Below are 57,671 nucleotides of genomic sequence, written 5' to 3'. Positions count from 1 at the left end.
CTATATTCCGCTGAGACGCTGGAAAGCTCTTATATTGTAAATGAAGAAGTGCGTCTAAACGAGCTATTAGAAACAGCGGTAAAAAAGTGGGATTATTTATACAGTATGAGTGGGATTGAGCTGCACTATAAGCCGGCAGATCAAGATGTGATATGGATGAGCAACGCGTTATGGATGCAAAGGCTGTTTGATAATATTTTTCAAAATACGTTAAAGCATTCAAAAGCTGAAAAGATGGAAGTCACGATTGAACATGGCGATGTTTTTATTCGTGATGACGGTATTGGATTTGATCGGAATGAGAGCAGTGAGGGACTTGGGTTAAAGATTATTGAGGATACATGCAGGCTGCTTGCGATTACTTATGAGCTGCATACAAATGATAACGGAACGGGGTTCTTGTTTTCAAAAGAGTGACCCCGCTGATGTTTTTCTTTCTCCTATAAAATTTATATAATAGGGAGAAAGAAATGGGGTGAACATCATATGTTTAAAAAAATCATCAAAACGATTAAGTACCTCTCAAGCAGTTCTAGTGACCGATATCGCAGACGCCGGCATTACAGCAGCAGTCGGCGCAGACATTATCGCAGCTACAGCAGCAGTTCGGGCAAAAGAAGACACTACGACCGTTATGGCGGCAGTCATCGTTACAAACGCCGGAGCTACAGCAGCAGTTAATCCAAAAAAAGTTCTTGTTCCGCTTTTGGGACAAGGGTTTTTTTATGTGACCGATTGAATGGCCCGGTTTAGATCCTCGCGAATGGAAGCGGTGTGCTGATACTCTTCCTCAATGCCCAATAATCTTTTCAGCAGCAAGGTTACTTCCTTTGTCAGTGTTAATTCCTCCAGCCAAGTGCCGTTTTTCTTCTTTTTTCCTTTATATTGAGAGTACAGCAGGAATAACAGCGTTTCTCCGAGATCGAAGAAGTCATCCTGTTTTCGTACCTTTATTTCCTCCATTTCTTCAGGAGTCAATTGTTTGGCAAGGCCGAAATCGATGAGGCAGAGCCTGCCGTCATTGATGATGATATTAGGCGTTCTGATGTCGCTGTGGAAGATAAGGCGATCATGCAGGTATTCTATAATCTCAAGCAGCTGCGAAATCAGTTGTAATGCCATAAGCTCTGTGAACGGCTGTTTTCGAAAAAATAATAATTCTTCTATATTCTCTCCCTCAATGAACTGCATGACATAATAAGCCTGTCCGTCTATGATGAACTCATCTATGAAGCCCGGAATTTGCGGGTGGTGAATGCTATTGAGCAGTTTTATTTCCTGCTGGAACCGGACTTTTTCTTTTTCCTTTTTCGCTTTTGTCGGCCGAAGCTGTTTTAAGACATAAGGTGTTTGAGTTAGGATATCGGTGCACAAATAAACCAAACCGTAGCCTCCCATACCGAGGCACTCTTCGATTTTGTATTGATGATTTAAGATAACGCCGTTCTTTAGAGGGCGGTCAAATAGCAGTTTTTTTAGAAGTTTTAATGCCATGTCTGCACTTCCCTTGGTTGTACTGACTATAGTTTACCTTCTAGCCGGAGAATAAAAAAGAGCCGGATAACCGGCTCGGTATAAGTTAAAACTGCTTTGTTACGTCGTATTCATAATCTATTTTTGCTTTAACATTGCTCATCGTCGATCTGGCAGTCGCTAATGTATTATATTTAAAACTCCATACCTTTGCCACACTGAGTTGATCTGACAAAGAGATATCATAAGACCCTGAAGTCGAGCTGTTTACAAGAGCACGGCGCCATTCGTTGTTTTCGCTCGTCATGATCAGGTGGCGTGTATTTCCCTGGCTTGGTGTTTGAGTGGCGGTTGTCTGAACTCTGGTTACAATGGCATCACGCGGTATCCCGGATTGGTTTGTTAAATCAACCTTGATCACGCTGGAATCAGAACCTGAGGGGCTAAGGCTTGTATTTCCTTTATTTTCAGCAACGCCGCTGAATTGGAATGTTCCGCTGCCTGATTTGATTCGGTCTTCAATTGAAAGTGTAAAATACATGTTTCCGGTATAGGTGCCTCGTGACACTTTCACATAAAAGGTATCTGTCGTGTTTTGGGCGTCTGCATTTGAATAAATAAAAGAAGAAAACGTATTAGGGTTAATGACTTCTGTCCCTTGAGAAACAGGTATTCTATTCTTATCATAAATTTCAATTTTCATCCCTGTATACGCGCTCTGGTATGTACTCCTCACGTATACTTTTTCTCCCTTATTAGCCGTAAAAGTGAAATAGGCTTCATCTTGACCAGCTTCCAGTATTGTTGTATCGATATTTTTATATTTCCAATAACCGATCGGCATTGCGGTATCAAATGAATTGTTTCCTGTGATAGCAGTGACTCCGACAGCTGATGCCGAATACGTAAAGGTGAATAAGACAGACAGAATAACAGCGAATGGAATAAGCCATTTTTTCACCATGCAAACAACCTCCTTTTATTTCCATCATACATAATAACGATTTAGGTGTAAATAAATGTTTTTTGAGGTTAATATATACATTATCTTTGCCGATAAAAAAGAATAAGAGAGAATACTCGGGAGGGAATTCAATGCGTCTGAATCGGCAATTTATCCGCACTCAGCTGATGGCACAGAACATATTGAGCAAGAATGCGCCTGCCAAACGGGAGAATGCGACTGAAAATCCAGCGGCAGTTCTGGAAAAGGCATACAGCAGGCTTAAGTCACAATCTTCAACTGGGGGAATCAATCAGTTCAATTATTCTAAAACCAGCGTGTCGGGAAACAGCGGGACGTTCAGCAAAGTGTATCAATCAGCGAATGATCGAACAGTGACAGACACAGGGGAAGAAACAGTGATTCAATGCCAAAACCCCTATGAATCTGAGAGTGATATCAGAATCAAAATACTAGATGAAAAATACAGCAGGATGAATGCGATTAACAAAACAAAGTCTGATCCCTTAGGCTATATTAAGGATAAGTACCAAAATTCAAAGTCTCCTTATTTCAGAAGTGATCTGTCAGCTGCAGAAAGACAGGCCGCTTACGATAATGAAACAGAATGGCTATTCAAAGGCAAGGCCCAAAACTATAACCTTCAGGATGCTGCGTTTCGGAATGTCACATTTCATGGGGAAGTGGAAGCTGAGAATGAAAAGGTGTATCAGCGGGGACAGGTTAACCAGCAGCTGCAAGTGCTGTTGAATCGAAACCATATTCATATTCCAGAGGGGACAGAGCTGACGTTTACAATCACACCGATTGACTATCAGGTGCGGGTAAGCGGGTCAGACGATCAGGCACTGATTAAGCAGATTGAGCAAGTAATGCAATCTGGGGACAACAGCAAAGAGCTATTTTTGCACATCATGAAAAGCCAAAGCAGTGATTCAACACAATTTTCCGAAGAGGCCTATCAAAAGTATCAGGCTGCTCGTGAGATGTATGAAGTTACAGGCTACCATTTGAAGGATTTAGAAGTGATTGATGGGCGGTATGTCACGCCTGATGGACGTGACTTATTAGACGTCTATAAAGAAGAACTTGAAAAAGATCCAGTGCAGAAACAAACGGCTTCTTATGCTATATCTTACTATCGTTCAGAGCTCAGTAAAATCGCGGAAGCCGGGTATAATGCCATTCCGGATTTCATCCTATCAATTGATTACAGCAATGGATCTCTGAGAGATGTGGGACAAAGCAAGAGCTATGGGACCGGAGATACCGGGTGGCTTGAAGCATTAAAGCGTCAAACGGGTGTGAATTATTAGGTAAGCTGTTCATGTAGAACAGCTTATTTTTTATGAGAATCTAAGGGGGGTATTAATTTCAATATTCAAACAATTTTATTATTTTTATATAAAAGATTTTAAAAGAAGTGAACGATTCAAAACTCTGAACAAAGGTGTTTACCTGAAAAAAACAATTGTATTTTCCAGAGAAATTTATTATGATGAAATAAGTAATTAAGGAGATTATATAACAATTTTAAGTTTGAATTTTCTGATTGTTATCACTGATTCATGTGAAGGCAAGCAGGTCTGCTGTTTTCTCATTTATGAGTATTTTGTTAGGAGGAGGAAGAGGAGTGGCAAATAAAGAATTAAAGAGGGGCCTGGGTGCGCGCCATATTCAGATGATCGCCTTGGGCGGTACGATCGGTGTTGGCTTGTTTATGGGTTCTGCCAGCACGATTTCATGGACTGGTCCATCTGTCCTTCTGGCTTATGCAATATGCGGAATTTTTATCTTTTTTATTATGCGTGCGATGGGTGAAATGCTGTATGTCGAGCCGAGCACAGGTTCTTTTGCGACGTTCGGCCATCAATATATTCATCCGATGGCAGGTTATATAACAGCATGGAGCAACTGGTTCCAGTGGATTATCGTCGGCATGTCAGAAATTATCGCTGTCGGTTCTTATATGAAGTATTGGTTCCCGGATTTGCCTGCTTGGATACCTGGTATCGTGGCAATGGTGATTCTTGGTGCGGCGAATTTAATTTCTGTTAAGTCGTTTGGGGAATTTGAGTTTTGGTTTGCGATGATTAAAATCGTGACGATTATCTTGATGATTATTGCGGGAATCGGAATTATTTTCTTCGGTTTTGGCAATGGCGGAGATGCGATCGGTTTGTCGAACCTGTGGTCTCACGGGGGCTTCTTTGCAGGAGGTTTCTCAGGTTTCTTCTTTGCACTGTCTCTTGTCATTGCGGCCTATCAAGGAGTTGAGCTGATCGGGATTACAGCGGGTGAAGCAAAGGATCCGCAAAACACGCTAAGAAATGCGATTCAAAGTATTATCTGGCGTATTTTGATTTTCTACATTGGCGCTATTTTTGTGATCGTGACGGTGTATCCTTGGGATGAGCTCAACTCACTCGGAAGTCCGTTTGTGTCTACGTTCTCGAAAATCGGGATTACGGCAGCAGCCGGCATTATTAACTTTGTCGTGATTACTGCGGCAATGTCCGGCTGTAACAGCGGTATTTTCAGCGCGGGCCGCATGCTGTATACACTGGGTGTCAATGGACAAGCACCGAAATTCTTTAAGAAGATTTCACGCAATGGTGTGCCGCTGTATGGCACAATTGCGGTGTTGATCGGTTTGGCTGTCGGTGTTGTACTGAACTATATCGCGCCGCCGAAGATCTTTGTCTATGTATACAGCGCAAGCGTGCTCCCAGGGATGATTCCTTGGTTTATCATTTTGATCAGCCATATCGGATTCAGAAAAGCGAAGGGTGCTGCATTAGATAAACATCCATTCAAAATGCCGTTTGCTCCTTTTACTAACTATTTGACGATTGCTTTCTTGCTGATGGTTCTGGTTGGCATGTGGTTTAACGATGATACTCGTATCTCTCTGATTGTAGGCGTAATTTTCTTAGCGCTTGTGGTCATTAGTTATTATGTGTTTGGGATTGGCAAACGCACGCAGGCCAATTTGACAAAAAGCGAACAAGCAGCTGAATAACGATAAAAAAGGGACATTCACGGATGTCTCTTTTTTTATTTTTCGCGTATGGATTTTCCCTATTTTAGCAAGCTATAGGGTAAAGATAGCAGAAGGAAAGGTGTTCATGAAATGGATGTTACACTCGGTTATTTGCGCGAATCACTTTCGAATCATCTAGAAAATGAAGTCTGCCAGCGTATTTGCAAGAAGATGCTGGCGAAGCGTTATGCAAATGAAGAGGAATTTGTAAAAGACTTAGATGATAATGAAATGTCTTTTTTGAACCATGTATTAGAAAAAGAAATTAAGTATGCCCAGAATGAACAGGATCAAAAACGGGCCAAGGAATTAAACGAGGTGTATGAATTACTGCTTTGAGAAAGGCGGGTAAGAAATGGGAGCAATTGAACGAAGCGGATATACATTTCAGCCGGAGTTTAGCGTTGTCCGTCAAAACGGAGCCATCCATGTGTACCATCAAGGAGAGTTTGTGGAAGAAATCGAATTTGAATTTAACGGGGAATATCCCGATCATGATTTGATTGAAGAGCTTGTGAATCATTATTGTTTTGAGCATGAGATTTAGAGCCCTGCCGTGCAGGGCTCTTTTATTTAGGATGTGATCAGGCCATACTTTTTCAGGATATCCACGGTGATGTTTTTGGCTTTTGTGCCGGAATCATCGACATTGGTGACAAAGACATAAGAGCCATGCTCTGTTTTGATGAATCCGACAAACCATCCTAATCCCATATCAGTCAGGCGAGTTCCGGTTTTCCCGTAGAGCGTGAAATGATCGCCTTCCTCTTGAATCATCATGCGCTTGACGATTTTCATCACCGGCTTGTCAAATGGAAGCTCCTCTTTAGCCAGTTTCTCCAAAAAAGTTTCTTGTTCCAGCGGAGATATTGTGAGCGAGCTTTGCAGCCAAAACTGGTCGATTCCCCCGCTGATATCCTCGTTGCCGTAAGATAGTGTATGAAGCCATGATTTCATCCTTTCCTCGCCGATATCTCTCGCTAATGCCTGATAATACCAGATTGCGGATTCGCGCATGGCCGAGCCAAGCGTATGGTCGCGGTTCCATGATTCGAATTCACGCTTGACCCCGTCCCATCGTTTAACATCGTATTCATCTCTTACAGCTTTGACCTGCAAACCGATTAAAGCGTTCACGACTTTAAAGGTGGATTGCGGAGTTTGTCTTTGATTTGCCCGTTTTCTGTTATAGACAAATGTCTGCTCCTTTTGTAAATCGTGAAGAATGAAGGTTCCATCCGTATCCTTGAATTCATCATCGACATTCATTCTGCTGACATTCAAGTGTTTTTCATGAGCAGATGACGCTGCGTGGACGGAGAAGCCGCCGATTCCTGCAATACTCAGCACAAGCACAACATATATCCATTTTTTCATTTTGTTCTCCCCTTTGTTTTGATTAACTACCTTTTCTCTCTTTCGTTTGTTCTTCCTTTAAAAAATAATCAAAAAGCGCTTAAATTTGGTTTTGCAAACAAATACTGTTACTGGGTTTATAGTCGGAAGATAACGTGAAAATAGAGGGTAAAAAGGAAGGCAGGGTAAGCGGATGAATGAGCAGATTCCACATGACAAAAGTCTCGATAACAGTCTGACACTGCTGAAGGAAGGGTATTTATTTATTAAAAACAGAACAGAGCGCTACAATTCAGATCTGTTTCAGGCCCGTTTGTTGGGAAAAAACTTTATTTGCATGACTGGCGCTGAGGCGGCGAAGGTGTTTTATGATACGGATCGATTCCAGCGGCAGAACGCTTTGCCTAAGAGGGTGCAGAAATCGCTGTTTGGTGTTAATGCGATTCAGGGAATGGATGGCAGCGCGCATATCCATCGGAAGATGCTTTTTCTGTCATTGATGACACCGCCGCATCAAAAACGTTTGGCTGAGTTGATGACAGAGGAGTGGAAAGCAGCAGTCACAAGATGGGAGAAGGCAGATGAGGTTGTGTTATTTGAAGAAGCAAAAGAAATCCTGTGCCGGGTAGCGTGCTATTGGGCAGGTGTTCCGTTGAAGGAAACGGAAGTCAAAGAGAGAGCGGATGACTTCATTGACATGGTCGACGCGTTCGGTGCTGTGGGACCGCGGCATTGGAAGGGAAGAAGAGCAAGGCCGCGTGCGGAAGAGTGGATTGAAGTCATGATTGAAGATGCTCGTGCCGGCTTGCTGAAAACGACTCCCGGAACAGCGCTGCATGAAATGGCTTTTCACACACAAGAAGATGGAAGCCAGCTGGATTCCCGCATGGCAACCATTGAGCTGATTAATGTACTCCGGCCTATTGTCGCAATTTCTTACTTTCTTGTGTTTTCAGCTTTGGCGCTTCATGAGCATCCGAAGTACAAGGAATGGCTGCGGTCTGGAAACAGCCGGGAAAGAGAAATGTTTGTGCAGGAGGTCCGCAGATATTATCCGTTCGGCCCGTTTTTAGGGGCGCTTGTCAAAAAAGATTTTGTATGGAATAACTGTGAGTTTAAGAAGGGCACATCGGTGCTGCTTGATGTATATGGAACGAACCACGACCCTCGTCTATGGGATCATCCCGATGAATTCCGGCCTGAACGATTTGCGGAGCGGGAAGAAAATCCGTTTGATATGATTCCTCAAGGCGGGGGGCACGCCGAGAAAGGCCACCGCTGTCCAGGGGAAGGCATTACAATTGAAGTCATGAAAGCGAGCCTGGATTTCCTCGTCCATCAGATTGAATACGATGTTCCGGAACAATCACTGCATTACAGTCTCGCCAGAATGCCGTCATTGCCTGAAAGCGGCTTTGTAATGAGCGGAATTAGACGAAAAAGTTAAATTAAAAAGCTCTCTTCCTTTATCGAAGAGAGCTTTTTGATTACTTCTTTTTTTCATCGTAGTATTGGACGGGATACATGGAGCCTTCTGATACCATTTTGTTGTCCTCGATATCTTGCGGGTCCGGGTGGCCGGCTTTATCAACTGGGAACGTTTCCATGTCTGGCTGTTTTGTTATTTTCATCTTCATGCTGTGAATGAATTCTCTTGCCTTTTGGCGATTTGACGGGTCTTTTAATAGATAAGAAGTGATGCCGACAGTTGAAACAGCGAGACCTGAAAGTAACAGCTTTTGTTTCATGGTGATACTCCTTTCTATTTTAAGAATAGTGTTTCCTGTATCATTCCCGTTTTGGAAATTGCTAAACCTATTGTGTTTTTATCATTGGGATTCACAGTAAATTCCATTTAAGAAGAAACTAGTGACTTCATTCCTGTATTGGAAGGTAATATACATTGACTTATTATAGTTTCAGTCAAAATTCGATAAATATTGACAAAGTAAAGTAATCAGAATAATAATATAATTAGCAAGAGAATGTCATCATACATGAAAGGTGTTTACGATATGAATCAATTGCATCGAAGAATGGGAACGTTTTCCCTCATGATGGTCGGGCTCGGGTCGATGATCGGTTCAGGCTGGCTGTTCGGGGCTTGGCGTGCGGCTCAAATAGCAGGACCAGCTGCTATTATTTCATGGGTTATTGGAATGGTCGTCATTTTATTTATTGCTCTTTCTTATAGTGAACTAGGTTCTATGTTCCCTGAAGCGGGGGGAATGGTAAAATATACGCAATATTCACACGGTTCGTTTATCGGTTTTATTGCGGGCTGGGCCAACTGGATTGCGATTGTGTCCGTCATTCCGGTTGAAGCAGTGGCCTCCGTTCAATATATGAGTTCTTGGCCTTGGGAATGGGCGAAATGGACAAGCGGTTTGGTGAAGAATGGAACGCTGACTGGGGAAGGACTAGCATTTGCCTCTGTATTGCTTCTCATTTATTTTCTGCTGAACTACTGGACAGTCAATCTATTTTCCAAAGCGAATTCATTAATTACGATTTTTAAAATTATTATTCCGGGTCTTACCATTGGAGCTTTGCTGTTTGTCGGATTCCACGGAGAAAACTTTACTGGCGGTCAAAGCATTGCGCCGAATGGCTGGGCAAGTGTGCTGACGGCGGTTGCCACTTCCGGTATCGTTTTTGCGTTTAACGGTTTCCAAAGCCCGATTAATATGGCGGGTGAAGCAAAAAATCCGGGGAAATCAATTCCGATTGCGGTTGTCGGCTCTCTTTTCGTTGCGACAGTGATTTATGTCCTGCTGCAGATCGCCTTCATCGGAGCGGTGAATCCTTCTGATATTGCTCACGGCTGGAGCCATCTGAATTTTAATTCTCCTTTTGCTGATCTGGCGATTGCGCTGAATATTAACTGGCTAGTTATTGTGTTATATGCGGATGCATTTGTATCACCGTCTGGAACAGGGATTACGTATACGGCGACAACGTCCCGAATGATTTACGGAATGGAAAAAAACAAATATATGCCAAGTATATTCGGGAAGCTTCATCCGATTTACGGCGTTCCGCGACAAGCAATGTTCTTTAACTTGATTGTGTCGTTCATCTTTTTGTTCCTGTTCAGAGGGTGGGGCGTATTAGCGGAAATTATTTCCGTTGCTACGTTAATTTCTTATATCACCGGCCCGATCACAGTCATGACATTGAGACGGACGGGGAAAGACCTGTACAGGCCTCTTCGTTTAAAAGGCTTGAACGTGATTGCCCCGCTTGGATTTATCTTTGCGTCACTGGTGCTTTATTGGGCGCGCTGGCCGTTAACAGGACAGGTTCTGTTTATTATCCTGATCGGTCTTCCGATTTATTTCTATTATCAGGCGAAGGCGAAATGGAAAGGGTTTGGCCGAAACTTCAAAGCCGGCGTCTGGATGGTGTTTTATCTGCTGGCCATGATGGTCATTTCTTATTTGGGCAGTGATAAATTCGGCGGCCTGAATGTCATTCATTATGGCTGGGATATGGTTCTGATTGCGATGGTATCACTTGTATTCTATGTGTGGGCGCTGAAGAGCGGCTACCAGACAGAATACTTAAAGGATGCGAAAGAGATAAATTCTCAGCTGCTTAATGGACAGTCAGAAGCTGCTGCCGGAAAAGAATAAAATATGAAGAAAACCTTGCGATAGTTGTCGCAAGGTTTTTTGCTTTTAATAACCCTTTTTTACTTTGTGGAAAAGATCAGGATAGTTGGTGAACACTCCTGTTACGCCCCAATCAAGCAGGCGATGCATATCAGCTTCATTATTGACTGTGTAAGGATGAAGCAGGAGGCCATGGCTGCGGATCATACGGACGTTTTCTTGATTTAACGATTTATAATCCGGGCCCGCACCGACAGCGTATGTTTTGATTTCTTCCAGGGCAGCATCTGTCATTGATGCCATTTGTTTGGCTTCCAACAATTGAACAGTCGGCAGGTTTGGCTGTAATTGATGGACTTTTACCAGACTTTCTTTGCTGAACGATTGAATGATCACCTGGCCTGGCTTAGAATGCTTCCCCAGTAATTTATGTTTCTGCAAAGAAGCGATCAGTTTTTCTTCCATACCTGGGTAGGTGTCAGGCGATTTTGTTTCAATGTAGTAGTTCGCGTGCTTTCCGAAACGGTCTAATACTTCTTCTAATGTAGGAACTTTAAGGCCGACGTACTGCGGCTTTGCTTTTTCCGGATAGGCTTCATTAAACCAAGAACCGGCATCAAGTTTCTTAATGTCTGCGAGCGTATGGTCTTTCACCCAGCCCGTTCCGTTTGTGGTACGGTCCAGTTTTTCGTCATGCATGACAATCAATTTCCCGTCTTTTGTCATTTGCAGATCCAATTCAATATAATCTGCTTTCATTTTCTGAGCGGTTTCGTAAGACAGAATCGTGTGCTCAGGCACATATCCAGAAGCCCCTCTGTGCGCGACGGTCAGGATACGGTCAGGTGACAGCAGGTTTCCTTTTGACGCTGCCGACACTGGCGTTGTCATAAATGCGAGTAAGCCCAGCGACAGAACAACTAAGGCTAGTATTCTATTTTTTTTCATGATTTCTCCTCCTTGTTAATAAAGACTACCTGTCTTTCATATTAAAAAACGGATGTAAACGGCGTGTTGGAAAATGATTAATCTTTTATGTTTCTTTCTTAAACGTGTTCCGCCCGTTTTCCTGTATTCCACGTCAAAGCCAAGAAGACGATGGCAAGAATGCAGGAAGAGATCAGCATGATAAAGCCGCCGTTCCAGTTAAAACGGTCCACGATAAAGCCCATAATGGCGTTTGCGAAGGCGGATCCGCCGATGTATCCGAAAAATCCGGTCAAACCGGCTGCAGTTCCGGCTGCTTTTTTCGGTGCTAGATCAATTGCTTGAAGGCCGATCAGCATAACAGGTCCGTAGATTAAGAAACCAATGCTGATTAAGGCGATATTGTCTACGAGCGGATTGCCGGCCGGATTCAGCCAGTACACCAATACGGCAATGAAAACACCCGCCATAAACAAAACGCCTGCCGGTGCCCGCCGGCTTTTGAAGAATCGGTCACTGATCCAGCCGCACAAGATCGTTCCCGGTATGCCTGCGTATTCGTAAAGAAAATACGACCAGCGCGAGTCTTCAGGAGAAAAGCCTTTGGCTTCTGTTAAGTAAGTAGGCGCCCAGTCAACCACGCCGTATCGCACGAAATAAACAAATACATTGGCAAAAGCGATGTACCAAAGAAATTTGTTGTTCAGCACATATTGAAAAAGAATTTCTTTTGTTGTTAATTCTTTTTCCTGATTTTTAAAAGCGTGTTTTGGATAGTCATTCCGATACTCTTCAATTGGCGGGAGTCCGCAGGATTGAGGCGTATCACGAACCAATAAAACAATTAAAAATGAAATGATAATGGCGATGATGGCAGGGAAGAAAAACACGCTTTTCCAAGTGACGAACATCGCGATCCCAAGAGTGACAAGCGGAGCAAGAATACCGCCGCCTATGTTATGGGCGACATTCCAGATCGACATTTTTGTGCCGCGTTCACTTATGGAGAACCAATGGGCCATTGTCCTGCCGCATGGCGGCCAGCCCATTCCTTGAAACCATCCGTTGATAAACATAAAAATAAACATGATGGTGACGCTCGAAGTCACCCAAGGCATTGAAACGAATAGAATATTAACGATTGCTGATAAAAATAGGCCTGTCGCCAGAAAATATCTCGGATTACAGCGGTCAGACACCATCCCCATGATGAATTTGCTGAAGCCGTACGCAATGGACACAGCGGCCAGCACCAAACCCAGTTCTGTTTTCGAAAATCCCTGTTCCTGCAGATAAGGAATGGCAAAGGCAAAGTTTTTCCGTAGCAGGTAGTAGCCTGCGTAGCCAATGAAAATACCAATGAATACTTGCAGTCTGAGCCGTTTGTATGCCGCATCCATCTTTGAATCATCCAGTCTCTCAATATGAGGAGCCGGTTTAAATATATTAAGCATTAATAATTATCCCCCTTTGCTGTTTGTGCTGGATGTGTGGCGTGCCTCCTTTCCCGAAAAACAAAAAGAGCCAGAAAACACCCCTTGTCAAAAGGGGTTGGATTCCTGGCTCTCCTCATCTCCATCCAAGCTATTAACTTATCATGATAGCGCTTTCTTAAATTATCATAGTCCGGAGCGAATGTAAACGGGTAATTTTCAAATTGGGCCTTAGGGAAGTAAATATTATCCTTTTACTAAATGCAATTATATTTTTTTACTAGTAACATAAAAATCTGGAGGGAGGCTGTTTAAAGGTGGATGAATTAGATATCGCATTCTTTATTTTACCGTTAGGAATTATGCTGCTATCAATTGTCGGGACCTGTATTTGTAAAAACCCGTATCTGATGCCAATGCTTAGTTTGGTGATTTCTCTTGTGCTCACCTTTACCATTTTTAATGAATCATTTTTGGGATGGGCTGTTGTCTATAGCTTGGTTTCTCTGGCTTTATCCTATATCACATTGATTGTGGTAAGGAAAAGGAAGGAATCAGGAAATTAAAAAGACCTCACTTTCTAACATATCGTTGACTAAAGCAACTATATATGATTATAATTGCCTTAGTCAACAATATTAGAAAGTGGGGATTGATTTGAAAACAAGAGAATCATCTGTCGGGTTAAAATTCAGAAAGTTCAATCGATTTTATACAAACGTCCTTGGTTTCCTTAATGAGCACATTTACGACAGCCCGTTTTCCTTAACAGAAACACGGATTTTATTTGAGATTTATAATACGCCTAATTGTACGGCAAAAGCTCTTCAGGATAAACTGGGGCTTGACCGGGGATATATCAGCAGGATTGTGAAGCAGTTTGAAAAAGAAGATTTGATCTATAAACAGAGGAGCAAAGATGACGCTCGCCACCATTATATTTTTGTCACAGAAACAGGAAAAACGATTTATAAAAAGCTGGAGGAGAAAGCCAATGAACAAGTGGAACTGATGCTGAAGGAAATCAACCAAAAGGAGCAGCAGAAGCTTGCCGAGGCGATGGCAGAGATTGAAGCGATCCTTTCACAGTCGCTTTCTGCCAGAACATCAGAGATATCGATTAGAGATTATTTTCTTTCGGAGGATCTTCAACTCCTTATTGAGAAACAAAGACAATTTTACGCGGAGGCTCACGGTTGGGATGACACGTTTTTAGCTTATCTTCAGGAGACATTTGACGCTGACATCGAAAAAATATGGATTGCGGAAAGCGGCGGGAAATTTGCTGGCTCTGTCGGGTTGGTCAAGCATGATGAAAAGACAGTCCAGCTCAGATGGTTTCTGGTTGATGCGGATTTTCGGGGCAGGGGGCTCGGCACGCAATTGCTGGAGCATCTGGTTGCATACTGCCAAGACATGAAGTTTGACCGCATTTTCCTTTGGACGGTGAGCAACATGGCTGAGGCTCGTCCGCTCTATAAAAAATTTGGATTCAGGATAAGTGAAGTAAAACAAGAAGCGCCATTATGGGGACAGCAGCTGACAGAAGAACGGTGGGATTTGGAACTGTCATGAAAAGACTGCATTATGCGTGGATCATCGTCTCCGTCACCTTTTTGATCTTATTGGCGGTTCAGGGGGTGCGGCTGTCATTTGGTGCGTTTGTGGAGCCGTGGGAACGGCAGTTTTCAATGGATAGAAGCACCATCTCGCTGATTTCGACGATGAGTTTTATTGTTTATGGCATATCACAGCCTGTGATTGGGCGGCTTGTGGACAAATGGGGTGCCCGGGCTGTTTTGGCATGGAGTGCGTTACTGACAGGAGTCAGCATTTTCTTAACATACCTAGTGACTTCGCCTTGGCAGCTGTTTCTGCTTTATGGGCTGGGTGTCTCGCTTGGAGTGGGCGGAGCATCGAATGTGGCGGCAAGTGTATTGGTCGTCAATTGGTTCAGCAAAAAGCGGGGACTAGCCTTTGGGATCATGGAAGCAGGCTTTGGCGCGGGGCAAATGCTTCTCGTTCCCGGCTCACTCATGTTGATCCATTGGTTTAGCTGGAAGCTGACGGTTGTGGTGTTGGGACTGCTGTTAATCTTGATTGTCTTTCCGGCTGCGCTGCTGATGCTGCGGAACAATCCTTCAGAAAAGAATACAGAGCCGATAGGCGGACTGGCTGCATCAGAAAAAGAAACAGCACCCAAAACAACAGCTCTTTCAGTGGCCAGGATGTTTCGTATGAGGCAATTCTGGTTCTTGATTTTTCCGTTTTTGATCTGTGGATTTACGACCGTGGGGCTGATGGATACCCATTTGATTCCGTTTTCTCATGATCACGGCTTTTCAACGACAGTCACGAGTGCTGCTGTCAGTCTGCTGGCAGGCTTTAATATTGCTGGCATCTTGCTGTCCGGAATTGTAGCGGACCGGTGGAGCAGCCGGAAAATCCTGTGCTTTTTATATGCGGTGCGGGCGCTGTCGATCGTGATTCTTATTTACAGCCACGAGCCCTACTTGCTTTTAGCCTTTGCGATTCTGTTTGGATTAGTGGACTTTGCAACGGTAGCACCGACTCAAATGCTCGCCACCCAGTACTTTCAAAACTACTCGATCGGCCTCATGATTGGCTGGCTGTCACTCGCCCATCAGATCGGATCGGCACTAGGTGCGTATGTGCCCGGCGTCATCTATACGGTAACGGGTGAGTATACACTGGCTTTTTATTTGTCGATTGGAATGCTCGTGCTTGCCAGCGTAATGAATGTGATGCTGAGGGAGCCAGCTGCGGTCACGCGTGACAGTGCGGCTGTGGTAGACAAGTGATGAGGACAAAGGGAAGGCATCTCTGATTTGGGATTATTCAGAGATGCTTTTTTTGTATTTTTGTTCTAATACGAAGTCGATCATACCGACTATGCGGGCGTTTTCGGATTTTTGTTTGAAGTTTTGGGAGACTTGAATGGCTTTTGCGTTTTTAAAACAAGAGGCAAGCCAGATAAACCCGACAACAACAAAAAATAATCTAGCAAGCAAACTCCCTGCATGGGGTAATTCATTAGTTGTAAAATATAAAAATAGAGTAACTAATGTACCGTAGATTACTGTTTTTATACTATGTATAAGAGTCAGCTGAGGCTCACTAAAGAATACTTTTAATTGATTCAGCATGATAGAATCCTGTTTGGTTAGAAAAGTCAGGATTTCTGTATCATGTTCCTTGTACTGTTTAATAGTTTCGGCTATTTTTACGGTTTCTTTAAATGTTTGTTGATTTAGAGTCATCCAGTATCCTCCTTAAAAGTAAAGCACTACATGAGGAATGATGTAGATCCATAGACCCATGCAGTGCTGATATATTATTTATTTGCAGAAGGGAATAAAGCTAAAAACGCACTTATAAAAGCTACAGCTCCACCTACTGCTAAGGTTTCAGGTATAGCTGTTAGCAAGGCAGCAATTCCTAATACAGCAGCCACTCCAAATGTAATATGAGTGAGAGTAGATTCCCAATCTGGTGAGTATACTTCCTCAGTATCTGGTAAAGTAAAGTGCTTCTGTTTTATTTTAAACGTAATCGTAGTCGTTAGTCCAGTTGTGACATTGTCACCTACTGGAATATCAGGTGTATAGATTTTAATTTGAATATTTAAAGATTCAGCTGTTGGATTTACATAAACCTCCAAATAACCGTTGCGTACTGATAAGCTGAGACTATTTAAAAGGTTTTGATAAGAGTCGATTTGTGACGCAGTGAGAGACGTTTGAGTGTCGCCCAATAAACCCGTGATATAGGCACCTGGTTTACCATTTGTAATGGTAATTGTGTTTGGTGAACCTTCACTTGGTATGGTTGCCAGAAGTGAAGTTGATAGAATAATATCCAACTCAGGTGATGTGAAAATGGTTTCTGTCGTATCAAATTCAAACATCGCGTTTGCCAAACTTGTTAGATTTTCTAAAGCCGGAATGGTAGATAAAATGTCTGTCAGTGTACGCAGCCTTGCATCATATACCGGGTCAGACGGCGGATTTACATTGCTTGCACCTGAGTCTCTTCCTGAAAATCCGTCTTTATCAATCCCGATGCTTCCAGAACCGCTTCCGATGGTTCCTTCATAAAATTGATCAAAGGCCCAGTTGTTTGGCATCGGATAGCCGAGATTGCCGCTAAATCCTGTTGACATATTTGCCACAAAACTATACTTTGTCAGTCCTGCTTCTGATGTACGGATACAAATGTTTCTTGGTCCGTAAACCCCTATTTCATACTTAGGTGCGGTTGAAAATGTCTGCATTTTTGTAAATGCTGACTTAATCTCTTGGAAATAAGGAATGATTTTATCGGTCACTTCATAATCGTATGCATCAAAATCGACAGCGAAATAAATGGTCGTGCCTGACGGAAAACCTAATCTTCTAGCAGCAGAAGCGGCACTATATGCATCTCTTGTGCCTTGGTCTTTGACAAAATAAGAAGATTCATAGCCGCCGTCTTGATAAATTGGGAAAACCTTCAATCCGGCATCAAGAATAACTGCAAGCTCTTTAGATGTCAGGGCTTTTGATATGAGGCCGCTGCTTGTCCGCACATTTCCGGTCAAATATCTGCCAACCGTTTTATAACCGTTATTCCGAAGTGTTTGAGCTTTTTCTGCGGTTATAATTGTAGCAGTGTCACAAGCAGAAGCGGTGCGAGTTGTGTCTCCTGAGCTTGATAATAAAGCTTTAATGGTTGGCATATCTGCATAACCTGTTTGCGGCAGGCACATGAACTCTTGAAATGCTTTAACAGCTGAAACAACACCCACACCATATTTGCCGTCAAACTCACCAGGATCGAACGATTTTCCGTTACAATAGAGGGCGTACTGAACAATTAAGACAAATCCTGTTCTTGAATCGCCGGGAGTTAAAGTAGGGCACAAACTTGTGGTGCCGTTTCCGAAAAATCCATTGGCAACACTTGTGCTCATGCCTTCTTCTTTTTGTAGGGCATAAATAAGAGCTTTATTTGTATCGCGACCATACAGTCCGTCACAAGGCATTAACCCGATATAGTCATTGTAGTCCCGATTTAAGTTTTGTTGAATCTGGCGAATTCTTGAATCACCCCCAGACACCAGCTTAAAAGCGCTCATGTCTAATAAGGCTTTCATAATTAACGTGGTGACAATCCCATCCTGTGTTGTCAGTCCGGCAGCTTTTTGAAATTCTTTTACCGCATTTTCTGTTTTTTCGTAAAAGACGCCTGTAAAACCGCCGGGATTAAAGCCTTTACACCATAAAGCCCCTTGTAAAATAAAATTCATGTTGCTTGGTTTTGAATCTGGAGCTTGGCGTTTAAGAGGCTTAAATAAGCGCTGTGTTGTCGGCCCGAAGTTATCGGCTGGCTCTGAGATACCCAATTCAATTTGAAGCGCCCGAGTCAGACCGTAGATCGTATCCCACCCAGTTTTCCCGCTTTCTTCAACTGGGTTATACCCATGTTTGCCGCTGTACGTATCGTTCAGCCATTGCTGTGTGATTAAGACCATTTCATCAACCATTTCGATTCCTCCTTTGTTAGATTGCGTTCATTTATAGGTGGCAAACGTAGGACAAAATAAAAAAATAGATGCCGTTAAGCATCCATTTTACATCTGTTCTCCATCAGCTTCGCTTTCGGTTTCATCTCCGAAATGTAGAGGCCTAAAAGCGTAAGGGCGCCTCCTAGAAGAGCGATCCATGTCATGTTTTCATGCAGGACCAGGACGGAAGCGGCGATTGTGATAACCGGGACCATGTATATATACGCACTGGATTTGACGGCTCCGAGCACGCCAACTGAATAATTCCAAGTGGCGAAGCACAGGGCCGAAGCGCCAATCCCTAAGAAAAGCATGTTGAGTATATTTGAAGCAGATGAAAATCGGTTTAGGTCCAAATGGAAGTCGAACAAAAATAAAGCGGGAACCATAAATAATAGGCCATACAAAAATACTCTCTGTGTCAGCTCGATGATGTGGTATTCGTAAGCGCTTAATTTTTTCATGAATATCGAGTATCCGCCAAACACGAGAGCAGCCCCGGCTGCCATGATGTCTCCGAGCGGATTTAGACGCAGTACCACATTGCCGTTAAACGTAATCAATAAAAGCCCGATCAGTGCCGAGACAAATCCAATCAAAAAAGTCAGACGCAGTTTTTCGCCTTCGAGCAGAAAATGGGCCAAAACCGCAGTGATCATCGGTATAATGGATACGATCATGCCGACATTGGAGGCGTATGTATAGGTGAGAGCTATATTTTCTAATAGAAAGTATAAGGTTACGCCAAATAAACCAGCCCCGGCAAACAACAGCTCCTGCCGCCAATTTCTGAACGGAATCATGTTGGGACGGACGAGGATAAGAGCGATAAAGCCCATCAAAAACCGATAAAATAATATTTCCATTGGAGAGAAGTCAGCCAGCAGAACTTTTGTCGAAATAAAGGTCGTCCCCCAAATCAGAATGGTCACAATGGCTGCGATATGCCCCGAAGTTTCTCTTTGTATGTTCATCTGTGAAGCTCCTTTTCAAAAATCTTCATGTATTGCTTCGGCGTCAGCCCCACCTGCCGTTTAAAAAACTTCGTCATATGGCTCTGATCGCTGAATCCTGTCTGAAATGCCGCATCAATCGGTCTTACTCCTTGTTCAAGAAGTTTTTTCGCTTGATTAATCCGGATTGTTTCCATGTAGCTATTAGGGGTAATGCCTTTTTGTTTTGTAAATGAACGCAATAAATGATACTTGCTCCAGCCTGTTAATTCACTCAAATCATTGAGTGTGACATTTTCGGCATAATGCTCTTCTAAAAATTCACAAACCATTTTGACTTCGTCTGATGGTTCTGGAACGCTGCTAAGGAACGTGACATCTGAATAATGGCGGATCAGCTCTTCTAATAGATGAAGAAACAGCTCCTCCTTACGCAAAGCTTGTTTTTCCTCGGATATCAAAATATGCAATTCCTGCAGGCTGGCTGTCAGCTCGGGTGGCGGAATAACACATGCTGGGAGAAATAAGGGAGATGCCCGGAGCCAGTAATCTCTTTCACCGCCTTCTCCATGATATCCGGCATGACATTGATACACCGATAATCAAGCGTCCGGCCGTCAATCTGTTCACAGCTATGCGTGTCACGAGGGTTAAAGAGGAGAAGATCACCTGGATTGATGATATATTCTTGATCCTGACAGGCCAGATACCGTTGCCCTTTTTCAATAAATCCAATCACATAATAATCGTGAAAGTGGTTCGGGAACTTTTGCATAATTCCCTTGAAACGGTAGGCTTCTATATGAAGGTGTGGGTCAAGCTGCAATGTGCGGGTTTCGTTTTGCATGGGATGCCTCCTGTCGGTGTGGTGGTCTTGGATTAAGTGTAGCATGATTTAGGGGGATTTCTTGTATGATGTTGCTGTTTAGGAATAGAGAAAGCAGACCGTTATTGGTCTGCTTTCGTTACCTTGTATGATTAAGTATTTTAACGTAAATCTAAATATCCCCATATTGCTCGATAATCGCTTTATCTGCACAATACTGATAAAATTCTTCTATTAATTTATCAACATCTTGCTTACGAGCTATTTTTTCTAACCAATCTCCTGGGATCCCATCTAGCTTATAATACATTCCTGCTATCGATCCTGTTATTGATGCTACAGTATCAGTATCTTCTCCTAAGTTCACTGCTGTTAGTACAGCCTCGGTAAATGAAGATGTAGTGCCGAAACACCAAATTGCCGCTTCTAAAGTATGAACGACATACCCGTCTGATCGAATTTCTTCTCTTGGTGTATTCAAAAAGCTTTTTTCAAAAATTCTTTTATAATGTGTTAACTCTTTATGGTATATATGTTCTTTTTTGAAATTCTCGTCGAAAAGCTCTTTCACTTCTCTTAAAGATGTATCAATTGAATTGTTATAATATAGCCTTAGTAATAGTTCAACATAAATAATGGAACCAACTATAGCACGCGGATGGGCATGGGTTATTTCAGTGTATTTCTTGATCATCTCTGCTTTTTTCACAAAATCGAATTCCTTATGCAAAATAAACACTAATGGTGAAATTCTCATTAATGCTCCATTTCCGTTATCAAATTCTGACTGACCGCCGCATTTTTCTGGCAGAACACCTTTCCTAAATCGGGTAATTGCTTCAACGGTCGTCCTGCCAATGTCAAACATTTCACCATACGGCGTCCAGTAACCTTCATCTTGATACAGTTTAAATTTCTGCATTAAATCATTTATGTTCCCTTTTTCAATCATATTCTCCATCAGGCACAAGGTCAGAGATGTATCGTCAGACCAGGTTCCAGGAGGTTGATTATAGGTGCCGTATCCTACCATATCCTGCACATGAAAATCTCCTCTTTTTTTGAATTCAACAGGGACTCCTAACATATCTCCTATAATGCCACCGTATATTGTTGGAAGAACTTTGTTTTTTATATTAAGTTTAAGAAAGCTCTTATTGTCATCTTCCCATCTATCTATCATTCTTCTGCCTCTCATTTTTTCACCCACTTAAATTAAGTCTAAAATAATATGTAACTTATTGTTGCTATCAACATGTGCGCTTTTAATAACCATCTCTTGCCCAAAATTTAAAAGTAACTCAGCTTCATTAGGAAAGTGGCTTATCTTTCCGAGATAGGCTGCATTGGTTCCTGCTGGAACATTTATTTCCCATGAGACTTCCATGTGATCAAAGGATGATTCCTTAACAATTGCTGTACTAACAAAACCATTGTCTCTGAAAATCTTTCCAATTAATGATTCAGCATTAATGTCTCCATATTTGTTAATTTCAATTAATGACTCTAAAGGTCTTAGGTCTGTTCCTCTATAAACTTGTAAATTGTGTGGAACTCGCGCTTTATCCAACCCATTCTTTATATTATAGATTGTATCTAAATCAATGCCATCTAAAGAATCACTAATTCCTCTTAGATAATCATTTATTTTTTTATAATCATCACCAGTATATTGCTTAATTGCTTCTTGTTCACTTGGGGTTAATGATTTAATCCAATCGTCATAATACTTGCTCCCCCATTGGTGTGCTTCCTCTACGGTTTTAATATCACGTGTAATTTTAGAATTTTCATTTGGTCCTACGCCACCTGATTTGCTATGGTCGCTGCTATTAATCTGGACAAAGTTTTCAAGTTTCTTATCAAAACCCTTCTCTAGTTTCGGAATAGGGCTTTCAATGTTCCCAACTCCTTGTATTGCAGATTCTAGTTGATTGTTACTTGGCAATTTGAAATAAGGTTTTGCTTTTTCAGTAATGTTCTTTGCTATAGATTTATGATCGTTCACAAAAGCCTTTGTTTCCTTTGTCACGAATTTCCCTGCTTTTGTTGCAGATGCCACTTTTCCGAGTCCCTTGGCGCCAAAAAGGGAAGCAACTGCGTAGGTGATGTAGTGGGAGCGGCTATAGACATCACCATGAACCATATTGTCGTTCCAAGATTTTTTAAATGAATCGACCATGTATTCAAAAGTTTCGGGAGCGCTATAAATGATATTTTGGAGTTCCTGTCCGGCTTTGACTTGTTCTTCGATGCCCATCTTGCCCTGTGCTCTATACGACCATATAGCAAGATCGTAAGCACCGACTGCGAGGTCGCATGCACCGGTAACGATATCCTTTCCGGCATCCCAAAGCCCGACAATTACACCTTTTCCTCCTTCGACAAGCATTTTTCCTGTTTGCTGCTGTGCTTTCATTTGAACGATGCTTGAATAATATTGTAATTGCTCAGCGCTCAGGTTGTCAGTGCCAATCTTTTCTGCAACTTTCAGGTATTCATCAGGATCAGTAGTTTTGTCGAGTTTTTTCTTGAGATACTCGATTTCTTCCTGTTTTTTTGCTTTGATGAACTGCTGAGCTTGTTTGTGTATATCCGCTTTGTTTTGATAAACATCTGTTTCGTGAAAGGCTTTTGCATTAAAACTTATTGGGTTGGTACTTCCGCCTTTGCTGGTGGCACCGGTCAGCGCTTCGAAAAATGCCCGAACCTCATGTTCTACAACTTCGGAGGCCTCGTAATCACTGTTCAGTTTCTCATCAAGGTTATGCAGATGTGTAATCGTTTTTTTTCGTTTTTTATCTGCTTTATCCAGTTTATCGGTCACTGTGGAATTGTCAAAGAGGGACAGCGGTAAAATGTCATCAATAGAATTCAGAATTGATTTAATTTCTTTTTGCTGTGCCTCTATAATACCGTCTGCTTTGACTAGACCATTATACAGTTCGTTATCGAGATAAGATTCCTCGATATATGCATCGTCATCAAATGTTGCTGCTTCAATAGCGGATGGAATATTTTTGAAAAAAGCGATTCTCATGTCAATGAGGTCCAGCCACAGATCCGCCCCTGTCGCTTGTTCCTTATAGAAGGCTTTAATTGCGTTAGCTCCTTTGCCTGTCATGGCATCATCCAAGTTTGCCATCTTTTTGAACTGTTTTTTCAATGTAGCCATGTGCTCTCTCAATGTTTGGTAGGCTTTAAGGCGCGTTTCGGCAGTTTCTAAAATCGTACTTACTTCAAGAATCTTCATTTAATACATGTCCTTTCGCCTGAATTTTCCTGTAAATATGGTACCATGGTGAATTTAGGAAAGGAGCGCAAACTGAGAAATCAAGGAAAAACAGTACTTTTTTACTGATTCTAATTATTCATTTTACTCGCAGATATAAAATCTACTGGAATCAGCTGTCGTACCCATTCTTGGTGGCTTCCAGATCTCAGTTTTTATATTGAAGATTTCAGGTGGTACTGTACGGTATGTGCGGAGTTCGCCAGCCATTTTTTTGTGGAAAGCCTTCTAATCATGCAACTCGTGATGAATTCTTATTTTATCTTTTTTAATAAAAATTTATTTTTCAAATATTTCAGTTATAATGGTTTGGAACAGATAGGAGGGGCAAAGATGTATCAATCAAAGAAGGTTTTATTGTTAGGTTCAGGTGAATTAGGTAAAGAGGTAGTGATTGAAGCCCAGCGTCTTGGGGTACAGACGGTGGCAGTTGACAGTTACGAGCATGCTCCGGCGATGCAGGTCGCGCATAACAGTTATGTCGTTGATATGCTGGACCCAGAGCAGATCAGAACCATTATTGAGAAAGAAAAGCCGGATTTGATTGTGCCTGAGGTTGAGGCGATCGCGACGGATGAATTGCTGAAGCTTGAAGAGGAAGGATTTCACGTCATCCCGAATGCCCGTGCGGCCAAGCTGACGATGGATCGGGAAGGCATCAGACGGCTTGCGGCGGAAACGCTTGGACTTGCGACGGCTGGCTATGAATTTGCGAATACATATGATGAATTTATACAAGCGGCAGCACAGATCGGTTTTCCTTGTGTCGTTAAACCATTGATGAGTTCTTCTGGAAAAGGCCAAAGCATCTGCCGCTCTGAAGCGGATTTAGAGAGCTGCTGGGAGACGGCGATGGAAGGCGGACGGGTGAAAAACGGCCGCGTGATCGTTGAGGAGTTTATCCCATTCGAATCAGAAATCACACTCTTAACCGTACGTGCGGTTAACGGTACGGCATTTTGCGAGCCGATCGGTCATGTGCAAAAGGACGGGGATTATATCGAATCATGGCAGCCGCATGATATGACAGAGCAGCAAATAGAAGAAGCGAAGCATATTGCGAAAACGATCACGGATGAGCTTGGCGGATACGGCCTGTTTGGTGTTGAGCTGTTCCTTGCGAAAGATAGGGTATATTTCAGTGAGGTATCTCCCCGTCCGCATGATACGGGTCTTGTCACGCTGGTGACGCAAAATTTGTCAGAATTTGCGCTGCATGTCCGGGCGATTCTCGGCTTTCCGATTACAGAAATCACACAGCTTTCTCCTGGCGCCAGCAGGCCCCTCAAAGCGCCGGAAGAATTAGCGGATTACACTGTTGAAGGATTGGAAAACGCACTGGCAGTCCCAAAGACTCAAATGCGCGTCTTTGGAAAGCCGATAACGAAAGCCGGACGTCGTATGGCAGTTGCGCTTTCTGCTGCTGATACAGTTGAAACGGCAAGAGAGAATGCAAAGAAAGCGTTGGACCAGCTAACGATAAAATAGAGTTTGAGCAGGCCTTGTCATGGTACAAGGCCTGTTTTTTTCTTTCTCCGTAAAAGTTTTATCATAAGAATCAGAAACCCGATTATAATGTAAAAGTCTTCCATCAATACGGGTGGTTGACACTAAAGGAGGGAGATGACAAAATGAAATTAGTTCCAAGATTCAGAAAACAATGGTTCGCTTACTTAACGGTTTTGTGTTTGGCTTTGGCAGCAGCGGTATCTTTTGGCGTACCGGCAAAAGCGGCAGAGAATCCGCAAACTTCTGTTTCGAATACTGGTAAAGAAGCTGATGCTACGAAAAACCAAACGTCAAAAGCAGAACAGGTTTCCGCCCCTTATGAGGGAACCGGAAAAACAAGTAAATCGTTATACGGCGGCCAAACGGAACTGGAGAAAAATATTCAAACCTTACAGCCTTCGAGCATTATCGGAACTGATGAACGCACCAGAATCTCCAGCACGACATCTTTTCCATATAGAGCAACCGTTCAACTGTCAATCAAGTATCCCAACACTTCAAGCACTTATGGATGTACCGGATTTTTAGTCAATCCAAATACAGTCGTCACGGCTGGACATTGTGTGTACAGCCAGGATCATGGATGGGCTTCGACGATAACCGCCGCGCCGGGCCGCAATGGTTCGTCATATCCGTACGGTACTTATTCAGGCACGATGTTTTACTCCGTCAAAGGATGGACGGAAAGCAAAGACACCAATTATGATTACGGAGCTATTAAATTAAACGGTTCTCCTGGAAACACGGTTGGCTGGTACGGCTACCGGACTACAAACAGCAGCAGTCCCGTGGGCCTTTCCTCGTCAGTGACAGGATTCCCGTGTGACAAAACCTTTGGCACGATGTGGTCTGATACAAAGCCGATTCGCTCCGCTGAAACGTATAAGCTGACCTATACAACCGATACGTACGGCTGCCAAAGCGGCTCGCCTGTTTATCGAAACTACAGTGATACAGGGCAGACAGCTATTGCCATTCACACGAACGGAGGATCGTCATATAACTTGGGAACAAGGGTGACGAACGATGTATTCAACAATATTCAATATTGGGCAAATCAATAAATACAGCAAACTAGCCATATTCATGTCTATTTTGTTTTTATGCGGGTGCAGTTCGCAGACGCATTCTTCTCCAAAAGAAACGACTATTCCTGTCACTCTTCATGTGGAGGATGCTAAGGGGCTGCCGGTCGAAGGGGTTCAAGTGACGATTGTCAAAGCGCCCTCTTCAGATGAGGAGCCGAGTACAGAGATTGGCGAGATACTCGGTAAAACAGACAAAAACGGAGATATCAAATGGGATACCGGCAGAAAAGGCGATTACTCAGTCGCGTTGACGAAGGGTGAAACATCAGTAACCCATCACATCTCGTTAACAGAGGATAAAAAAGATCATGCCATTCCATTAGTCTTCAAAGAATAGCAGTTTCCTTGATTTTAAGGGAACTGCCTTTTTTATTTATTGCAGGAAACCAAACTATATACTGGAAATTTATTATGTGAGATAATAAGAAATAGGTATTTTTTCTTACGAGACAAAAGGGGCGTTATCCTTTATTTTATATTAATCAAACCCGGAGGAAAAAGAAGAAGATGATACAAGATTCAATGCAGTTTGCCGCGGTTGAAAGTGGTCTGCGCTTTTACCAGGCATATGATCAAAGCCTTTCTTTGTGGCCGATTGAGTCGGAAGCATTCTATGTTTCTACTCGTTTTGGAAAAACACATATCATTGCAAGTGGGCCAAAGGACGCACCTTCGCTCATTTTGCTTCACGGGGGCCTTTTCAGCTCTGCAATGTGGTATCCGAATATCGCGGCGTTGAGCCGTCAATTTCGTACATATGCGGTCGATATAATAGGAGACAAAAATAAAAGTATACCATCAGCAGCCATGGAAACGAGAGCTGATTTTGCAGAATGGATGAAAGATGTCTTTGATTCTCTTGGACTAGAGACGGCACACCTGGCCGGCCTTTCGCTTGGCGGGTCCCATATCGTGAATTTCTTACTCCGCGCGCCTGAAAGAGTAGAGCGGGCGGTTGTTATGAGTCCCGCTGAAGCGTTTATTTCATTTCATCCGGATGTCTATAAATACGCTGCAGAGCTTACAGGGGCAAGAGGAGCTGAATCATATATCAAGTGGATCACAGGCGACAGTTATGATCTGCATCCTTTACTGCAAAGACAAATTGTGGCGGGCGTGGAATGGAAGGATGAACAAAGGAGCCTGAAGCCGACAGAAAACGGCTTTCCGTACGTGTTCACAGACCAGGAATTGAAATCGATACAAGTCCCGGTACTGCTGATGTTCGGTGAGCACGAGGTCATGTACCATCAGCAAATGGCCTTTGAGCGGGCTTCGGTATTGGTGCCGGGAATTCAGGCTGAAATCGTAAAGAACGCCGGACATCTGTTATCTCTGGAGCAGCCAGAGTACGTCAATCAACGCGTCTTGTCCTTTTTATGCGGGGGGATAAACTAGTAAGGAACATGAAAAGATTGGCATTCATTTTTCAAAAGGTAACAAATGTTGTATAATAATAGAATTTGAATGCTGCTTTTTTTGGGAGCATTCTATGTTATCATGCTTATTGGAGAAAAATTTTTCCTGTAACGCTATTCGATCACTATCGTCAAATAATATAGATGGTTTTACAATTGGAGGTTTGGTTACACTGTGAATTACATCCCCTGTATGATTACGATAGGAAACTTCATTTGCGGATTGCTGGCGATTCATTCCTTGCTATATCACAACATTCATTCAGCAGTGCTTTTTATTTTTACAGGCATGTTCCTTGATTTCTTTGACGGGATGGCTGCTCGTAAGCTGAATGCCGTTTCTGATATGGGGAGAGAACTGGATTCGTTTGCCGATCTGGTTACGTTTGGGGTGGCTCCTGCTATGCTTGCTTACAGTGTCGCGTTGTATACCCTGCCATTTATCGGGATCTTATGCGCATTGACGTACAGCATTTGCGGAATGCTTCGCCTCTCTAAATTTAACATTGAACAAAGCAAGCTCCCGACGTTTATCGGTATGCCGATTCCGTTTGCGGGCATGTGTCTCGTTATTTTAAGCTTTACCTATAACCCGATCCTTCTGGCAATCGGCTCTTGCGGACTTTCATATTTGATGGTGAGTAAAATAAAATTCCCTCATTTTAAAAAACATGCGGCAGAAAACCTGGAGTCTGGGAGATGGAATTAGTTCAGCAGCTCATAGCGGATTACGGTTATCTCGCTATTTTTTTGATGCTGGTATTAGGAATTGTAGGATTGCCGATTCCAGATGAAGTGATGATGACCGTTGTTGGCTATTTCACGCATACCGATGTATTGAATTATGAGCTTTCGATATTGATTAGTTTTGTCGGGGCTTTGTTAGGTATGCTGATCAGCTACATGATTGGCAGAAAAGCCGGACGCCCGTTTATCGACAAGTACGGCAAGTGGGTCGGCTTAAAAGAAAAAAGAATGATGAAAGTGGAAAAATGGATGAAGAAATACGGTCCATATTCTCTTATTTTAGGTTATTTTATTCCCGGCGTCAGACATGTGACGTGCTACTTTTCGGGGATCGGCAAAATGGATCTGAAAACGTATGTTGCGTTTGCGGCAATCGGTGCCTTTTTATGGTGCTTTGTTTTTATTACAATCGGAAGGGTTATAGGGATTATTCATGTTTAATACGGCTGTAAAGATTCTGTATCGATCATTGATAGAGCTGACGAATCATCGTCTGTCATCCTATCTGATTAAAGGATTTTGCGAGTCAAAAATCAGCAAACCGGTCATTCCGCTTTTCTCAAAACATTTTCGGCTGAATTGGGATGATGTGGATGGTACGGCTGCTGATTACGGATCGCTGTCCGAATTGTTCATTCGACAAATAAATCTGGAGCGGCGTCCTGTGTCAAAAGAGGCGCATGCGGTGGTCAGCCCTGTTGACGGTGTGGTTCAGACGGTAGGAATCATCAACCCGAATCAAACCTTTACGGTGAAGGGAAAAGATTACTCATTCGCTGAACTCACCGGCTGTAAAAGCGCAGACCATCAATACAACGGCGGATACTTCGTCGTGCTGTATCTAAGCCCGAGGCATTATCACCGTTTCCATTCTCCGATCAGCTGCAGGTATCAAAAGCTGGCCGAGCTCGGAAATCGCTCATACCCGGTAAATCAACTAGGCTTAAAATACGGGAAAGATGTGCTGTCGAAAAATTATCGGTTTGTGTACGAGCTGAATAGCGGCAGCCGAAATGTCCTGATGATTCCTGTCGGCGCGATGAATATTAATTCTATCGTGCAGACGAGCACCCGTGCTGAATTGGAGATCGGCGAAGAGCTGGGATACTTTTCATTCGGGTCAACCGTCATTTTGATTTTTGAAAAAGACGCGTTCCAGCCGTCCGCCCATTTAGCAGAAGGCCAAGAAGTTCAAGTCGGAGAACTGATAGGTTATGAAGAGTAAAAAGAGGAGCTTGCATAAACGCAGCGCCTCTTTTTTTGAAGAAAGGTGAGACTTATGGAGAAACAAATCATCAGCTGGATTACAGATTATCAGAACACCGGAGATGAAGCCGTCCTGCGGCAAGTGCGAGAAGTGTGCTGGCCGATCGTTGAAGCGGTTTTGCAAGAGAAGGCAATAGATGATGAACAAGCGAACAATTTGCGCGAAAAAGGAATCGAGCGGTTTCCATTCATCATCAGCAAATACCAAGCGGATGTGCAGCTTCCGGTTGAGACATTTTTACGAAATACGTATCGGTTTTACTTTCATCAGGTGATGAGAGAATCCAGCTAAAGCTTCTTTCAACAGAGAAGCTTTTTTTGTTGGCAGGAAAAGGAAACTTTTTCTATATCTATCTCGTAATGACTAGAGAACCTAGCAGAAAAGGAGAGATAGAATTGAAACGAATGATAGTGAGAATGACCCTGCCGCTGCTGATCGTTTGTCTGGCGTTTTCTTCTTTTTCAGCCTCTGCCCGTGCTGCTTCTGAAGAAAAATATTGGGGTTCATGGATTGAACGACATGCACAGCCGCTGGATGCTTCCAATGCTTCAAACAAAGACCTTCGCTTTCTGAAGAAGGTGCTGAAGGGAAAACGAATCGTTCAGTTAGGAGAAACCACACACGGCGCTGGTGAAATCAACGCCACAAAGGTCAGAATGATCAAATATCTCCACGAAGAGCTGGGATACGATGTATTGGCCTTTGAGTCCGGTTTTCCTGATACAAATGCATCCTACCTTAATATGGACCAATTAACCCCTAAAAGCACGATGAAAAACTCCATTTACGCTGTATGGCACACAGAAGATGTCGTTGAATTGTTTGATTACATGAAAGAGCAAAAAGAGAAAGGCGATCCGCTGATCCTTACCGGTTTTGATATTCAAAGCATGAAGAATTCATTCAATGATGCTGCGACTCAATGGGTAAAAGCGGTGAACCCTGAGAAAGCAGAGTTGCTCTCCCAATCAGAAAATAATTTTTCAACATTAGTGACAGACAGCAATACGTTTGATGAATTTTCGCAAAAGAAGGAAAAGCTTGTGAAAAACTATCAGAAGCTGATCAAGTTCGCTGAAACACACGCTTCAGAGCTAAAAGAAAACCTTCCAAAAGAGCCGAAAGCTTATGAGATGTTTATGCGGTCTCTTCAGCTGAGAATTGACGTAATGGAAACGTATATGCTGGAAGAAATGAAAGAAAAACTAGAGGAGTATCCGGAGAATATTGAGGATTTTTCATTCTTTATGAGAGACCGCATGATGGCTGAACAATTTCAGTGGGTAGCTGACACCCTTTATCCGAAAAAGAAAATCATTGTCTGGGGCCACAATTACCATCTACGCAAACAGAATACGAAGATGATAAAGGACTGGGTACAGCTAAACGGCCCTAACATGGGTGATTATTTGCCGGAGCGGCTGAAAAAACAAACATATACGATTGGCATTTATGCTTACTCAGGTGCAAGTCTGGATAGTTCTGATAATAAGACGGTTATGCCGGTTACAAGCCCGCCGCCGTCTGGAAGTCTTGAAGCTTTGCTGAAAGCTGCGGATCATCCAGTTGTTTTTGTTGATTTTCTCCATACAAAAAACAAGAAAGGCACTTCGTGGATGTATACCCCGCGGACTGCGCTCTATTGGGGGTACATGGAAGAGCAGATGATCCTTAAGGAACAATATGACGGTGTCATTTGGCTGGAGCGTATCACGCCGTCAGTCATTATCAAGTGAGCGGTGTCCCCTGTGCTATAACAGGTGGAGTGCACCTTTTGTTTGATAGTTTTCAGACAACTACATTGATTAGTAAATGAATGGAAAATACTTGTCTACTGTGAGAAACCCTTGTGCCGCTTAGGTTTGTAAGAGCTTGGATATTTTTATCAGTCTGGGCGGATCTGTTCATCTTTGCGGCATTTTCCTGTATGATATAGTAAGAGTGTGCATAGCAACTAACTATAATTGAACAGGGTGTTTAAAACATGGAAAAACAATACAGAGTATTACTTTACTATAAATATGTTCCGATTGAAGATCCAGAGGCGTTTAGAGAGCAGCATCTGGCTTTTTGTAAGGAGCTTGGTTTGTTAGGCCGTATCCTTGTTTCTTCTGAAGGAATTAACGGTACGGTATCAGGTACGGTTGAACAGACTGAAAAATATATGGAAACGATGAAAGCTGATCCTCGTTTTGCGGACATGGTATTTAAAATTGATGAAGCAGAAGGCCATGCCTTCAAAAAAATCTTCGTCCGCCATAAAAAAGAGCTTGTAACGCTTCGTCTTGAAGATGATGTCGATCCGAACGAAACAACAGGCCAGCATTTGAAGCCTGCAGAATTTTATGAGAAGATGCAGGATCCAAACACAATTGTCATCGACGCGCGTAACGATTACGAGTATGACCTTGGCCATTTCAGAGGTGCGGTCCGTCCTGACATCGAAGCCTTCCGCGAATTACCTGAATGGATTGAAGAACACAAAGATATGCTTGAAGGCAAAAAGATTTTAACGTACTGTACAGGCGGCGTGCGCTGTGAAAAGTTCTCAGGATGGCTGGTGAAGCAAGGCTTTGAAGATGTAGCACAGCTTGACGGCGGAATCGTGACATACGGAAAAGATCCAGAGGTGCAAGGCAAGCTTTGGGACGGCCAGTGCTACGTATTTGATGAAAGAATCAGCGTGCCTGTCAACCGTGTCGAGCATGTGATTGTCGGCAAGGACTACTTTACAGGAGAACCGTGTGAGCGTTATGTGAACTGCGCAAATCCATCTTGCAATAAAAAAATGATATGCACACCGGAAAATGAGTATAAATATATGCGCAGCTGCAGCCACGAATGCCGCACGAACCCAAGAAACCTGTATGTGAAAGAGCATAATATGACAGAAGAAGAAGTAAACGCAAGACTGGCAGCGATTGAAACAGAAGATCACGCTGCTGCTGAATAAAAAAAGAACACCTCGGATTGAGGTGTTCTTTTTTCTATATGCTTTCGGTTTGGCTGTTTGCGGAAACCCATTCTTTTTGGCGGAAGGCCTTTTCCCATTTTGATACCACGATACAGGCGATCGCATGTCCCGGTACGTTCACGCCTGTTCTCGCCATGTCCATGACGCGGTCAACACCCGCGATAATGGCAACGCCTTCAGCCGGCAGACCTACAGCATTGGCAGTCGCCAGAAGAACTACAAGCGATCCTGAGGGTACAGCTGCAATGCCTTTACTGGTCATCACAAGCACAAGCATCATGAGCAGCTGCTGGGACAATGTCATGTCTACTTGAAAGGCCTGTGCGAGAAAGATACAAGAAACCGATAAATATAAGCTGGAGCCGTCACAGTTCAATGACAAGCCGGAGGGAACGACAAATGATACCACTCGTTTGGGACAGCCGTATTTCTCCATTCTATCCATCAGCTGAGGGAGAATGGTTTCAGTGCTGGTGGTGGAAAATGCAATTAAAAACAGATCCCATATCATTTTCAATACTTCGAAATACTTAATCTGAAAGATGAGACCGACAAGCGGAAAGAGGACAAAGAGGATCAGGAACAGGCCAAGGAATACGGTGCCAACCAGCTTAAACATAGGGAGGAGGAGTTCAATGCCATATTGGCCCACAGAAGCTGCCATCAGGGCTAACACGCCGATAGGAGCAGTGACCATGACGATTTGTGTGAGCTTGAACATAATCTGAGCTGTAGATTCAAAAAACTTCATTACTGGTTCAGAAGCTTTGCCGATACCAGCTGCGGCGACACCAAATAAAATGGCGAAGAAAATAACAGCAAGCAAATCATTTCTGGCCATGACATCAATAATGTTTGTAGGGATAATATCCAGGACCATTTGCTTGAAATCAACAACTTTGTCTGTGTAGCCGGAAAGTTCATGAATATCTTTTTTTGCCAAATGGGAGAGGTCAAGCCCGACACCTGGTTTTAAGACATTCGCTAATAAAAGTCCAAGCCCTAATACCAACGTTGTAATCACTTCGAACCAAATGATCGTCTTGATGCCGAGACTGCCCATTTTTTTCATGCTTCCGCTTCCTGCGGCTCCAATGACAATGGTAGAAAATACAATCGGCACAACAATCATTTTAATCAGGCGGATAAATCCATCTCCGACAGGCCTCAGTGCCATCCCGAAATCAGGAAAAAAGTGGCCGATCACCGCGCCGACAGCCAAAGCGATTAAAATTTGAAACGCGATTAATTTTTTCAAATGAATCCCCCTTTAGAACGATAGAATGTAGGCATATTCATATCATTCGTGATTCAAATGCAAACACCTTTTTTCAAGTTATTTTATTTTGATAGCGCTTTCATTATGTTGGCGAAAAAGTCCCCCGCCGCAGGGGGGACTTTTTTACTTCATTTGAATGTGCTTTAGATCTTCTTCAGAGGTATTTGTGAAAATAACCGGTGTTATGGCTGAATCGGCATGCTGCTTGATGTAATTGAGATCAAAGGTGAGAAGCAGTTCGCCTTGTTTGACGGCTTGTCCGCTTGTGACATGTGCTTCAAAGCCTTCCCCATTCAGTTTGACGGTATCGATGCCGACATGAATCAGGATTTCAGTGCCGCCGGCGCTCATAAAGCCGATGGCGTGTTTTGTCGGAAAAATCGAGACGATCTCGCCGTCCGCAGGGGCAACGACTTTTCCTTCTGATGGTATAATCGCAAATCCCTCGCCCATCATTTTTTCTGAAAAGACTTGATCAGGCACATCCCCTAAAGAGACTGTTTCTCCTTTAATCGGATAAATAAAGGTCTCATCGGAATCGGGCTTCAGCGGTTTGTCAGTTACCGTGTCCAGCGCGGCGGCGGTGGCAGGGACGCCTCCGGCCATGATTGTTTTGATGTCGTCTTTTAAGGCATCGGACTTGGTTCCGAATATTGCCTGGAAGTTGTTGTTGACCTCCAGCACACCTACTGCACCAAGCCGTTTTAATTCATCCTTGCTGACTTGGCTTGGCTGATGAACGGTCACACGAAGCCTTGTGATACATGCATCCAGGTTAGCGATATTTTGCTGTCCGCCCAAGGCCTGCAGCACGTGAAAGGCAAGCTGGTCTTTTGCAACTGGAGCTTTCTCCTCATTCTGACCGTCTTCATCTGTCTCACGGCCGGGCGTTTTCAAATTCCATTTCAGAATCGCAAATCGGAACAAATAATAATAAATGAAAGCAAACACGATCCCGACAGGAATGACAACCCAGCCGTTTGTAGACAGTCCGTAGTTCAAGACGTAGTCAATTCCGCCGCCTGAGAACGTATAGCCGTGGCGGACATGGAATAAATCACAAACGACAAAGATGACGCCGGCAAGAATAGAGTTAATCAAATAGAGCACGGGCGCAACGAACAAGAAAGAAAACTCAACCGGTTCTGTAATTCCGGTCAGCATAGATGTGAGCGCCGCAGAAATCATCACGCCGGAGATCATTTTTTTCTTTTCCGGACGCGCGGTATGGATAATGGCAAGAGCAACGGCCGGCAGACAGAAAATCATGTAAGGGAAATCCCCCATCATAAAGCGCCCGGCTGTCGGGTCTCCCGCGAAAAACCTTGTCAGGTCGCCGGTTACGGTGTTGCCTGTTGATGGGTCTGTGTATTCTCCCATCATAAAATAGAAAGGCGTATAAAAAATATGATGCAGGCCAAAAGGAATCAGCAAACGATAGATCGTTGCATAAAAGAACAGGCCGACTGTTGAATCGGCAATTAAACTGCTTGCTGCGTTAATTCCGTTTTGGATCAGCGGCCAAACGAATGAGAAAATGACGCCGATCACCAATGAACTGACGGAAGTAATGATCGGGACAAAGCGTTTTCCAGAGAAAAATCCAAGGACCGGATGCAGCTCGATTGATGAAAATCGCTTATATAAATAGGCGGCGAGAAGCCCGATAATGATTCCTCCGAAAACCCCCATATCAATCAGGTGCTCGGCTCCTTCATACGGAGGCTGAAGGCCGAGTAATTTTCCCATATTGTCGAGGGTGACGGTTAAAATTAAGTATCCGATGACAGCGGCAAGTCCGGCTACACCTTCTCCGCCAGCTAATCCGATCGCGACCCCCACGGCGAAAATCAGCGGGAGATTATCGAATACAACGCCGCCCGCATCCTTTATAATAGGGATGTTCAGTAAGTCCTTGTCTCCGAAACGGAGCAAAAGACCTGCTGCCGGCAGGACGGCAACCGGAGTCATCAACGCGCGGCCAAGCTGCTGCAGAATTTGAAATGCCTTTTTAAACATGACAGTCTCCTTTTATTGTGTTATGAGAATGATGCACTCTTTAATTTTTGAGCTGCTTTATAATCGGCGATAACGGTTACATGATTGTGTTTTTGAAGAATGGAGGCTGGTACTTCTGTCGTGACAGGATCTTCAGCCATCTTTTGAATGGCGTCTGCTTTTTCCTCGCCGCTTGCTAAAAGCACAATATGTTTGCTGAATTCCATGATGGTTTTAATGCCCATTGAAATCGCGAGTCTCGGCACCAGCACCGGATCGCCGCCGAAGAATCTGGCATTTGCCTGTATCGTGCTTTCCGAGAGCTTCACAACACGTGTCCGGTCTTCAAAATCAGATCCCGGTTCATTAAAACCGATATGGCCATTGGCGCCGATGCCGAGAATTTGGACATCAATGCCTCCCGCTTGGCGGATGAGATCCTCGTATACTTTGCATTCCGCCTCAAGCTGCGGGTTGTCTCCTTGCGGGATATGAATATGATCAGGCTGCATATTGATATGCTGAAATAGATGCTCATGCATAAAGTGGTTATAACTTTGCGGATGAGATGGAGAGAGACCAGCGTATTCATCCAAATTAAATGTAGTAACCTTTGAAAAATCAATTTTGCCTGCCTGATAGTCTGAAATCAACTGCTTATACAAGCCGACCGGTGTGCTCCCTGTTGCCAGACCGAGAACGGCATCTTTCTTAGCTTGTATTTGTTCTTTAATAATGGCAGCGCTTAACTTACAGAGTTCTTCGTAGTGCTCGGCGATCAGAATCTTCATGTGACACCCCCTCAAAGAGATAGACAAGCACCTTATTTGTTATGACCAATTTATGATACTTGTCATTACGAATTTAGCACCGCCCTTATCAAACTGTCAATATTAATTTCTGAAAATTTGTTATAAAAGAAGGATACAAATCTTTCATATTGGGATGGCAAATGGTATTATGGTCTCAATGAAAAAGAACGGATTGCATACAGAATGGGGAGAATGAAATGACAGCTTTATATTCTGTTATCAAGTTTAAGATCATTGAGTTAATTAAATCGGGCAAATATCAGGCGAATGATCAGCTGCCGACGGAGAGTGAGTTTTGCGAACAATATGATGTCAGCAGAACAACTGTGAGACTGGCTCTGCAGCAGCTAGAGCTTGAGGGATATATTAAAAGAATTCAAGGAAAAGGGACATTTGTATCGGCGGCAAAAATACAAACGCCGATTCCGCATAAGATTACGAGCTTTGCAGAACAAATGAGAGGCCTTCGTTCTGAATCAAAAGTGCTTGAGCTTGTGGTGATTCCTGCCGATCACTCCATTGCCGAGCTTTTGAAAATGAAAGAGAATGAACCTGTCAACAAGCTTGTCAGAGTCAGATACGCCGAGGGGGAACCTTTGCAGTATCATACCTCATATATTCCCTGGAAGGCGGCACCGGGGCTGGCGCAGGAGGAATGCACCGGCTCGCTGTTTGAATTGTTAAGGACAAAATACAATATTGAAATCAGCAGGGGCACGGAATCGATCGAACCGATTTTAACGGATGAAACGATCAGCGGCCACTTATTAACCAATGTCGGAGCGCCTGCGTTTTTATCAGAATCCCTTACCTATGATAAAAATGAAGAAGTGGTGGAATATGCGCAAATTATTACCAGGGGAGACCGAACGAAATTCACCGTAGAACAGTCATATCATTCATAAAGCAATGTGTTTTAAGAAGGGAATGGTGGTTCTATGTTTTTATTGACGAATGGAAAAGTGCTGTGGGGAGCAGTGATTGCTGCATTCATCCTTTCAATTGTATTTTACCCTTCTCTGCCGACGCAGATGCCGATTCATTATGATGTTGCGAACAGTCCGAATCTGACGGTTAACAAGCTGGCGGGGACTGTGATGCTGCCTATTTTGATGGTGGTGTTTGCATGGGCGCGGAAGATCAATTGGCAATTAGTGTTCGCAGTGTATATTTTGCTGATTTGCCACATTGTCGTCCTTTGTTTAGCGGTCTAAATCAAACAGCCAGAATAAAAACTGGCTGTTTTTCTTTAATTTCAGCTTCATCTGACAATGAATGTGGTGTATAATAGCTGATGATCCTAAAGAATATTCTGAAATTTATAGGTGTGAAGCGGCGTATGATTAAAGGAAAGGCTGTATACTTTTTGCAGCTTTAAAAAGACTGAATATTTAAACAATTATGTGAAAGGTGTGCTGATTAGATTGAATAAGCTTATTGAACGAGAAAAAACTGTATATTATAAGGAAAAGCCCGACCCGTCTTCCTTGGGGTTTGGACAATATTTTACCGATTATATGTTTGTGATGGACTACGAAGAGGGGATTGGATGGCATCATCCGAGAATTGCGCCGTACGCACCGCTTACGCTTGATCCGTCTTCATCTGTTTTTCATTACGGCCAGGCTGTTTTTGAAGGGTTAAAAGCATACAGAACAGAGGATGGCAGGGTGCTCCTGTTCCGTCCGGATCAAAATATCAAACGGCTGAACAGATCGTGTGAGCGCATGAGCATGCCCCCTTTAGACGAAGAGCTGGTGCTTGAGGCATTGACGCAATTAGTTGAACTTGAGAAAGATTGGGTTCCAAAGAAAAAAGGAACGTCACTGTATATTCGTCCTTTTGTCATTGCCACAGAACCGAGTCTCGGTGTGAAGGCATCCAGGAGCTATACATTTATGATCGTGCTTTCGCCTGTCGGCTCCTATTATGGCGACGATCAGCTGAAGCCGGTTAGAATCTATGTCGAAGATGAGTATGTGCGGGCGGTCAACGGAGGAGTCGGGTTTGCAAAAACGGCTGGAAACTATGCCGCCAGTCTTCAGGCACAGCGGAAAGCGAATGAACTGGGCTATGACCAGGTACTGTGGCTGGACGCCATCGAAAAGAAATATGTGGAAGAAGTAGGGAGCATGAACATCTTTTTCGTCATAAACGGGGAAGCTGTCACACCTGCTTTAAGCGGAAGCATTTTAAGCGGGGTTACACGTGCGTCTGCGATTGAATTGATTCGAAGCTGGGGCATTCCGGTTCGTGAAGAGAGAATATCGATTGATGAGGTGTATGCGGCCTCTGCACGCGGAGAATTGACAGAGGTCTTTGGCACAGGCACGGCAGCCGTCGTTACGCCTGTCGGTGAACTCAATATTCATGGAAAAACGGTGATTGTAGGCGACGGGCAAATCGGGGACCTCTCGAAAAAGCTGTATGAAACGATAACAGATATTCAGCTTGGCAAGGTGAAGGGCCCGTTTAACTGGACAGTGGAAGTGTGAAAACTGAAAAAGAACCTGCCCGGAGGCAGGTTCTTTTTATTTTGAATGAGTCATATCAGCAGCCGGCTGGCTTTTGCGGTTTTTTACATAATATATTGCATAGCAAATGGCCATAAATGGAACGCCGCAATAGAGTGCGATTCTTTGATTCGGATCAAAGGCAATGCCAACAACGGAAGCCAGGCATAACAGGAACGCGGCAATCGGCACGAACGGATACAAAGGGGTTCTGTATTTCAAATCAGTAACCTTGTTTCCCGCTTCGATATAACGTTTTCTGAACATGAATTGAGAAGCAGCGATACCCATCCACACGACAACGACGGCAAAACCGGAAATCGACACGAGCACAACGTATACAGTGTCTGGCGCAAATACGCTGGACAGCAACGACAGAATGCCGCCGATCATGCTGAACACCAGCGCGTTAAAAGGGGTTCCTTTTGACGTCAGCTTTGCAAATGTCGGATGAAGCGTTTTTTCTTTTGATAAAGACCACAGCATCCGGGAAGAAGCGTAGAGTCCGGAATTAGCCGCTGACAGGATCGCTGTTAGGATAACAAAGTTCATGATATCGGCTGCGTATGGTACACCGACTCTGTCAAAGACAGCGACAAACGGGCTTTTGATGACACCTGCATCTTGAATCGGAATCAGCCCTGACAGCACAAAAATTGTTCCGACAAAGAAGAGTGAGAGACGCCAGACCGTTGTTTTAATCGCTTTTGGTATCGTCTTGTCAGGATCAACGCTTTCACCGGCTGCGATTCCGATTAGTTCCGTTCCCGAAAAGGCAAAATTAACGGACAGCATCGTCATCAAAATCGGGACAAATCCATTTGGAAAAAGCCCGCCTTCCGCGGTGAAGTTGGACAGCATCGGAGCGGCTTCTCCGCCTTTGATCGGAATGATGCCGAACATGGCAGAGCCGCCTAAAAGAATAAATAATACAATGGCTAATACTTTGATGCTGGAAAACCAAAATTCTGATTCAGCGAAAAACTTGACCGAAAATGCGTTAAGCAAGAAAATGAACAGCGCAAAGACGGCACTCCACATCCAAACCGATGTATGGGGGAACCAGCGCTGCATTAACAGGCCGGCTGCTGTGAATTCTGATCCCAATGCCACGGTCCATGTCAGCCAATACAGCCAAGCGACCGTAAATCCGGTGCCCGGCCCTATGTATTTGGCTGCATAGGTGTGAAAGGCGCCGGTCACAGGCATGGCGACTGACAGCTCACCGAGGCATAGCATGACCAGATAGACGATGCTTGCCCCGACTAAGTAGGCGAGTATCGTTCCGGCCGGGCCTGCTTGCTGAATGGTATAACCTGAGCTTAAAAACAGCCCGGTTCCGATGACACCTCCCAAGGAAAGCATAAAGAGGTGCCGGCTTTTCATACTTCTCTGAAAGGTTGTCTCATTCTTGTTGTGGGCAGAGTTCATCTTTTTCCAACTTTCTATCAGCGATTTATTTCCTTCCTAATAAAAAATCTCATGTCAGAAAGTGACACGAGACTCCGGCGAACCGGCTTTAAGTTAGAATATACAAACTATTCCGATAAGTCAAGTTGTTTTTAAAGAGCGGGCCCAAGCCGCAATTTCTTGAATATTTTCGGGTTTTGTCCGGCAGCAGCCGCCAATCAGCCTCGCTCCTTTTTCATGCCAGGTGCGGGCGCTCGCCCCGTAAGATTCTGCGCATGCTGCGCCGTTCCACGTTTTTGTTTCCGGATCATATTGCTCACCTGAATTCGGGTAGACAATGATCGGTTTTGACGTGTTCTTTTTTAACTCCTCTATCAAGGAAGGGATATGCTGAAGCGGCGTGCAGTTGATGCCGAGTGCTGCAATTTGGCGGTGTCCATCAAGCCACGATGCACAGTCAGCTGCAGGTGTTCCGTCACTGATATGCAGGCCGTCTTTAGCGCTGAAGCTGATCCATGCATACGTTTCAGGAAATTCCTTCAATAGCCGAACAATCGCTTTGGCTTCAGTCAGACACGGAATCGTTTCGCATGCCAAAACATCAGCTCCGGCTTCAATCAGTGCCTTCATCCGGGGGCGATGAAATTCAATCAGTTCATCTTCTGATATTGCGTAGTTGCCGCGATACTCAGACCCGTCTGCAAGATAAGCGCCATAAGGGCCTACAGAAGCCGCAATGATCGGTTTTGGCCGATTCAAACGGTTCTCTTCAAGCGACCAAAATTCATCACGTGCTTCAGTTGCGATGCTGACGGACAACTCGATGAGCCGGCGTGCTTCCGCTTCGCTCAGCCCGCGTGCGGCAAAGCCTTCAAATGTAGACTGATAGCTGGCAGTGATTGCACAATCGGCGCCTGCCGCGAAATAATCAGTATGTACTTGTTTAATCAGATTTGGCTCTTCCATCAGGATTTTTGCCGACCACAGACTGTCATTCAAATTACAGCCCTTGCGTTCAAGCTCGGTCGCCATGGCGCCGTCTAGCACAATAAGCGGGTATGTATCTAATATGTGTTGGATAGGATTCATAGAATGTACCGATGCCTTCTTTCAGATTTTTTTGAAAAAGATATGAAAATCGTAATGGAGGCTTACGTGTTTGTCAATAAACGCAAAAAGAGAAAGGTGTTCAGCCCATATGTCTGAACACCCTTTTCTTATGATATTTGTTTGTTGTGCGTGTCAGTCTTTGTGTCTGAAACCGGCCAGCACTCAATGCCATTATGGTTTTTGAGCACATCTTTATAAAAGACCGGATCCTTGCCTGCTTTCTTCTGGCGTGTATAGTCTTTCAGCGCCGTAAAAACGACCTTTGATAGTAAGAAAATCGCGATTAAATTCACGACGACCATCAAACCCATGAACAAATCAGCAAGATCCCAGACGAGCTGGACTTTGGCAACACAGCCAAACACGATCATTGCCAGCACGCCGATACGGTAGACAAAAATCAGTTTTTTGCTTTTGTTCAAAAAGCCGATATTGGTTTCGCCATAATAATAGTTTCCAATTAGAGCACAGAATCCGAATAACAAAATCAGAATCGCGAGAAAGCCTGATGCCCATGATCCGACATGGGAGCTGAGGGAGGCTTGTGTCAAGGCGATTCCGCTCAGACCCGGAGTATGATAGGCATCCGAAAATAGGATGATAAAGGCGGTGCTTGTACAAATGACCAGTGTATCTGTCAGTACACCAAAAGCTTGGATCAGCCCCTGTTTGACGGGATGGCTTGTTGTGGCGGTGGCAGCGGCATTCGGTGCGCTTCCCATTCCCGCTTCGTTTGAAAAGATTCCCCGTCTGACGCCTTGCATGAGTGCCGCGCCCAAAGCCCCGCCGGCGGCCTGATCAAAACCAAACGCATTTTTCACGATTAGCGCAAGCACACCTGGCAGCTGCGTAATGTTGGTGAAAATAACGAAAAACGCAACTCCGATATACAGGACAGCCAATACGACGACAATGGATTCAGCCAGCTTTGCAATGCGCTTGACTCCGCCAAAAATAATCGTGCCGAATACAGCAATTAAAATGAGTCCCAATGTCAGGCGGTTTGTGCCAAACGCGTTTTCAAAGGCAAGGCTGACCGTATTGGATTGAACCGAGTTGAAGACGATACCGAACGATAAGGTGATTAACACAGCGAACAGCGCGCCCATCCACCTTTTGTTCAGCCCTTTTTCCATGTAATACGCAGGCCCGCCGCGGAAGCCGTTTACATCCTTTACTTTATAAATCTGAGCCAGTGTGCTTTCCACAAAGCTCGATGCTGATCCGATAATGGCGATAATCCACATCCAGAAGATTGCACCGGGCCCGCCGAGTGCAATGGCGATAGCAATGCCCGTAATATTTCCCGTTCCGACACGGGCTGCCATGCTGATGCAAAAGGCTTGAAACGGAGAAATGCTGTTTTTCGACCGGGAAGCAGCACCTTCTCTTAATACCCTGACCATTTCTTTCAGCATGCGAACCTGTAAAAACTTAAGCCTGAACGTAAAATAGATTCCCAGAGAAAGGAGCAAAACAATTAATAGCTTTGACCACAAAAGATCATTTGCAATACCGACGATATGTTCCAGGATTTGCTGCATACAATCACCTCTTTTTTCATGTTTAAAAAATGCTGAGCTCCCACTCCTGCGCCATATGCTTCAGCAGCATACCGCCAGTGAGGCTGTTGCCGTATTCATCAATGGCAGGCCCGTAAATGCCGATGCCGCATCCGGATTGAAAAGGCTGTTCTCTTCTGGCGCTTGGAGGCACCAGCGCCATGATGCCGCCGGAGACGCCGCTTTTGGCCGGCACGCCAACAAACGCCGCATATTTGCCTGAAGCGTTGTACATGCCGCACGTCAGCATTAATGCCTTGGCCAATTTTGCCACATCTTTTGGAATCACCTGCTCGCGTCGAATCGGATGATACCCGTCATGAGCAAGGATCAGGCCGATCAACGCAATGTCCTCTGTGGTGCTCTCCATAGCGCATTGCTTCAAGTACACCTCAAGTGTTTCTTCTACTTCAGCTTCTAAAAAGTTTGTTTCTTTTAAATAGTAGGCCAGCGCTCTGTTGCGGTGGGCGGTTTCCCATTCAGAACGGAATACTTCCTCATGAATTCTCGGCCGTTTTCCTATCAAAGTTTCCATCACCGAGTAAAGAAACTCGAGCTTTTCGTATGCCGATTCTCCGGGAAGAATCGAAGCGATGGTGAGGGCACCCGCGTTGATCATGGGATTGAAGGGCTTTCCCGGCTTGTTGATTTCGAGCCGAATTATTGAATTAAAGGCGTCACCTGTCGGCTCGACATCTACGCGGTCAAGCACATAGGGAATGCCGCGGCTCATGCAGGCGGCAATAAAGCTAATCACTTTTGAAATGCTTTGCAGGGTAAAAGAGACGTTCCAGTCGCCGGCGTGTATCATCGTTCCATCAGGCTCCAATACACAGATGCCGAGCTGTGAATCATTGACTTTTCCTAAAGCGGGGATATAGTTTGCGCTTTGTCCATTGGCGGCAAAAGGGCGATAGTATTCAACCCAATCATGAAGCTGTAACGCCGTGTTTATGTCTTTCTGGTGCTCTTTTATCAATTCTTTCATCGAATTCCTCCTCACTGATTTTTTTCTTAAAGGACTGAGGTGTATCAAAACGAAGGCTAAGGGGGCGTTAAACGCTTTCATAATAGCGGAAGGTATAATTACTGTATAATGGAGACTACAGAATCATACAAAATACGACAAAAACATTTTGAAAATAAGCAGTAAGATTTATAAAAACCTCATGTTCTGGGTCAAAAGCAATTTGCAGGTTTTCTCCCGATTCCCCAAAATTAAAAGCGAGGATGTGATCAACATAAAACTGGAACGGTTTATTGAAAAAGACGGATATATATTGGCCCTCATGCTGATTACGGTGCCGCTGGCCGGTGAACTGAAATTTTATCCCCTCAATGAAGAATTCCGGGTCAGCTTTGGGGCACCGGTTTTTTTCTTCTTTTTATCATTGTTGCGGCATGTGCCCGCTGTGCTGCCGGGCTTTCTGACTGGAGCGGCTGTTTTCATCTTTCGCGTCTTTCTGGAATTATGGGGCGGAGGACACAATGGACTGACTCCGATTCTGTATGATCAAGCGTCTGGCTTTTTCTTTTATATGACTTACGCCTGTCTGTTTTCCATATTAAAGGCCAATCGTTTCCGTGAACGGCCGATTATGCTCGGTTTCATTGGGTTTATGATTGAAGTTGTGTCAGATTGTGTCGAGCTGGCTGTGCAATTTCTCATTTTTCATACGGTTGTCACGCCTGAGAAAATCACTGACATTGCGGTGATTGCGATTTCTCACACATTTATTGTGATGAGCTTTTATAGTGTGCTGAAGCTGTATGAAACACAATCGAGAGAAAAACAGACAAGGCAGCAGCACGAGCACATGCTGATGATCGTTTCCAATTTATATGAAGAAACGGTGCACCTAAAAAAGACATTGAAAACGACAGAGAAAGTGACAAACGATTCGTATCAGCTCTATCGGGAAATGAAGGGCAAGGATGTTCAGCTGAGCGGCAGAATCCTGAGACTGGCCGGAGAGATTCATGAAGTGAAAAAGGACAACCAGCGGATATTCGCAGGGCTTTCAAAACTGATTTCGAATGAGAGTTTGAGAGATTATATGAGGGCTTCTGATTTGCTGCAGCTCGTGATTCGAATGAATGAAAAGTACGCTGAAGCACTAGGGAAGCAGATTGATTTTTACTGCTCGATCGAGGGAGAGCATGACGAATATCACGTATTTATCGTGCTTTCGATCATTAATAATCTAGCAGCAAATGCGGTAGAGGCTATGGATGAAGAGGGAATGGTCAGCCTGAGGCTCCGTAAGCCAAATGAGAGTATGGTAGAATTCCAGGTGGAAGACAATGGCCCCGGGATTTCCGAGAAAATCGGAGACATTGTGTTTGACCCGGGCTTTACTTCAAAATATGACGAATTTGGCACGCCTTCTACAGGTATCGGACTTTCCTACGTAAAGGAAATCGTGACTGAGCTAGAAGGGGATATCACGTTTGATAATCAGCAGCGGGGAGTGGTGTTTGCCATCAGGCTGCCTGTCCGGCATTTGATTCAGAAAGGGTGAACCGAAAGCTATGCGTTTTTTTATTGCAGATGATGACCGTGCAGTGCGGTCAATTTTAAGGCAGATTATTGAGGACGAAGATCTCGGGGAAGCTGTTGGTGAAGCAGACGACGGAAGCCAAGTGGAAGGGCATATGCTGCAATTTAAGCAGATTGATATTTTATTAATCGATCTGTTAATGCCCGGAAGAGACGGCATTGAGACGATTCGTCAGATCCAGAATACGTACTCCGGCAAAATCGTAATGATCTCTCAAGTGGAGGCGAAGGAAATGGTCGGGGAAGCGTACTCGCTCGGCATCGAATATTTTATCCATAAGCCGATTAACCGAATTGAAATTGTCACGGTTCTCCAAAAGGTGAAGGAGCGGATCGAGCTTGAACACTCGATTGGAGCCATTCAGCATTCTCTAAGCCGGCTTGTCAATCGGACTGAACGGAAAGCGCGTCCCCAGCAGAAGAGTGACAGCGGTTTAAAAGAGGCAGGAACATTCCTGTTGTCCGAGCTGGGCATGATGGGAGAAGGCGGCGCACATGATCTCATGGCGGTCCTGCAGTATTTAGCAGAACACGAGCAATCCGAGCCGCACGAAAAACAAAGCCCTTCGCTAAAACAAATATTCACCCAAGTAGCGGTACGGAAGCTGGGAGCAGGGGCCTCACAGACGGAAGTCAATCGCGAAATGAAAGCCTCGGAGCAGCGTATCCGCAGAGCGATTATTCATTCGCTGCACCATTTTGCTTCATTGGGCACAACTGATTTTTCGAATCCAAAATTTGAAACCTATGCATCGAAATTCTTTGATTTTCCGGTTGTCAGCCAGAAAATGAAAGAACTCCAATCCAAGGATGCAAAACCCCTTGCACCTGCTAGAATAAATATGAAAAAATTCATCCACGTGTTTTTTTTGGAAGCAAAGCTTTTGCATGAGACGATGAAACAAAGAAGGATATAAACTAAACAGCCGGCTGACCAGGCTGTTTTTTTGCTGCGCAGAATCCCGGCCGGACAGTGATTTTCCGCTTTTTTATAAAATATCAGAAAATAAAGATATTGACTTATTGTTTATTTGTCTTACAATTAAACAAAAGGATATATGGGGAAGGAGCGGATGTGAAAGAAAAATTAATAAAAGCGCTTACAGATAGAGGCTGTATACACAAATAACAGGAGGTTATGTTGATGAGCTGTATCAGAAAAGCACCCGCTGGAATTTTAGGTTTTCCGGTTGCTCCTTTTAACACACAAGGAAAACTGGAGGAAGAAGCTCTTTTTCAAAACATTGAGTTTTTGCTGAATGAGGGCTTGGAAGCCATTTTTATCGCTTGCGGGTCTGGTGAATTCCAATCTCTCAGCCAGAAGGAATATGAGCAAATGGTGGAAGTCGCAGTCTCGGCAGCCGGAGGAAAGGTGCCGGTCTACACGGGGGTGGGCGGCAACCTCAGCACAGCGCTTGATTGGGCGCAGCTGTCGGAGAAAAAAGGCGCCGACGGCTACTTGATTCTGCCTCCGTATTTGGTGCATGGCGAACAGGAGGGGCTGTACCAGTATGCGAAAACGATTATTGAAAGCACTGACTTGAACGCGATTCTTTATCAGCGCGATAACGCAGTTCTCTCTGTTGAACAGATCAAACGTCTGACCGAATGTGAACAGCTTGTCGGTGTCAAAGACGGGGTAGGAAATATGGATTTGAATATCAACCTCGTCTATACGATCGGCGACCGCTTAGGATGGCTCAACGGAATGCCGATGGCTGAAGTGACGATGCCGGCTTATCTGCCGATCGGGTTCCACTCTTACTCTTCAGCGATTTCAAATTATATCCCGCATATTTCGCGAATGTTCTATGATGCATTGAAAAACGGAAATGACGAGCTTGTGAAGGAACTCTATCGGCATGTGATTCTGCCGATCAACGACATTCGCAAACAACGAAAAGGCTACGCCGTATCCTTGATTAAAGCCGGTATGGAAATCATGGGTTTGAATGTAAGGAATACAGCCAGACCGCCTGTCGGCCCGGTTGAAAAAGATCATTATCAGCAATTGGAAGCAATTTTGAAGCAGGCGGCTGACCGTTTTCCGAAAAAAGCCGCGACGGTTTGACCAGAAAAAACACGAAAGGGGCAATGGGCATGTCTGTGATCACGGAACAAAACACGTACCTCAACTTTATTAACGGAGAGTGGGTTAAGTCTCAATCAGGCGATATGGTCAAGGTCGAAAACCCTGCCGATGTGAATGATATTGTCGGATATGTACAGAATTCAACGGCTGAAGATGTGGAACGTGCCGTCGCCGCCGCCAATGAAGCCAAAACGGCTTGGAGAAAGCTGACGGGTGCCGAGCGCGGCCAATACTTATACAAAACAGCGGATATCATGGAGCAGCGCTTGGAGGAAATCGCCGCCTGTGCAACGCGTGAAATGGGTAAAACATTGCCGGAAGCGAAGGGAGAAACAGCCCGGGGGATTGCCATTCTGCGCTATTACGCCGGAGAGGGCATGCGAAAAACGGGTGACGTCATTCCGTCTACTGACAAAGACGCGCTCATGTTTACCACCCGTGTTCCGCTCGGTGTGGTCGGCGTGATTTCTCCGTGGAACTTCCCAGTGGCGATTCCGATTTGGAAAATGGCGCCGGCATTGGTATACGGCAATACCGTTGTCATCAAACCGGCGACAGAAACAGCTGTGACATGCGCAAAGATCATTGCCTGCTTTGAGGAAGCGGGGCTCCCGGCAGGGGTCATCAATTTGGTGACAGGCCCGGGTTCTGTTGTCGGGCAGGGGCTTGCTGAGCATGACGGTGTAAACGCCGTTACGTTTACCGGTTCAAATCAAGTCGGAAAAATCATCGGGCAAGCCGCTTTAGCGAGGGGAGCCAAGTACCAGCTTGAGATGGGCGGCAAAAACCCTGTCATCGTAGTTGATGACGCTGACCTTGAAGCTGCGGCTGAAGCTGTCATAACGGGGGCCTTTCGTTCAACCGGCCAGAAATGCACCGCGACAAGCCGTGTCATTGTACAAAGCGGAATTTATGAGCGCTTTAAAGAAAAACTGCTCCAGCGTACAAAAGATATTACAATCGGAGACAGCTTAAAAGAGGATGTCTGGATGGGACCGATTGCCAGCAAGAATCAGCTTGATAACTGCCTGTCATACATTGAGAAAGGCAAACAGGAGGGGGCTTCCCTTTTAATAGGAGGAGAAAAGCTGGAGAACGGAAAGTATCAAAACGGCTATTATGTTCAGCCTGCCATCTTTGACAATGTGACATCTGAGATGACAATTGCCCAGGAGGAAATCTTCGGTCCGGTGATCGCCTTGATCAGGGTGGACTCGATGGAGGAGGCGCTGAACATTGCCAATGATGTGAAGTTCGGTTTAAGTGCATCCATCTTCACGGAAAACATCGGCCGAATGCTTTCTTTCATTGATGAAATCGATGCCGGACTGGTTCGGATCAATGCAGAAAGCGCAGGTGTTGAGCTGCAGGCGCCTTTTGGCGGCATGAAGCAGTCGAGCTCCCACTCCCGAGAACAGGGTGAGGCAGCGAAGGACTTTTTCACAGCGATCAAAACCGTTTTTGTGAAGCCGTAATGGTGCTGGAAAGAGGCATGCGTCTCTTTCCCAGCTTTATCACAGCCAGCATATGATTCTCTACTTTGAAAAGGAGAAGATACTATGAAAAAAGACTTTGCGAGTGTTACACCGGCGGGCAAAAAAACGTCCGTGCGCTGGTTTATCGTGTTTATGCTGTTTCTTGTGACCTCTATTAACTACGCGGATCGAGCGACGCTTTCCATCACCGGAGATTCCGTCCAGCACGATTTGGGATTGGACTCGGTCGCCATGGGATATGTCTTTTCTGCCTTTGGCTGGGCCTATGTCATCGGACAGCTTCCGGGCGGCTGGCTGCTGGACCGTTTTGGTTCAAAGACTATCATTGCGTTAAGCATCTTTTTCTGGTCGTTTTTTACGCTGCTGCAAGGGGCGATTGGCTTTTTCTCCGCCGGCACAGCGATTATCCTGCTGTTTGCACTGCGTTTTCTGGTTGGTTTATCAGAAGCGCCTTCATTTCCCGGAAACGGCAGAGTTGTTGCCTCATGGTTTCCAAGCTCCGAGCGCGGGACAGCTTCAGCCTTTTTTAATTCAGCACAATACTTCGCAATTGTCATTTTTTCTCCTTTAATGGGCTGGCTTACCCACTCTTTCGGCTGGCATTCCGTCTTTGTTGTCATGGGTATTGCAGGCATTCTTCTGGCTGTCATCTGGCTAAAAACGGTGTATGAACCGAAAAAACATCCGAAGGTTAATGAAGCTGAGCTTGCGTACATCGAACAGGGCGGCGGGCTGATTTCCATGGATGACAGTAAAAGCAAACAAGAAACAGAATCGAAATGGCCGTATATCAAACAGCTGTTAACGAACCGCATGCTGATTGGCGTGTACATTGCGCAATACTGTATTACGACTCTCACCTATTTCTTTCTCACATGGTTTCCGGTATATTTGGTTCAGGCCCGCGGCATGTCTATTCTTGAAGCTGGGTTTGTCGCTTCCCTGCCGGCGCTGTGCGGATTTGCCGGCGGCGTCCTTGGGGGCATTGTGTCAGACATCTTGCTCAAAAAAGGCCGTTCACTGACCTTTGCAAGAAAAGTGCCAATCATTGCCGGCATGCTGCTGTCTTGCAGTATGATTGTCTGCAACTATACAGATTCAGCGTGGCTTGTCGTTGTTATTATGTCGCTCGCGTTTTTCGGAAAAGGCTTCGGCGCATTGGGTTGGGCTGTCGTGTCGGACACGTCTCCGAAAGAATGTGCAGGATTAAGCGGCGGTTTGTTCAACACTTTCGGCAATATTGCCTCGATTACAACACCGATTATTATCGGATACATTGTTAATGCCACTGGATCTTTTAATGGCGCGCTTGTGTTTGTCGGCGCTAACGCGATTGCGGCGATCCTCAGCTATTTGCTGCTGGTCGGGCCGATCAAACGGGTCGTGTTAAAGAAACAAGAACAAGACCCCGATCAATCGTTGCCTGTCTAATATTTATGAAAGCGCTTTATAAAGGGAGGAAAATGCATGAGTTCACCGATACAAGAGCAGGTTCAAAAAGAAAAAAGATCGAATATTCCCTCAATTTATGAAATGAAGGTGATTCCTGTTGCGGGACATGACAGCATGCTGCTGAATCTAAGCGGAGCACACAGCCCGTTTTTTACCCGGAATATCGTAATCTTAACAGACAGCAGCGGAAATCAGGGAGTCGGCGAGGTGCCTGGCGGAGAGCATATTCGCCGCACACTGGAGCTGTCAGAGCCGCTTGTTGTCGGAAAATCTATCGGTGCGTACCAAGCGATATTGCAAACGGTCAGAAAGCAGTTTGGCGATCAGGACAGGGGAGGGCGAGGAAACCAGACGTTTGATTTGCGCACCACTGTGCACGCCGTCACCGCACTGGAAGCGGCTTTGTTAGATTTGCTTGGAAAGTTTCTTCAGGAACCGGTCGCGGCTTTGCTGGGCGAAGGGAAGCAGCGTGATGAAGTAAAAATGCTCGGCTACCTCTTTTATATCGGCGACCGAAAGCGGACGACCTTGCCGTATCAAAGCGATGAGCAGTCAGATTGTGCGTGGTTCCGTCTGCGCCATGAGGAAGCGCTGACGCCGGAGGCCATTGTGCGTCTTGCCGAATCCGCACAGGAGCGCTATGGCTTTCAGGATTTCAAATTGAAAGGCGGGGTGCTGCGGGGAGAAGAGGAAATCGAAGCTGTTACCGCATTATCGAAACGTTTTCCAGAGGCAAGGATCACTCTTGATCCGAACGGGGCATGGTCATTAGAGGAAGCTATTGCATTATGCAAAGGAAAGCAAGATGTGCTCGCGTATGCGGAAGATCCGTGCGGGGATGAGAATGGCTACTCCGCTCGTGAAGTAATGGCTGAATTCCGCCGCGCGACAGGGCTTCCGACTGCGACAAATATGATTGCGACTGACTGGCGGGAAATGGGTCACGCGATTCAGCTCCATGCGGTCGATATACCGCTGGCTGATCCGCATTTTTGGACGATGCAAGGGTCGGTGCGGGTTGCGCAAATGTGCCATGATTGGGGTTTGACATGGGGCTCGCACTCCAACAACCACTTTGATATTTCCCTTGCGATGTTTACCCATGTGGCAGCAGCGGCTCCGGGGCGGATCACGGCGATTGATACCCATTGGATCTGGCAGGACGGGCAGCGATTAACGAAACAGCCTTTTGAGATTTCTTCTGGCTGTGTCAAGGTGCCGGATAAGCCTGGACTAGGCGTCGATATTGATATGGAACAAGTGGAAAAAGCGCATGAGATCTACCGGAAAATGAATTTAGGCGCACGGAATGACGCGATCCCAATGCAGTTCCTGATCAGCAACTGGGAATTTGACCGGAAGCGCCCGTGTCTTGTGCGATAAGTTTGATTGAAAATATTGTCATATCCGCTATTTTGTCTTACAATTGAACAACTGAAGGGAGAGTTGTTCGTGTACGAAGGTTTAGAGGATTTGAAAGTCGATACAGTCAATCGGAAAACATTAGCCAAGCAGGTCATCGAACGGATTGTCCATTTATTATCGAGCGGACAGTTGAGGGCCGGAGACAAATTGCCGACAGAAATGGAACTGATGGACATTTTGCATGTCAGCAGGCCTGTGCTTCGGGAGGCACTCAGTTCACTTGAAACGCTGGGCGTCATTACGAGAAAAACACGAGGGGGCACATATTTCAACGATAAAATCGGCATGCAGCCGTTTTCCGTCATGCTTGCCTTGGCCACTGATAATCTTCCGGCTATCATTGAAGCGCGGATGGCGCTAGAACTCGGACTCGTGACAATTGCCGCGGAAAAAATCAATGAGGAAGAGCTTCAGCGTTTGCAGAAGACGATCGACGATATTGCCAACAGCACTGACAATCTTTATGGTGAAGCGGATAAAGAGTTCCATCGAATTATTGCGTTAAGCGCCAATAACCCCGTCGTTGAAGGGATGATTCAGTCCCTGCTGATCACCCATGCGAAAATTGACAGCCAAATTCCGTACAGGGAGAGAGATGTAACGGTCGAATATCACAAAAAAATCTACGACGCCCTTGCCAAAAGAGATCCGTACAAAGCACATTACCACATGTATGAGCATCTGAAATTTGTCCGTGACAAAATTCTAAAAGGAATGGATGAAAAATAATGGTGAGCAACCGCAGTTGAAACGTAAGAGCTGCGGTTTTTTTAAACCAATTTAGAAAACGCTTACTAAAATATGAGGAGTGATTTTCATATGGCGATGAACCTCAGGAAGAACCAAGCCCCCCTTTACATCAAAGTGCATGAAATAGATAACACCGCGATTATTGTAAATGATGGAGGGCTGCCAAAGGGCACTGTTTTCTCATGTGGGCTCGTACTTGAAGAGGATGTTCCTCAAGGCCATAAGGTGGCCCTCACCGATCTCAATCAAGGGGACGAGATCGTGCGTTACGGAGAGGTGATCGGATTTGCTGATGAGACGATCAAACGCGGGAGCTGGATACGGGAAGACCTCGTGAGAATGCCCGCTCCTCCGGCGTTAGACGATCTTCCTCTTGCAAATAGAGTGCCGCAGCCGCGGCCGTCTCTTGAAGGCTATACGTTTGAAGGATATCGAAATGCGGATGGCAGTACGGGGACAAAAAATATTCTCGGCATCACGACAAGTGTTCAATGTGTTGTTGGCGTTTTGGATTATGCAGTCAAACGAATAAAAGAAGAGCTGCTGCCGAAATACCCAAATGTCGATGACGTTGTGCCGCTGCATCATCAATACGGATGCGGCGTGGCGATCAATGCGCCCGACGCTGTCATTCCGATCCGCACGATTCAAAATCTTGCGAAGCATCCGAACTTCGGCGGAGAAGTAATGGTAATCGGATTAGGATGTGAAAAGCTCCTCCCGGAAAGAATTGCCTCCGAAAATGATGATGACATTCTATCGCTCCAGGATCACCGAGGTTTTGCGGCGATGATCCAATCCATTTTGGAAATGGCGGAGGAACGGTTAATCAGGCTGAACAGCAGAACCCGGGTGTCATGCCCTGTTTCGGATCTGGTTATCGGCCTGCAATGCGGCGGCAGTGATGCGTTTTCCGGCGTAACGGCGAACCCTGCCGTGGGGTATGCGGCTGATTTATTGGTTCGCGCAGGTGCAACGGTTTTGTTTTCTGAAGTGACAGAGGTGCGGGATGCCATTCATTTATTAACGCCGCGGGCTGTCAGTGAAGAGGTCGGACAATCACTGATCAAAGAGATGAAGTGGTATGACAGCTATCTTCGGCGGGGAGACGCAGACCGTAGCGCAAACCCGTCACCAGGCAATAAAAAAGGCGGATTATCCAATGTGGTGGAAAAAGCGTTAGGCTCGGTAGCGAAATCAGGCACAAGCCCCATCTCCGGCGTGCTCGGCCCTGGTGAAAGAGCAGAGCAAAAAGGCCTGCTGTTCGCGGCGACACCGGCAAGCGATTTTGTGTGCGGCACCCTGCAGCTGGCTGCGGGCATGAATCTGCAGGTGTTTACGACAGGGAGGGGAACACCATATGGCCTGGCTGCTGCGCCGGTGCTGAAAGTATCGACTCGGCATTCCTTATCAGAGCATTGGGCTGATTTAATCGATATCAATGCCGGCCGAATCGCGACAGGAGAGGCCAGTATCGAAGACGTAGGCTGGGAAATCTTCAGGACGATTTTGGATGTGGCAAGCGGCCGCAAACAAACGTGGGCAGACCGTTGGGGTCTTCATAATGATTTGTGCTTGTTTAATCCTGCTCCAGTGACTTGATTCATGTTTTTATAGCGGGGAGATGGAATATGCTGTAAAATGAAAATCAGCGTATAGGAAACGGAGGGGTTACAGCATGGCATTCATTAGATTCCGAGTGACACGAATTCAATAGTGAACAACTCTCGCCTGAATGCGAGAGAATCGGGATGAATCCGCCTATGTATGAGCCCTTACATGATTATCAAAAAAGAGGGTGGCGTGCCTGCCCTTTTTTGTGCCTTCAAGCATCCCTTCTCTCTACTGCAGGCCGGAGCATGAGAAAGGGGAAATGGGATGACAAACCTTAACGAAAAACAGCTTATCACTGAGATTGTCGGGCTTGCACGCAGCCAAGGTTTGACGGTTCATTCTGAGAACGCGCAATTGAATGAAACCGGAATGGACTTTCAAGTTGTATTTGCCAAGGACGACACAGGTATGCCATGGATGCTGCGAAAACCGCGGCGAAGTGATGTTGTGGAAAGAGCATCTGCAGAAGGCATAACGCTTGCCTTTCTCCGCGCGAATCTGACTGCTGATGTGCCGGATTGGAGAATTCATACACCGGAATTGATCGCTTACCCCATGTTAAAAGGAACGCCGGCTGCTGGAATTGACTTGGAACAAAAGCAATATGTATGGAATATGGATCATCAGCCGCCGTCAGACGACTTTGTCCGCACACTTGCCGACATACTGGCTGAATTACATGGCACGGATCAAATATCTGCTGGGCAATCCGGAATAGAAGTGATAAGGCCAGAAGATTTCAGGCAAATGACAGCAGACTCTATGGTTGATGTGAAGAATAAGCTTGGCGTATCTACGACGCTTTGGGAAAGATGGCAAAAGTGGATAAATGATGATGCATACTGGCCGGGTTTCTCTTCTTTGATACACGGCGATCTCCACCCGCCGCATATCCTTATCGATCAAAATGGACGTGTCACAGGACTTCTGGATTGGACAGAAGCGAAGGTTGCTGACCCAGCTAAGGATTTTGTTCTTTATCAAACCATTTTCGGAGAAAAAGAAACTGCCCGTTTGCTTGAATACTATGATCAAGCAGGTGGCCGGAAATGGGCAAAAATGCAGGAACACATCTCAGAGATGCAAGCGGCGTATCCGGTGGAAATCGCCAAGCTAGCTCTGCAAACACAGCAGGAGGAACACATCAATATGGCGCTGGAAGCACTTGGTGTAAAACCGGGTTAACCAATTGACTTCATTTCAAGAACCAAGTATTATAAACTTTACAAATAATAGAACGGATTAACAATCGTGAGGAAGAGCAAGTACGCATCAGAATGGAGGTTCAGAGAGTCGGTGGCAGGTGTGAACCGATCCTTCCCTGATGCCGAATGGGCTTCTGAATTGCTTTGCTGAACGGATAGTAGGCGATGCCGGGTTTCTCTCCCCGTTACCAAGAGAGGAGTATCGAAACATAGGTTTTCTGTACTTAGAGTGAACGGCTGTATAGCTGTTAATAAAGGTGGTACCGCGAGACCCTCGTCCTTTGCATAGGACGGGGGTTTTTTGTGTTTCTTAAAGGAGGTGACGGCCAATGGACGATGGCTGGTGGTGGCATAGCAGATGAGTTAGAAAGGAGGATATCAAATGGTCATTGCAACTGATGATCTTGAGGTCGCATGTCCTAAATGTGAAAGAGCGGGAGAAATCGAAGGAACACCTTGCCCGGCCTGCAGCGGAAAAGGTGTTATTCTGACTGCTCAAGGATATACGCTTCTGGATTTTATCCAAAAGCATTTGAATAAGTAAAGGAGAAAAGCTGAGCTGAGATGAGAGCAGAAGAGCAGAGTAAGATTCGTGAGGCCGCAGCAGGTACGATTTTTTTGCTGATCGGAACAGTTTGTTTTGCGTCTAAATCGATTTGGATAAAATGGGCATACCAAATGGGTGCTGAGCCAGATGCCGTGCTGCTATACAGGCAGCTGCTGGCTGTTCCGCTGTTTTGGCTGATTTTTTTAATATACCGACCTCCAATGCCAGACGGTAAGAAAAAAGGAGACCTATGGAAGGCTTGTGGCGCGGGAGTGTTTTGTTTTTTTCTGTCTCCCTTGCTTGATTTTATCGGGCTGAACCATGTATCCGCAATGGTTGAACGTATATTGCTGATGAGCTATCCGTTGTTTGTGTTTGGATTCGCCGCGTGTCGTGACCGGAAAAGGTCCTCAATTCAGGACCTTTTCGCAGTTCTGGCGGTCATGTTTGGGCTTTTCTTGGCGCTGGGCGGCTGGAATGCTGAGCTTTTTCAGGCGAATATGATTGGAGCTGTATTCATTTTGTTATCTTCGGCAGTCTATGCTGGTTATCTTGTCCTTTCCGGGCATCTCGTCCATCAAATCGGGGGGATCCGTCTCAATGCATACGGGATGACAGCTGCTGGAGCTGCCATGATGCTTTACACAGGGATAAAATCGGCGGTTGGCATGAATACGCCAATGGCAGCATATCCGCTTTCTATGTATGGTTTGTTCGCGGTAATGGCAGTCGTAACCACTGTGATTCCATTTGTGCTAATGCTTGAGGGCATAAAACGAATCGGGGCACAGCGAGCCGCCGCCATTTCAATGGCAGGGTCTTTCCTGACGATTTTCTATGGAGCTTTATTTCTCGGTGAACGGCTTCGGCTTATTCAAGTCATTGGATCCACTGCTGTATTCTTTGTCATTACGGGCATGGAATACAGGAAGCTGAAAACAGGAAAAAAAGAATAATTTATATAAAACACACACGTTTTTCAATTACAATAAGTGTAATTACGTGTGTGTTTTTTGATTTTGTAAAGGTTAGGTGAGAAGATGCAGCGCATATTGCTTGTAGAAGACGACCACTCAATCAGTGAAATGGTGGATCATTATTTAACAAAAGAAGGCTTTGGAATTGTGCATGCTTTCGACGGAGAAGAGGGTATCCGGCTGTTTCAGCAGGGTTCATACGATTTGGTCCTCCTTGATATCATGCTCCCGAAGCTGAACGGAATGGATTTTCTGAAAATCATCCGGGAAAAAAGCAATATACCGGTCTTAATGATTTCGGCAAAAGACGGAGATGTAGACAAGGCATTGGGACTGGGTTTTGGGGCGGATGATTATATCGCCAAACCGTTTTCTATGATTGAGCTGACAGCCAGAGTAAAAGCCGCGATACGGCGGGC

General features: G+C 44.9%; 54 protein-coding genes, 1 pseudogene and 1 other annotated feature (2 of these 56 cut by a window edge). Of the genes and pseudogenes, 36 read left to right on the top strand and 19 right to left on the bottom strand.

Translation table 11 applies throughout. The features are described 5' to 3' along the window. Together ybdK and M1D94_RS20060 are read left to right on the top strand one after the other, a co-directional pair. Positions 1-417 carry the final stretch of a two-component system sensor histidine kinase YbdK gene (gene ybdK, locus M1D94_RS20065; RefSeq protein ID WP_167553953.1) on the top strand. 570 nt of this gene lie to the left of the window's left edge, so 417 of the gene's 987 nt are visible here — the last part of the coding sequence; its start codon lies beyond the left edge, outside the window; the stop codon is at positions 415-417. A gap of 58 nt (positions 418-475) precedes the next feature. Continuing rightward, a complete protein-coding gene (locus M1D94_RS20060; RefSeq protein ID WP_077671181.1) occupies positions 476-739 on the top strand; it encodes a hypothetical protein in 264 nt (87 codons plus the stop codon). On the opposite strand, the gene M1D94_RS20055 is transcribed toward M1D94_RS20060, so the two are convergent. Together M1D94_RS20055 and M1D94_RS20050 are read right to left on the bottom strand one after the other, a co-directional pair. Then, on the bottom strand, positions 724-1,494 hold the full coding sequence (locus M1D94_RS20055) for a serine/threonine protein kinase (RefSeq protein ID WP_017694962.1): 771 nt from the start codon (positions 1,492-1,494) through the stop codon (positions 724-726). The two genes, M1D94_RS20060 and M1D94_RS20055, sit on opposite strands and share 16 nt — an antisense overlap. 85 nt (positions 1,495-1,579) lie before the next feature. Further along, positions 1,580-2,437, bottom strand: a complete 858-nt coding sequence (locus M1D94_RS20050; protein WP_064672074.1) for a hypothetical protein — start codon at positions 2,435-2,437, stop codon at positions 1,580-1,582. Between the two features lie 131 nt (positions 2,438-2,568). On the opposite strand from M1D94_RS20050, the gene M1D94_RS20045 reads away from it, so the two are divergent. The 4 genes from M1D94_RS20045 (at position 2,569) to M1D94_RS20030 (ending at position 6,027) form a co-directional block, all read left to right on the top strand. Beyond that, a complete protein-coding gene (locus M1D94_RS20045) occupies positions 2,569-3,753 on the top strand; it encodes a DUF4885 domain-containing protein (protein WP_041850641.1) in 1,185 nt (394 codons plus the stop codon). A gap of 317 nt (positions 3,754-4,070) precedes the next feature. After that, on the top strand, positions 4,071-5,459 hold the full coding sequence (locus tag M1D94_RS20040; protein ID WP_015252942.1) for an amino acid permease: 1,389 nt from the start codon (positions 4,071-4,073) through the stop codon (positions 5,457-5,459). Positions 5,460-5,570: 111 nt separating this feature from the next. Next, a complete protein-coding gene (gene csgA, locus M1D94_RS20035) occupies positions 5,571-5,819 on the top strand; it encodes a sigma-G-dependent sporulation-specific acid-soluble spore protein CsgA (protein ID WP_003234887.1) in 249 nt (82 codons plus the stop codon). A 16-nt stretch (positions 5,820-5,835) separates the two neighbouring features. After that, on the top strand, positions 5,836-6,027 hold the full coding sequence (locus M1D94_RS20030) for a DUF5370 family protein (RefSeq protein ID WP_003234886.1): 192 nt from the start codon (positions 5,836-5,838) through the stop codon (positions 6,025-6,027). Between the two features lie 26 nt (positions 6,028-6,053). Here the strand turns inward: M1D94_RS20030 and blaOXA are convergent, their stop codons facing one another. After that, positions 6,054-6,857 (bottom strand): class D beta-lactamase, encoded by an 804-nt coding sequence (gene blaOXA, locus M1D94_RS20025; RefSeq protein ID WP_101501813.1) that lies wholly within the window; start codon positions 6,855-6,857, stop codon positions 6,054-6,056. Between the two features lie 172 nt (positions 6,858-7,029). On the opposite strand from blaOXA, the gene cypC reads away from it, so the two are divergent. After that, entirely contained in the window at positions 7,030-8,283 is a 1,254-nt protein-coding gene (gene cypC, locus M1D94_RS20020; protein ID WP_282627579.1) for a fatty-acid peroxygenase, read from the top strand. Between the two features lie 40 nt (positions 8,284-8,323). Here the strand turns inward: cypC and M1D94_RS20015 are convergent, their stop codons facing one another. Continuing rightward, positions 8,324-8,584, bottom strand: a complete 261-nt coding sequence (locus M1D94_RS20015; protein WP_003234883.1) for a hypothetical protein — start codon at positions 8,582-8,584, stop codon at positions 8,324-8,326. Between the two features lie 267 nt (positions 8,585-8,851). Here M1D94_RS20015 and M1D94_RS20010 point away from each other — a divergent pair, with 267 nt between their 5' ends. Next, positions 8,852-10,471, top strand: a complete 1,620-nt coding sequence (locus M1D94_RS20010) for an APC family permease (protein WP_003246447.1) — start codon at positions 8,852-8,854, stop codon at positions 10,469-10,471. A 45-nt stretch (positions 10,472-10,516) separates the two neighbouring features. Here M1D94_RS20010 and M1D94_RS20005 read toward each other — a convergent pair whose 3' ends face one another. Both M1D94_RS20005 and glpT read right to left on the bottom strand, forming a co-directional pair. Then, entirely contained in the window at positions 10,517-11,398 is an 882-nt protein-coding gene (locus M1D94_RS20005; RefSeq protein ID WP_120027735.1) for a glycerophosphodiester phosphodiesterase, read from the bottom strand. A gap of 98 nt (positions 11,399-11,496) precedes the next feature. Then, complete coding sequence (glpT, locus tag M1D94_RS20000; protein ID WP_141949534.1) at positions 11,497-12,831, bottom strand: glycerol-3-phosphate transporter; 1,335 nt, start codon at positions 12,829-12,831, stop codon at positions 11,497-11,499. Between the two features lie 296 nt (positions 12,832-13,127). On the opposite strand from glpT, the gene M1D94_RS19995 reads away from it, so the two are divergent. The 3 genes from M1D94_RS19995 to M1D94_RS19985 all read left to right on the top strand — a co-directional run bounded on the left by M1D94_RS19995 (position 13,128) and on the right by M1D94_RS19985 (position 15,632). After that, entirely contained in the window at positions 13,128-13,376 is a 249-nt protein-coding gene (locus M1D94_RS19995) for a YbeF family protein (protein WP_015715167.1), read from the top strand. A gap of 91 nt (positions 13,377-13,467) precedes the next feature. Then, complete coding sequence (locus tag M1D94_RS19990; RefSeq protein ID WP_282627580.1) at positions 13,468-14,385, top strand: bifunctional helix-turn-helix transcriptional regulator/GNAT family N-acetyltransferase; 918 nt, start codon at positions 13,468-13,470, stop codon at positions 14,383-14,385. Next, entirely contained in the window at positions 14,382-15,632 is a 1,251-nt protein-coding gene (locus M1D94_RS19985; RefSeq protein WP_249851330.1) for an MFS transporter, read from the top strand. Before M1D94_RS19990 ends, M1D94_RS19985 begins: the two co-directional genes overlap by 4 nt. A gap of 33 nt (positions 15,633-15,665) precedes the next feature. Here M1D94_RS19985 and M1D94_RS19980 read toward each other — a convergent pair whose 3' ends face one another. The 6 genes and pseudogenes from M1D94_RS19980 to M1D94_RS19955 all read right to left on the bottom strand — a co-directional run bounded on the left by M1D94_RS19980 (position 15,666) and on the right by M1D94_RS19955 (position 23,408). Next, the gene (locus tag M1D94_RS19980) at positions 15,666-16,091 is read right to left on the bottom strand and encodes a hypothetical protein (RefSeq protein ID WP_064672064.1); all 426 of its coding nucleotides are present in this window, start codon (positions 16,089-16,091) and stop codon (positions 15,666-15,668) included. 74 nt (positions 16,092-16,165) lie between these two features. After that, entirely contained in the window at positions 16,166-18,355 is a 2,190-nt protein-coding gene (locus M1D94_RS19975; protein WP_041850649.1) for a glycoside hydrolase domain-containing protein, read from the bottom strand. A gap of 74 nt (positions 18,356-18,429) precedes the next feature. After that, entirely contained in the window at positions 18,430-19,350 is a 921-nt protein-coding gene (locus tag M1D94_RS19970) for a DMT family transporter (RefSeq protein WP_456270323.1), read from the bottom strand. Further along, a pseudogene (locus tag M1D94_RS19965) lies at positions 19,347-20,176 on the bottom strand (AraC family ligand binding domain-containing protein). The gene M1D94_RS19970 and the pseudogene M1D94_RS19965 overlap by 4 nt, the downstream one beginning before the upstream one ends. Positions 20,177-20,327: 151 nt before the next feature. Continuing rightward, positions 20,328-21,353 (bottom strand): ADP-ribosylglycohydrolase family protein, encoded by a 1,026-nt coding sequence (locus M1D94_RS19960; RefSeq protein WP_015252933.1) that lies wholly within the window; start codon positions 21,351-21,353, stop codon positions 20,328-20,330. A 12-nt stretch (positions 21,354-21,365) separates the two neighbouring features. Beyond that, positions 21,366-23,408, bottom strand: coding sequence for a T7SS effector LXG polymorphic toxin (locus M1D94_RS19955; protein WP_021481904.1), 2,043 nt, complete (start codon positions 23,406-23,408; stop codon positions 21,366-21,368). A 282-nt stretch (positions 23,409-23,690) separates the two neighbouring features. Here M1D94_RS19955 and purT point away from each other — a divergent pair, with 282 nt between their 5' ends. The 10 genes from purT to trhO all read left to right on the top strand — a co-directional run bounded on the left by purT (position 23,691) and on the right by trhO (position 32,429). After that, complete coding sequence (gene purT / locus M1D94_RS19950; RefSeq protein WP_277709685.1) at positions 23,691-24,935, top strand: phosphoribosylglycinamide formyltransferase 2; 1,245 nt, start codon at positions 23,691-23,693, stop codon at positions 24,933-24,935. Positions 24,936-25,078: 143 nt separating this feature from the next. Next, positions 25,079-26,020, top strand: a complete 942-nt coding sequence (mpr, locus tag M1D94_RS19945) for an extracellular metalloprotease Mpr (RefSeq protein WP_015252930.1) — start codon at positions 25,079-25,081, stop codon at positions 26,018-26,020. Continuing rightward, the gene (locus M1D94_RS19940; RefSeq protein ID WP_015715171.1) at positions 25,983-26,381 is read left to right on the top strand and encodes a YbfJ family protein; all 399 of its coding nucleotides are present in this window, start codon (positions 25,983-25,985) and stop codon (positions 26,379-26,381) included. Before mpr ends, M1D94_RS19940 begins: the two co-directional genes overlap by 38 nt. Before the next feature lie 170 nt (positions 26,382-26,551). Beyond that, positions 26,552-27,442 carry an enantioselective carboxylesterase CesB gene (gene cesB / locus M1D94_RS19935; protein ID WP_072175264.1) on the top strand — a complete coding sequence of 297 codons (891 nt, stop codon included), beginning with the start codon at positions 26,552-26,554 and terminating at the stop codon, positions 27,440-27,442. 195 nt (positions 27,443-27,637) lie between these two features. Continuing rightward, positions 27,638-28,171 carry a CDP-diacylglycerol--serine O-phosphatidyltransferase gene (pssA, locus tag M1D94_RS19930; protein WP_031315691.1) on the top strand — a complete coding sequence of 178 codons (534 nt, stop codon included), beginning with the start codon at positions 27,638-27,640 and terminating at the stop codon, positions 28,169-28,171. Beyond that, positions 28,162-28,650: a DedA family protein gene (locus tag M1D94_RS19925; RefSeq protein WP_003234861.1), complete on the top strand. Its 489-nt coding sequence runs from the start codon at positions 28,162-28,164 to the stop codon at positions 28,648-28,650. Before pssA ends, M1D94_RS19925 begins: the two co-directional genes overlap by 10 nt. After that, positions 28,643-29,434, top strand: coding sequence for a phosphatidylserine decarboxylase (locus M1D94_RS19920; protein ID WP_003234858.1), 792 nt, complete (start codon positions 28,643-28,645; stop codon positions 29,432-29,434). Before M1D94_RS19925 ends, M1D94_RS19920 begins: the two co-directional genes overlap by 8 nt. Positions 29,435-29,488: 54 nt before the next feature. Then, the gene (locus M1D94_RS19915) at positions 29,489-29,767 is read left to right on the top strand and encodes a hypothetical protein (protein WP_021481898.1); all 279 of its coding nucleotides are present in this window, start codon (positions 29,489-29,491) and stop codon (positions 29,765-29,767) included. Positions 29,768-29,871: 104 nt separating this feature from the next. After that, complete coding sequence (locus M1D94_RS19910) at positions 29,872-31,212, top strand: erythromycin esterase family protein (protein WP_424926397.1); 1,341 nt, start codon at positions 29,872-29,874, stop codon at positions 31,210-31,212. 248 nt (positions 31,213-31,460) lie between these two features. Further along, positions 31,461-32,429: an oxygen-dependent tRNA uridine(34) hydroxylase TrhO gene (gene trhO, locus M1D94_RS19905; protein ID WP_003246287.1), complete on the top strand. Its 969-nt coding sequence runs from the start codon at positions 31,461-31,463 to the stop codon at positions 32,427-32,429. A 34-nt stretch (positions 32,430-32,463) separates the two neighbouring features. On the opposite strand, the gene gltP is transcribed toward trhO, so the two are convergent. The 3 genes from gltP to nagB all read right to left on the bottom strand — a co-directional run bounded on the left by gltP (position 32,464) and on the right by nagB (position 36,518). Then, a complete protein-coding gene (gene gltP, locus M1D94_RS19900) occupies positions 32,464-33,708 on the bottom strand; it encodes a glutamate-aspartate/proton symporter GltP (protein WP_014478694.1) in 1,245 nt (414 codons plus the stop codon). 144 nt (positions 33,709-33,852) lie between these two features. Further along, complete coding sequence (gene ptsG / locus M1D94_RS19895) at positions 33,853-35,748, bottom strand: glucose-specific PTS transporter subunit IIBC (RefSeq protein WP_125121486.1); 1,896 nt, start codon at positions 35,746-35,748, stop codon at positions 33,853-33,855. Between the two features lie 20 nt (positions 35,749-35,768). After that, positions 35,769-36,518: a glucosamine-6-phosphate deaminase gene (gene nagB / locus M1D94_RS19890; RefSeq protein ID WP_159376625.1), complete on the bottom strand. Its 750-nt coding sequence runs from the start codon at positions 36,516-36,518 to the stop codon at positions 35,769-35,771. A 218-nt stretch (positions 36,519-36,736) separates the two neighbouring features. On the opposite strand from nagB, the gene gamR reads away from it, so the two are divergent. The 3 genes from gamR (at position 36,737) to M1D94_RS19875 (ending at position 39,034) form a co-directional block, all read left to right on the top strand. Beyond that, complete coding sequence (gene gamR, locus M1D94_RS19885) at positions 36,737-37,444, top strand: transcriptional regulator GamR (protein ID WP_003234841.1); 708 nt, start codon at positions 36,737-36,739, stop codon at positions 37,442-37,444. Between the two features lie 33 nt (positions 37,445-37,477). Next, positions 37,478-37,753, top strand: a complete 276-nt coding sequence (locus tag M1D94_RS19880; protein ID WP_153257209.1) for a DUF1648 domain-containing protein — start codon at positions 37,478-37,480, stop codon at positions 37,751-37,753. A gap of 210 nt (positions 37,754-37,963) precedes the next feature. Next, positions 37,964-39,034 (top strand): branched-chain amino acid aminotransferase, encoded by a 1,071-nt coding sequence (locus M1D94_RS19875; protein WP_019712566.1) that lies wholly within the window; start codon positions 37,964-37,966, stop codon positions 39,032-39,034. 36 nt (positions 39,035-39,070) lie between these two features. Here M1D94_RS19875 and mmuP read toward each other — a convergent pair whose 3' ends face one another. The 4 genes from mmuP to M1D94_RS19855 form a co-directional block, all read right to left on the bottom strand. Continuing rightward, positions 39,071-40,483, bottom strand: coding sequence for an S-methylmethionine permease (gene mmuP / locus M1D94_RS19870; protein WP_456270322.1), 1,413 nt, complete (start codon positions 40,481-40,483; stop codon positions 39,071-39,073). Between the two features lie 120 nt (positions 40,484-40,603). Further along, entirely contained in the window at positions 40,604-41,551 is a 948-nt protein-coding gene (gene mmuM, locus M1D94_RS19865) for a homocysteine S-methyltransferase (protein WP_041850655.1), read from the bottom strand. A gap of 128 nt (positions 41,552-41,679) precedes the next feature. Continuing rightward, entirely contained in the window at positions 41,680-43,116 is a 1,437-nt protein-coding gene (locus M1D94_RS19860; RefSeq protein ID WP_032722877.1) for an alanine/glycine:cation symporter family protein, read from the bottom strand. Between the two features lie 22 nt (positions 43,117-43,138). Next, positions 43,139-44,122, bottom strand: coding sequence for a glutaminase (locus M1D94_RS19855; RefSeq protein ID WP_128992359.1), 984 nt, complete (start codon positions 44,120-44,122; stop codon positions 43,139-43,141). 301 nt (positions 44,123-44,423) lie between these two features. Here M1D94_RS19855 and glnK point away from each other — a divergent pair, with 301 nt between their 5' ends. The 12 genes from glnK to ycbL all read left to right on the top strand — a co-directional run. Then, on the top strand, positions 44,424-45,656 hold the full coding sequence (glnK, locus tag M1D94_RS19850; protein ID WP_080276614.1) for a two-component system sensor histidine kinase GlnK: 1,233 nt from the start codon (positions 44,424-44,426) through the stop codon (positions 45,654-45,656). 10 nt (positions 45,657-45,666) lie between these two features. Next, positions 45,667-46,611, top strand: coding sequence for a glutamine utilization two-component system response regulator GlnL (gene glnL / locus M1D94_RS19845; RefSeq protein WP_326210756.1), 945 nt, complete (start codon positions 45,667-45,669; stop codon positions 46,609-46,611). A 227-nt stretch (positions 46,612-46,838) separates the two neighbouring features. Next, a complete protein-coding gene (gene kdgD / locus M1D94_RS19840) occupies positions 46,839-47,765 on the top strand; it encodes a 5-dehydro-4-deoxyglucarate dehydratase (RefSeq protein WP_456270321.1) in 927 nt (308 codons plus the stop codon). Between the two features lie 29 nt (positions 47,766-47,794). Continuing rightward, positions 47,795-49,261: an alpha-ketoglutaric semialdehyde dehydrogenase GucD gene (gene gucD / locus M1D94_RS19835; protein ID WP_456270320.1), complete on the top strand. Its 1,467-nt coding sequence runs from the start codon at positions 47,795-47,797 to the stop codon at positions 49,259-49,261. Between the two features lie 84 nt (positions 49,262-49,345). Then, positions 49,346-50,713 carry a glucarate transporter GudP gene (gene gudP / locus M1D94_RS19830; RefSeq protein WP_003234818.1) on the top strand — a complete coding sequence of 456 codons (1,368 nt, stop codon included), beginning with the start codon at positions 49,346-49,348 and terminating at the stop codon, positions 50,711-50,713. 36 nt (positions 50,714-50,749) lie between these two features. Further along, on the top strand, positions 50,750-52,117 hold the full coding sequence (gene gudD / locus M1D94_RS19825) for a glucarate dehydratase (protein ID WP_103803528.1): 1,368 nt from the start codon (positions 50,750-50,752) through the stop codon (positions 52,115-52,117). Between the two features lie 69 nt (positions 52,118-52,186). Continuing rightward, entirely contained in the window at positions 52,187-52,888 is a 702-nt protein-coding gene (locus tag M1D94_RS19820) for a FadR/GntR family transcriptional regulator (RefSeq protein WP_003234813.1), read from the top strand. A 90-nt stretch (positions 52,889-52,978) separates the two neighbouring features. Continuing rightward, a complete protein-coding gene (gene garD / locus M1D94_RS19815; RefSeq protein WP_049140297.1) occupies positions 52,979-54,511 on the top strand; it encodes a galactarate dehydratase in 1,533 nt (510 codons plus the stop codon). Between the two features lie 276 nt (positions 54,512-54,787). Further along, entirely contained in the window at positions 54,788-55,708 is a 921-nt protein-coding gene (gene mphK / locus M1D94_RS19810; protein ID WP_456270319.1) for a macrolide 2'-phosphotransferase MphK, read from the top strand. Positions 55,709-55,765: 57 nt separating this feature from the next. Further along, positions 55,766-56,013: a binding site (T-box leader), on the top strand. A gap of 97 nt (positions 56,014-56,110) precedes the next feature. Further along, positions 56,111-56,272, top strand: a complete 162-nt coding sequence (gene rtpA / locus M1D94_RS19805) for an anti-TRAP regulator (RefSeq protein WP_003234807.1) — start codon at positions 56,111-56,113, stop codon at positions 56,270-56,272. A 20-nt stretch (positions 56,273-56,292) separates the two neighbouring features. Next, the gene (locus M1D94_RS19800; protein WP_456270318.1) at positions 56,293-57,231 is read left to right on the top strand and encodes a DMT family transporter; all 939 of its coding nucleotides are present in this window, start codon (positions 56,293-56,295) and stop codon (positions 57,229-57,231) included. Between the two features lie 96 nt (positions 57,232-57,327). Continuing rightward, positions 57,328-57,671 carry the 5' portion of a two-component system response regulator YcbL gene (gene ycbL / locus M1D94_RS19795; protein ID WP_009966453.1) on the top strand. 337 nt of this gene lie beyond the right edge of the window, so 344 of the gene's 681 nt are visible here — the first part of the coding sequence; the start codon lies at positions 57,328-57,330; the stop codon falls past the right edge of the window.

The organism is Bacillus sp. JZ109 (genome assembly GCF_053903135.1).
Note: the sequence above shows the minus strand (reverse complement) of the source record. Positions and strands in the feature narration are given on the sequence as shown.

What these genes read in the sequence shown, in the direction of transcription:
- nagB (WP_159376625.1), bottom strand. Translation starts at nt 36,518, where the DNA reads ATGAAGATTCTGATCGCCGAGCACTACGAAGAACTCTGTAAGTTAAGC.
- garD (WP_049140297.1), top strand. Translation starts at nt 52,979, where the DNA reads ATGGCGATGAACCTCAGGAAGAACCAAGCCCCCCTTTACATCAAAGTG.
- csgA (WP_003234887.1), top strand. Translation starts at nt 5,571, where the DNA reads ATGGATGTTACACTCGGTTATTTGCGCGAATCACTTTCGAATCATCTA.
- gudD (WP_103803528.1), top strand. Translation starts at nt 50,750, where the DNA reads ATGAGTTCACCGATACAAGAGCAGGTTCAAAAAGAAAAAAGATCGAAT.
- gamR (WP_003234841.1), top strand. Translation starts at nt 36,737, where the DNA reads ATGACAGCTTTATATTCTGTTATCAAGTTTAAGATCATTGAGTTAATT.
- mpr (WP_015252930.1), top strand. Translation starts at nt 25,079, where the DNA reads ATGAAATTAGTTCCAAGATTCAGAAAACAATGGTTCGCTTACTTAACG.
- M1D94_RS20050 (WP_064672074.1), bottom strand. Translation starts at nt 2,437, where the DNA reads ATGGTGAAAAAATGGCTTATTCCATTCGCTGTTATTCTGTCTGTCTTA.
- ptsG (WP_125121486.1), bottom strand. Translation starts at nt 35,748, where the DNA reads ATGTTTAAAAAGGCATTTCAAATTCTGCAGCAGCTTGGCCGCGCGTTG.
- M1D94_RS20005 (WP_120027735.1), bottom strand. Translation starts at nt 11,398, where the DNA reads ATGAAAAAAAATAGAATACTAGCCTTAGTTGTTCTGTCGCTGGGCTTA.
- M1D94_RS19800 (WP_456270318.1), top strand. Translation starts at nt 56,293, where the DNA reads ATGAGAGCAGAAGAGCAGAGTAAGATTCGTGAGGCCGCAGCAGGTACG.
- gudP (WP_003234818.1), top strand. Translation starts at nt 49,346, where the DNA reads ATGAAAAAAGACTTTGCGAGTGTTACACCGGCGGGCAAAAAAACGTCC.
- M1D94_RS20045 (WP_041850641.1), top strand. Translation starts at nt 2,569, where the DNA reads ATGCGTCTGAATCGGCAATTTATCCGCACTCAGCTGATGGCACAGAAC.
- M1D94_RS20015 (WP_003234883.1), bottom strand. Translation starts at nt 8,584, where the DNA reads ATGAAACAAAAGCTGTTACTTTCAGGTCTCGCTGTTTCAACTGTCGGC.
- M1D94_RS20030 (WP_003234886.1), top strand. Translation starts at nt 5,836, where the DNA reads ATGGGAGCAATTGAACGAAGCGGATATACATTTCAGCCGGAGTTTAGC.
- M1D94_RS19860 (WP_032722877.1), bottom strand. Translation starts at nt 43,116, where the DNA reads ATGCAGCAAATCCTGGAACATATCGTCGGTATTGCAAATGATCTTTTG.
- glpT (WP_141949534.1), bottom strand. Translation starts at nt 12,831, where the DNA reads ATGCTTAATATATTTAAACCGGCTCCTCATATTGAGAGACTGGATGAT.
- M1D94_RS19855 (WP_128992359.1), bottom strand. Translation starts at nt 44,122, where the DNA reads ATGAAAGAATTGATAAAAGAGCACCAGAAAGACATAAACACGGCGTTA.
- M1D94_RS20010 (WP_003246447.1), top strand. Translation starts at nt 8,852, where the DNA reads ATGAATCAATTGCATCGAAGAATGGGAACGTTTTCCCTCATGATGGTC.
- M1D94_RS19960 (WP_015252933.1), bottom strand. Translation starts at nt 21,353, where the DNA reads ATGAGAGGCAGAAGAATGATAGATAGATGGGAAGATGACAATAAGAGC.
- mmuP (WP_456270322.1), bottom strand. Translation starts at nt 40,483, where the DNA reads ATGAACTCTGCCCACAACAAGAATGAGACAACCTTTCAGAGAAGTATG.
- M1D94_RS19970 (WP_456270323.1), bottom strand. Translation starts at nt 19,350, where the DNA reads ATGAACATACAAAGAGAAACTTCGGGGCATATCGCAGCCATTGTGACC.
- blaOXA (WP_101501813.1), bottom strand. Translation starts at nt 6,857, where the DNA reads ATGAAAAAATGGATATATGTTGTGCTTGTGCTGAGTATTGCAGGAATC.
- gucD (WP_456270320.1), top strand. Translation starts at nt 47,795, where the DNA reads ATGTCTGTGATCACGGAACAAAACACGTACCTCAACTTTATTAACGGA.
- mphK (WP_456270319.1), top strand. Translation starts at nt 54,788, where the DNA reads ATGACAAACCTTAACGAAAAACAGCTTATCACTGAGATTGTCGGGCTT.
- trhO (WP_003246287.1), top strand. Translation starts at nt 31,461, where the DNA reads ATGGAAAAACAATACAGAGTATTACTTTACTATAAATATGTTCCGATT.
- M1D94_RS19985 (WP_249851330.1), top strand. Translation starts at nt 14,382, where the DNA reads ATGAAAAGACTGCATTATGCGTGGATCATCGTCTCCGTCACCTTTTTG.
- M1D94_RS19980 (WP_064672064.1), bottom strand. Translation starts at nt 16,091, where the DNA reads ATGACTCTAAATCAACAAACATTTAAAGAAACCGTAAAAATAGCCGAA.
- cesB (WP_072175264.1), top strand. Translation starts at nt 26,552, where the DNA reads ATGATACAAGATTCAATGCAGTTTGCCGCGGTTGAAAGTGGTCTGCGC.
- cypC (WP_282627579.1), top strand. Translation starts at nt 7,030, where the DNA reads ATGAATGAGCAGATTCCACATGACAAAAGTCTCGATAACAGTCTGACA.
- glnL (WP_326210756.1), top strand. Translation starts at nt 45,667, where the DNA reads ATGCGTTTTTTTATTGCAGATGATGACCGTGCAGTGCGGTCAATTTTA.
- M1D94_RS20055 (WP_017694962.1), bottom strand. Translation starts at nt 1,494, where the DNA reads ATGGCATTAAAACTTCTAAAAAAACTGCTATTTGACCGCCCTCTAAAG.
- M1D94_RS19955 (WP_021481904.1), bottom strand. Translation starts at nt 23,408, where the DNA reads ATGAAGATTCTTGAAGTAAGTACGATTTTAGAAACTGCCGAAACGCGC.
- mmuM (WP_041850655.1), bottom strand. Translation starts at nt 41,551, where the DNA reads ATGAATCCTATCCAACACATATTAGATACATACCCGCTTATTGTGCTA.
- glnK (WP_080276614.1), top strand. Translation starts at nt 44,424, where the DNA reads ATGCTGATTACGGTGCCGCTGGCCGGTGAACTGAAATTTTATCCCCTC.
- kdgD (WP_456270321.1), top strand. Translation starts at nt 46,839, where the DNA reads ATGAGCTGTATCAGAAAAGCACCCGCTGGAATTTTAGGTTTTCCGGTT.
- M1D94_RS19920 (WP_003234858.1), top strand. Translation starts at nt 28,643, where the DNA reads ATGTTTAATACGGCTGTAAAGATTCTGTATCGATCATTGATAGAGCTG.
- M1D94_RS19940 (WP_015715171.1), top strand. Translation starts at nt 25,983, where the DNA reads ATGTATTCAACAATATTCAATATTGGGCAAATCAATAAATACAGCAAA.
- M1D94_RS19975 (WP_041850649.1), bottom strand. Translation starts at nt 18,355, where the DNA reads ATGGTTGATGAAATGGTCTTAATCACACAGCAATGGCTGAACGATACG.
- M1D94_RS19880 (WP_153257209.1), top strand. Translation starts at nt 37,478, where the DNA reads ATGTTTTTATTGACGAATGGAAAAGTGCTGTGGGGAGCAGTGATTGCT.
- M1D94_RS19915 (WP_021481898.1), top strand. Translation starts at nt 29,489, where the DNA reads ATGGAGAAACAAATCATCAGCTGGATTACAGATTATCAGAACACCGGA.
- M1D94_RS19925 (WP_003234861.1), top strand. Translation starts at nt 28,162, where the DNA reads ATGGAATTAGTTCAGCAGCTCATAGCGGATTACGGTTATCTCGCTATT.
- rtpA (WP_003234807.1), top strand. Translation starts at nt 56,111, where the DNA reads ATGGTCATTGCAACTGATGATCTTGAGGTCGCATGTCCTAAATGTGAA.